The sequence below is a fragment of the Streptomyces sp. NPDC038135 genome (assembly GCF_055601245.1).
In genome coordinates, this window is the sequence record NZ_JBVJXS010000009.1 from 113,605 (window position 1) to 169,378 (window position 55,774).

Here is a 55,774-nt window from a genome sequence, read left to right on the forward strand (position 1 = left end):
CGTCGGCGAGGCCGGCCGCGGCGACCGCCGCGTCGCCTCCGGGCGAGTCGAGGACGTGCAGGCGCACGCTCTCGTCGGGCCGCCCGTCGGCGGGGCGGTCCTCCGGGGGTGCGGCGCACACCAGGAGATCCTCCTGCCCGCCGAGCAGCAGGACGGCGCCCTGGGGCGCGGCGCCCGCCAGGTAACGCACATTGGCGGGGCGGCTGACCAGGGCGGCGGGGGCGCCGGCCGCGTTGCAGCGCTCCCTCAGGCGGGATCGGCGGGTCGCGTGCACCTCTGACATGAGACGAGCGTAGGAGTTCCGGGCGATTTGTGCCGGTTGGGTGGGGCCGAGTGGGGCCCGGAGGGGGCGCTGCCGCCGGTCACCAGCTCGGCGGGCTGGCCATCGCCCGGACGAGGACCTCGTCCAGCAGCCGGGCCGTGCCGGGGACGTCCAGCTGGGAGTTGTCGATGATCGGCAGACCCGAGCCGTACCAGCCCGCCATGCGGCCGTGGATCCTGGCCACCTCCTCGTCGGTGAGGCGGCGGTTGCCGGAGCGCTCGGCGTTGCGCTCCAGGACGATGTCGAGGCCCGGGAGCAGCACGACGGGGAGCAGGCCGGGGCCGACGTGGCGCTTCCAGCCGCCGAGACCCACGACCGGCCGGTCCGGGAAGACGGCGTCGTCGAGGATGCAGGAGATGCCGTTGGCCAGGAAGTTGCGGGCGGCGAAGCCGCAGGTCCGGCGGGCCAGGCGGTACTGGGCCTCGGAATGGTCGTTCCAGCCCGACTGGGGGTCGGCGAAGCCGGAGCGGACCCATTCGCGCACGTCGTCCAGGCTGATGTGGGCCGTGGGCACCCGCCGGTGGTCCGCCCAGTACTTGGCGACGCTGGTCTTGCCGGCGCCCGCCGGGCCGATCAGCAGGACGGCCAGGGTGGTCGCCGCCGGGTCGGGCGCGGGCGCGGAGGCCGGCGGCACGCCGACGAGGCCGCCGGGCGGCAGCGGCAGATGGCCGGTGGTCTCCGGGGGCGGCGGCGCGGGGGCGTGCCGCGGAGCGGGAGGCTGAGCGTGCGGCGGCGGCACGGGCGCCGCAGGGGGCATCGGGCCGGACGGGGGCACGGGCGCCGCGGGAGGCATCGGGCCGGACGGCGGAACGGGCCCCGACGGCGGCACGGCTCCCGCTCCGGTTCCCGGATATCCGGGTGGCGGCGGAGGCACGGGTGCGGGACCCTGCGGGGCTCCCGGATGGTGCGCGGCCGACGCCCAGCCGACGTGTGGTCCCCGCCCCTGCTCATGGGGCGGTGGCAGCGGAGACCCCACTGCGTGCTGCATCCGTCGCCACTCCGTCTCGTACGCGCATCTGGCACTGGCAGGCGGGTGCGGAGCCCGCTCTCCCCCACAGCCTAGAGGGCGTGGGAGTGACTCCCACCCGAACGGTACCGCCCCCGGCCGTCGTTACGTGCAACGGCCAGGGGCGGTGCGAAGTGCCCGTTCCTCGAGGGGAGTCGGACGCAGTGGTACAGGTCGGTGCCTACTGGCCCACTTCTCCGTAGGCGGCGAGCAGGACCGCCGGGTCCGGGCCCTCCAGCACGGTCGGCCTGGCCAGTCCGTCGAGCACGATGAACCGCAGCAGGTCGCCGCGGGACTTCTTGTCGACCTTCATCGTCTCCAGCAGCTTGGGCCACTGGTCGTAGCGGTAGTGCAGCGGCAGGCCGACCGCTTCGAGGACGGTCCGGTGACGGTCTGCCGTCGCGTCGTCCAACCGGCCCGCCAGACGGCCGAGTTCGGCGGCGAAGTGCATGCCGACCGCGACCGCGGCGCCGTGCCGCCACTTGTAGCGCTCGTTCTTCTCGATGGCGTGACCGAGGGTGTGGCCGTAGTTGAGGACCTCCCGCAGTCCCGACTCCTTCAGGTCGGAGGAGACCACCTCGGCCTTCACCCGGATCGAACGCTCGATCAGCTCGGCCGTGTGCGGTCCCGCCGGGGTCCGGGCGGCCTCCGGGTCGGACTCGATGAGGTCGAGGATCACCGGGTCGGCGATGAAGCCGGCCTTGATGACCTCGGCGAGCCCGGACACGTAGTCGTTGACCGGGAGGGAGTCCAGCGCGGCGAGGTCGCAGAGCACACCGGCCGGCGGGTGGAAGGCGCCCACCAGGTTCTTGCCCTCGGCGGTGTTGATGCCGGTCTTGCCGCCGACCGCCGCGTCCACCATGGCGAGCACGGTGGTCGGGATCGCGATCCAGCGCACCCCGCGCAGCCAGGTCGCGGCCACGAACCCGGCGAGGTCGGTGGTCGCGCCGCCGCCGACGCCGACGATGACGTCGGTGCGGGTGAAGCCGGACTGGCCGAGCGCCTTCCAGCAGTAGGCCGCGACCTCGGCGGTCTTGGCCTCCTCGGCGTTCGGCACCTGGACGGCGACGGCCTCGAAGCCCTGCTCGGCCAGGTCGGCGCGGAGCGCGTCGCCGGTCTCGGCCAGCGCCTCCGGGTGGATCACCGCCACCCGCCTGGCCCGGGTGCCGATCAGCCCGGCCAGCTCGCCCAGGAGCTGCCGGCCGATCAGCACCTCGTAGGGGTCGGTGCCGGCGCTGCCGGCGACCTGGATCCGGGTGACTGACTCGCTCATGCTTCCTTCAACTCCAGTGCGTCCAGCGCGGCTTGGGTGACCTCTTCGGGAGTGCGGCCGTCCGTCGCCACGACGGCGGTGGCGACCTCCTCGTACAGGTGCCGCCGCGCCTCCATCAGCTCGCGCCACTGCTTGCGCGGGTTGACCGCGAGCAGCGGGCGGGCCACGTTGAGGCCGGTGCGCCTGACGGCCTCCTCCACGTCCATGGAGAGGTAGACCACCCGGTGCCCGGCGAGCAGCGCCCGGGTGTCCGCGTCGAGGACGGCTCCGCCGCCGAGCGCGAGGACTCCCTCGTGCGCGGCGACGGCGCTGTGCACCGCCCGCTTCTCGAGGGCGCGGAAGGCGGGCTCGCCCTCCTCCACGAAGATGTCGGCGATGGTCCGCCCCTCGGCCGCCACGATGTCCTCGTCGGTGTCCCGGAACCCGGTTCCGAGCCGCTCGGCCAGCAGCCGGCCCACGGTGGACTTGCCCACGCCCATGGGACCGACGAGCACGACGGCAGGCATCGCGCTCACCGGATCCGCAGGTTCTCGAGGTACGACCGGACGTTGCGGCTGGTCTCGGCCACCGAGTCGCCGCCGAACTTCTCCGCCACCGCGTCCGCGAGGACGAGGGCGACCATCGCCTCGGCGACGATGCCCGCGGCCGGCACGGCGGACACGTCGGAGCGCTGGTGGTGCGCCTGGGCGGCCTCGCCGGTCGCCACGTCCACCGTCTGCAGGGCCCGCGGCACGGTCGCGATCGGCTTCATCGCGGCCCGCACCCGCAGCAGCTCGCCGGTGGTCAGACCGCCCTCGGTGCCGCCGGAGCGGCCGGACACGCGCCGGATGCCCTCGTCGGCGCGCACGATCTCGTCGTGCGCCTTGGAACCCGGCACGCGCGCGAGTTCGAAGCCGTCGCCGATCTCGACACCCTTGATGGCCTGGATGCCCATGAGCGCGCCGGCGAGGCGCGCGTCCAGCTTGCGGTCCCAGTGCACGTGCGAGCCGAGGCCCACGGGCACGCCGTAGGCCAGGATCTCCACCACGCCGCCGAGGGTGTCGCCGTCCTTGTGAGCCTGGTCGATCTCGGCGACCATCGCCTTCGAGGCGTCGGCGTCCAGGCAGCGCACCGGGTCGGCGTCCAGCCGCTCGACGTCGGCCGGCGTCGGGTACACACCGTGCGGCGCCTTGGCGGAGGCCAGCTCGACCACGTGGGAGACGATCTCGATGCCCGCCGTCTCCTTCAGGTACGACCGGGCGACCGCGCCCAGTGCCACGCGGGCGGCGGTCTCGCGGGCGGAGGCGCGCTCCAGGATCGGGCGGGCCTCGTCGAAGCCGTACTTCTGCATGCCGGCGAGGTCGGCGTGGCCGGGCCGGGGCCGGGTCAGCGGCGCGTTGCGCGCGAGCCCGTCCAGGATCTCGGGGTCGACCGGGTCGGCCGCCATGACCTGCTCCCACTTGGGCCACTCGGTGTTGCCCACCATGATCGCGACCGGCGAGCCGAGGGTGAGGCCGTGCCGGACGCCGCCGAGGAAGGTGACCTCGTCCCGCTCGAACTTCATCCGCGCACCGCGGCCATAGCCGAGCCGCCGCCGCGCCAGGTGGTCCGCCACCATCTCCGTGGTGATCGGCACGCCGGCGGGAAGCCCCTCCAGCGTCGCGACAAGTGCGGGACCGTGGGACTCCCCCGCGGTCAGCCAACGCAGCCTGCTCAACGGTGCTCCTCAGTGTTCGCGCCCGGTACTGCCCTGGGTACGCGTGTCCTCGCGTACGGCGACGACGCGACCGGGTGCGCGACCCCGGCCCGCCACCACCGATCCTCCCACGTCCGGCGCCCTGATCCGGCGGCCGGTCCAGCAGGCGGACGCGGCGTGGACGCGGAAGCGGCCGGTCAGCGCCCGGCGAGCGCCTTCTCGCCGGCGTGCCGCATGGCCTCCAGGGGCGCCGGGGAGCGGCCGGTCATCCGCTCGACCTGCAGGACGGCCTGGTGGACGAGCAGGTCGAGACCGCCGACCACCGCGCCGCCGAACATGGACCAGCGGGCCGCCAGCTCGGTCGGCCAGGGGTCGTACAGCACGTCGAACAGGGTTGCGGGGCGCTCGGGCACGGCTGCGGCGAGGGCGTCGGTGGTGCCGGCCGGGGTGGTGGCGATCACCAGCGGGGCGCGCAGCGCCTGCTCGGCGTCGGCCCAGTCCGCCGTGCGGACGTCCACCTCGAGCCGTTCGCCCCACTGCCGCATCTCGGCGGCGCGGGCCTCGCTGCGCACGTAGGCGACCACCTCGCCGGTGCAGATCCGGGACACCGCGGCGAGCGCGGACGACGCGGTGGCGCCGGCGCCGAGGATCGCCGCCGAGTCGACCTCCTCGATGCCGTGTTCGCGCAGCGCGGCCACCATGCCCGGGATGTCGGTGTTGTCGCCGAGGCGGCGGCCGTCCTCGGTGAGCACGACCGTGTTGACCGCGTCGACGGCGGCGGCCGTGTCGCTGATCTCGTCCACCAGCGGGATGACCGCCCGCTTGAGCGGCATGGTCAGCGACAGCCCCGCCCACTCCGGTCCGAGTCCGTCGAGGAAGCCGGGCAGGGCGGCCTCGTCGATCTCGAACCGGTCGTACGACCAGCCGCCGAGCCCGAGCGCCTCGTAGGCCGCCCGGTGCAGCACCGGGGAGAGCGAGTGGGCGATGGGCGAACCGAGCACGGCGGCCCGGCGGGCGTCAGTTGCCCGAGGAGGCATTGAATTTTTCCTTGAGCTTTTCGAATTCCGCGTTCGTCCGGGCGAATTCCGTGTTGTCCACACCGTCGGTCGCCACGAAGTACATCCAGCCTTCGTGCGTCGGATTCAGCGTCGCCCGCAGCGCGTCCTCGCCGGGATTTCCGATCGGACCGGGCGGAAGTCCCTTGTTGGTGTAGGTGTTGTACGGGCTGCGGTCGCTGTTGATCTCCTTCTCGGAGATATGGATGTTGCTCGTGCCCTTGAGGTAGTTGTACGTCGAGTCGAACTGCAGCAGCTGGTTGGTCTCGGTGTTGGTGGGCTTGAGACGGTTGTAGACCACCTCCGCCATCTTGCGGAAGTCGTCGTGCGTCTTGCCCTCCGCCTGGACCAGGCTCGCGACCGTGAGCAGCTCGAACGCGTTCTTCAGGCCGAGCTCCTTCGCCTTCGCGGGAAGGTTGTACGGGGCGTACTTCTGCTTGGACTGGGCGACCATCTGCTTCAGGACGGCCTCGGGCTTCATGCCCTTGGCGGCCGGGTAGGTGGCCGGCCAGAGGAAGCCCTCCAGCGGGTCCTGGACGGAGCCGCTGTTCTGCGCCCAGCTCGGCAGGCCGAGGTTCTTGTACTGCGCCTTGGCGACCTTCTTGGTGGTGCCGGCGGAGACACCGAGCTGTTTGTCGATGGCCTGGTAGACCTGCGCGTTGCGCTCGCCGGGCTTGACGAGCACGTTGCTCTGGCTCCTCGGGTCCAGCATGAGCTGCACGGCGCTGGCGGCGGACATCTCCTTCTTCAGGAGGTACGCGCCGGCCTGGATGGTGTCCCCCTTGGGGTTCTGCCCCTGGGCGCTCACGAAAGCGTCGGCGCTCTTGACCACGCCCGCTTCCTTCAGCCGCCGCCCGATCTCCCAGCCGCCGGCGCCCTTGGGGATCTCGACGGTCACGCTCTCGCTGGTCCCCTGGCCCGTGTAGTCGGGAGCCGGGGCGAAACGATTTTGGTAGAACTTCCAGCCGAAATAGCCGGCCCCGCCGAGGCCGCCGCCGAACACCAGGCAGACGACCAGGCAGGCGCAGCCGTTGCGCCGCTTCTTGCCCTTGACGGGTTTCTTGCCCTTGCCCCGGCGCTCACGCCTGCTCTGCAGTTCGTGCTCGGCGTCGTCCCCGTCGTCCTCGCCCGAGAAGAAGGCGTGCTCCTCCTCGTCGGCCGCGGGTTCCGGTTCCGGTTCGGGACGCCGGCGGCCGGGCGGCTCGGGCGGCGGGTAGGCGTCCTCGGTGCGGTAGAAGTCGTGCTGCTGTGCGCCGTAGGCCGCGGGCTGCTGGCCGTACGGGTCGCCGGGATCGGGCGGGTACGGCACCTGGCCCTGGGCGCCGCTCGTGTTCCAGACGTCCTGGTGCTGGTACTGCTGCTGGGTGTGCGCGGCGTACTGCTGGTCCTGGCCGGGGTACTGGTGGCCGTACTGCTGCTGGTCCTGCCCGGGGTGGTACGGGTACTGCTGCTGACCCTGACCGGGCAGGCCGCCCTGGGTCCAGTCGCCGTGCTGCGGCTGCTGCGGGTACTGCTGCTGCGCCTGGCCGTCGTAGAGGGACTGCTGACCCGCGTGGGTCTCCTGCCCTCTCCATCCGCCGTCCCCGTACAACGGGTCCTCCGGATGCCACGGTTCGGAGCCAGGGCCCCGGCCATACTCAGTCATCGATCCCCTAGAGCCGCGAGGCGGACGGTCGTGCGGCCGGGGCCGGATCCCGTTCCGCCTCTTGCTGTGCGGTGGCTGTTCGAACACCGCCGCATCGCGCGGAACGTTACCGTATCGCGATCAGATGACCACTTCGACGCCCTCGCCGGGTGCTTTACCTGACACCCGTTCGGATTCCAGGGCCTGCTGCAGAATGATGACGGCGGCGGCCTGGTCGATCACGGAGCGGCCCTTCTTGGATTTCACCCCCGAGGCGCGCAGTCCCTGACTGGCCGTCACGGTCGTCATCCGCTCGTCCACCAGGCGGACCGGCACCGGTGCGATGCCCTTGGCCAGCTCCTGGACGAAGCCGCGGACCTTGGCGGCGGCCGGACCCTCGCCCCCCTTGAGGGAGCGAGGGAGTCCGACCACGACCTCGATCGGCTCGTACTCCTCCACCAGCTGCCGCAGCCGGCGGTGGGCGGCGGGGACGTCCCGGCCCGGGACGGTCTCCACCGGGGTGGCGAGGATCCCGTCGGGGTCGCACGAGGCGACCCCGATCCGGGCGTCCCCGACGTCGATCGCGAGCCGGCGTCCTCTGCGCATGTCCGGCCGCTTCCCTACTTCGCGGTCTCGGCGACGAGCCGCTCGACGGCGTCCACGGCCTCGCCGACCGCGGCCGGGTTCTGGCCGCCGCCCTGAGCGACGTCCGGCTTGCCGCCACCGCCGCCGCCGAGCGTCTTGGCGGCGGTGCGGACCAGGTCGCCGGCCTTGAGGCCGCGCTCGCGGGCGGCCTCGTTGGTGGCGATGACGGTCAGCGGCTTGCCGTTGTTCACCGTGAACAGGGCGACCACGGCGGCCCGGCCGCCCTGGATGCGGCCGCGCACGTCGAGGACCAGCTTGCGCAGGTCGTCGGGGGTGGTGCCGTCGGGGACCTGCCCGGTGACGACCGCGACCCCGCGGACGTCCCGGGCGGACTCGGCGAGACCGGCGGCGGCCTGCAGCACCTTCTCGGCGCGGAACTTCTCGATCTCCTTCTCGGCGTCCTTCAGCTTGCCGAGCATGGCGGAGATCTTCTCCGGAAGCTCCTCCGGGCGGCCCTTGACCAGCTCCTGGAGCTGGGCGACCACGGTGTGCTCACGGGCGAGGAAGTTGTAGGCGTCCACGCCGACCAGGGCCTCGATACGCCGCACGCCCGAGCCGATCGACGACTCGCCGAGCAGCTTGACCAGGCCCAGCTGGGCGGTGTTGTGCACGTGCGTGCCGCCGCACAGCTCCTTGGAGAAGTCGCCGATGGTCACCACACGGACGCGCTCGCCGTACTTCTCGCCGAACTCGGCGATGGCGCCCTGCTTCTTGGCGTCGTCGATGCCCATGACCTCGGCGTGCACGTCGAGGTCGCGGGCGAGCACCTCGTTGATCTTCTGCTCGACGTCGGTCATGACGGCCGTCGGGACGGCGGCCGGGGAGCCGAAGTCGAAGCGGAAGCGGCCCGGCTGGTTCTCGGAACCGGCCTGGGCGGCCGTCGGGCCGAGGGCGTCGCGCAGCGCCTGGTGGGTCAGGTGCGTGGCCGAGTGGGCGCGGGCGATGGCCTTGCGGCGGCGGGAGTCGATCGAGGCGTGGGCCTTGGCGCCGACGGTCACCTCGCCGACCTGGACGACGCCCTTGTGGACGTAGACGCCCGGGACCGGCTTCTGGCAGTCGCGGACCTCGATCACGGCGCCGGAGTCGACCTTGATCCGGCCGGTGTCGCCGATCTGGCCGCCGCCCTCGGCGTAGAACGGGGTGCGGTCGAGGACGATCTCGACCTCGTCGCCCTCGGTGGCGGCCGGCGAGGAGACGCCGTCCACGAGGATGCCGACGATCGTGGTCTCGCCCTCGGTGTCGGTGTAGCCGATGAAGTCGGTGGCCCCGGCGGCGTCGGCGATCTCCCGGTAGGCGCCCATGTCGGCGTGGCCGGTCTTCTTGGCCTGGGCGTCGGCCTTGGCGCGCTCCCGCTGCTCCTTCATCAGGCGGCGGAAGCCGTCCTCGTCCACGGAGAGGCCCTGCTCGGCGGCCATCTCCAGGGTGAGGTCGATCGGGAAGCCCCAGGTGTCGTGGAGCAGGAACGCCTTGTCGCCGGAGAGGACGGTGCCGCCGGACTGCTTGGTCTCGGTGACGGCGGTGTCGAGGATGTTGGTGCCGGCCTTCAGCGTCTTCAGGAAGGCGTTCTCCTCGGCGAGGGCGACCTTCTCGATGCGCTCGCGGTCGGTGACCAGCTCCGGGTACTGCTGGCCCATCATGCCGATGACGACGTCGATCAGGTCCTTGACGACCGGGCCGGTGGCGCCGAGCAGGCGCATGTTGCGGATGGCGCGGCGCATGATGCGGCGCAGCACGTAGCCGCGGCCCTCGTTGCCCGGGGTGACGCCGTCGCCGATGAGCATGGTGGCGGTGCGCATGTGGTCGGTGACCACGCGCAGGGAGACGTCCGAGCCGTGGGCGTCGCCGTAGGCCACGCCGGTCAGCTCGGTGGCCTTGTCGATGACGGCCATGGAGGTGTCGATCTCGTACATGTTCTGCACGCCCTGCAGAATCATGGCGAGCCGCTCGAGGCCGAGGCCGGTGTCGATGTTCTTGCTCGGCAGTTCGCCGAGGATCTCGAAGTTGTCCTTGCCGGTGCCCTCGCCCCGCTCGTACTGCATGAAGACGAGGTTCCAGATCTCCACGTACCGCTCGTCGTTGACGGCGGGGCCGCCCTCGGCGCCGAACTCGGGGCCGCGGTCGTAGTTGATCTCGGAGCAGGGGCCGCAGGGGCCGGGGACGCCCATGGACCAGTAGTTGTCCTTCATGCCCAGGCGCTGGATGCGCTCCTTCGGCACGCCGACGACCTCGTGCCAGATGCGCTCGGCCTCGTCGTCGTCCTTGTAGACGGTGATCCACAGGCGCTCGGGGTCGAGGCCGTAACCGCCCTTGTCCTGGGGCGAGGTGAGCAGCTCCCAGGCGTACTTGATGGCGCCTTCCTTGAAGTAGTCGCCGAAGGAGAAGTTGCCGCACATCTGGAAGAACGTGCCGTGCCGGGTGGTCTTGCCGACCTCTTCGATGTCGGGCGTGCGCACGCACTTCTGCACGCTGGTGGCGCGCGCGAAGGGGGGCTTGACCTCACCCAGGAAGTAGGGCTTGAAGGGCACCATGCCGGCGGGGACGAGGAGCAGAGTCGGGTCGTCCGCGATGAGCGACGCCGAAGGGACGACGGTGTGCCCGCGCTCCTCGAAGAAGCTCAGCCAGCGGCGGCGAATCTCGGCCGACTCCATCAGTGGTCCTCATTCCGGTTGTACGAGTACGTCGTGTTCTCGACGTACTTCGGGTTGCTGCGGTCGTTCTCCAGGGCGGCGTACCGCCCGGGCGCGGGGAGTTCGGGGTCGGCGTCGATGCCCAGCGCCTCCCCCAGCTCGGCCTCCCGCTGGGCCATGTTGTGGCGGACGTCGAGCGCGAAGCCGACCGCGCCGTCCTTCAGTCTCCGGCCGGTCTCCAGGGCCTTGTTGGCCGCGGTGGCGGCGAGGCTCTCCGGAGTCAGCTGCCTCAGCTTGCGGTTGACCTTGGTGGTGGCCCACACACCGGCGGCGACGCCCGAGGTGAACCAGAACGTACGGCGGAACATCGCTGGGTCTCAGTCCTTCTTCCGCTTGCGTCGTGCGGCGGGAACCGTGCGGCCCACGATCACCGTACGCCGGGGCTGCCTCGCGGGCGCGTCCTCCCGGCGGCCGCCCAGGGCCCGGCGCACGCCGTAGCCGAAGGCCGCGACCTTGACCAGCGGGCCGCCGAAGGTGGAGGCGACGGTGGTGGAGAGCGCGGAGGCGTTCGACGTGACCTCCTGGACGTCGGAGGCGATCGCGTCCACCCGGTCGATCTGGGTCTGCGCGGAGCGCACGGCCGCGGAGGCGTCCGCGAGCAGCGGGACGGCCTGGTCGGTCACCTCCGCCACGAGCTTGGTGGTCGCCTTGAGCGTCTGGGCCACCCTCACCAGTGCGACGGCGAGGAAGGAGACCAGGATCGCCCAGAAGACGGCCACCAGGATCCCGGCCACCTCTCCACCGGACACTGTGCGCACCCGCTCCCTGTACGTGCTCTGAACATCGGAACCATGAGAAAAGCAGTGCACCGAGCCTATCGCGCCGGTGGTGGGGCTCCGTACCGGATTAGCGCCGGCGGCGGGTGGAGTCGCGGGAAGCGATTGTACGGAATGAACACGGTTCAGTACGCTCCGTGTCCCATGCGAGGTCCTCAGCGCCCCGGCCCCTGCGCGGACGGCGATCCGCCCCTGGAACTCACCGCCTTCATCGGGCGCTCGGCCGAACTCGGCGGGCTGGCCGAGGCGATGGCGGCGGCCCGGCTGGTGACGGTGACCGGCGCCGGCGGGGTGGGCAAGTCCCGGCTCGCGTGGCGCGCCGCGGTGCGGTCGGCGCCCGCGGACGGGGTGGCCCGGGTCGAGCTCGCGCCGGTCCAGGACCCGCTGTTCGTCGAATACGCGGTCACGGAGGCGCTGGGCCTGACCGACCACACCACGCGGCCGCCGCGCGAGTCGCTGCTCGGCCATCTCGCGGGCCGCCGCTTCCTGCTGGTGCTGGACGGGTTCGAGCATCTCGTGGAGGCCTGCGCCGGGCTGGTGGCGGAGCTGCTGCGCAAGCTCCCGGAGCTGCGGGTGCTGGCCGTGGGACGGCGCCCGCTGGGGCTGGCGGGCGAGTGCCTGTTCCCGCTGGCGCCGCTCGGCACGGACGAGGCGGTGGAGCTGTTCGCCGACCGGGCCCGGCAGCACGGCGCCGAGGTGGCGGACTGCCCGGCGGTCCGGGAGCTGTGCCTGCGTCTGGAGGGGATCCCGCTGGCGGTGGAGCTGGCCGCGGGACGGCTGCGGGCGCTGTCCCCGGCCCAGTTGCTCGAGCGTCTCGACGACCGGTTCCGGCTGCTGACCGGCGGCGGCCGGGACGCCCTGCCGCGGCACCGGGCGCTGCGCACGGCGATCGGCTGGAGCCACGAGCTGTGCACCGCGGCCGAACGGCTGCTGTGGGCGCGGCTGTCGGTGTTCGCGGGGACCTTCGACCTGGACGCGGCCGAGTACGTGTGCAGCGGGGACGGGCTGCCCGCCGGGGACGTCCTGGACGTGCTGTCGGAGCTGCTCGCCCAGTCGCTGGTGACCCGGGAGGAGACGGCGACGGGCCCCCGCTACCGAATGCTGGACACCGTTCGGGCCTACGGCGCCGACTGGCTGGAGGCCGCCGGGGACACGGCCCGGCTGCGGCGGCGGCACCGCGACTGGTGCCTGGGGCTGGCGACGATGTGCGAGCTGGACTGGTTCTCGCCGCGGCAGCGGGAGGTGGCCGAGCGGGTCCGGGCGGAGCTGCCGAACCTGCGGGCCGCCCTGGAGTTCTGCCTCACCGAGCCGGAGGAGGCGCACCTGGGCCAGTACCTGGCGGGTTCGCTCTGGTTCTGCTGGGCGGGCTGCGGGCGGCTGTCGGAGGGGCGGCGCTGGCTGGAGCGCAGCGTGGAACTGGACTCGGGGTACGAGCGGTCGCGGCTGAAGGCGCTGTGGGTACTCGGCTACGTGGCGGTCCTCCAGGGCGACACCGTGCCGGCGCTCGCGGCGCTGCGGGAGTGCCGGGAGCGGGCGGAGCTGATCGCGGACGGCGCGGCGGTGGCGTACGCGGAGCACCGCACCGGCTGTCTGGCGTTGGTGACGGACGACCTGGCGCGGGCGGAGCGGCTGCTGCGCTCGGCGCTCGGGCGGTACCGGGAGATCGGCGAGCTGAACAGCAACGTCCTGATGAGCCAGGTGGAGCTGGCGATGGCGCGGGCGTTCCAGGGCGACCTGGCGGACGCGGTACGGCTGTGCGAGGACGTGCGCCGGGTGTGCGAGGACCACGGCGAGCACTGGGCCCGCTCGTACGCGCTGTACGTGCTGGCGTACGCGTCCTGGCGGGGCGGGGACCACCGCCGGGCGCGGGAGCTGCTCGTGGACTGCCTGGGCGACGCGCACGCCTTCCACGACCTGCTCGGCTCGGTGCTGTCGCTGGAGCTGCTGGCCCTGGTGACGTTGTCCCAGGGCGATCCGGCCGAGGCGGCGGTCCTGCAGGGGGCGGCGGGCCGGTTGTGGCCGTCGGTCGGGCTGCCGCTGTTCGGCTCGGCGCACTACAACGCCCCGCACGAGCTGTGCGAGGCGGCGGCCCGGCGGGCGCTCGGCGACGAGCGGTACGGGGAGCTGCTGGACGAAGGGGCCCGGCTGGACCGGGAGGCGGCCGTGGCGCGGGCGCTGGCGCACGACGGGGAACGGCCGCCGTACACGGTGCCCGGCCCGCGCGGGCCGGTGCCGCACGCGCGCGGTGAGGCCGGGAAACGCGAACCCGCCGCCTCCCGCACCCGGAAGGGCGGGGAGGCGGCGGGCGGAGTGCCCACGCCGTGACGGGGATCAGCGGGCGTAGTACTCGACGACGAGCTGCTCGTCGCAGATCACCGGGATCTCCTTGCGGTTCGGCTCGCGGTCCAGGCGGAACGCCAGGGCCTTGAGGTTCACCTGCAGGTAGCGCGGGGTCTCACCGTCGGGGGCGAAACCACCCTCGCGGGCGACCTGGAAGAGCGTCTTGTCCTTGGAGCGGTCGCGGACCTGCACGACGTCGTCCGGACGGACGCGGAAGGACGGCTTGTCGACCTTCTGGCCGTTGACCTGGATGTGGCCGTGGACGACCATCTGGCGGGCCTGGTAGATCGTGCGGGCGATGCCCGAACGCAGGACCAGCGCGTCGAGACGGCGCTCGAGCTCGATGATCAGGGCCTCACCGGTCTTGCCCTGGACCTTGGAGGCACGCTCGTAGGCGCGGACGAGCTGGCGCTCGGACACGTCGTACTGCGCGCGCAGACGCTGCTTCTCGAGCAGACGGACCTTGTAGTCCGAGTTCTGCTTGCGGCCGCGGCCGTGCTCACCCGGCGGGTAGGGGCGGGCCTCGAAGTACTTGACGGCCTTCGGGGTCAGCGCGATGCCGAGGGCACGCGACTTCTTGACCTTGGGGCGGGACTGGTTCGCCACTGTCTGTTTCTCTTTCCTGGTTTTCGGCTTGTCAGGGTTGAGGGAGGTCGCATCCGCAGCCGGGGAAACCCGCCTGGTCCGCGTGGGACCCTGCCGGGCAGCCGCTCCCCTGATCTGGGCACATACGTGCAGCACGCGAGTGGCCCACCGACCGCTCCCGGGCTTCCGGGTGGTGGTGGGCTGCCCGCGACACCGTTCGACGGTGCGCGACGCTCCTGGAGCCGGTCCGCGAAGGACCGGGTCTCCGGCTGGCTGTCCCGCTCTGACTGCGCGGGACTCAGCACTTCGGGGCAGTCTACAGGCTGCTCAGGACCGCTTGCGACCGAGGTGCTTGCGCGTCCACTCCACCGCGTCCGCGTACCGGGCTTCCGCTCCGTGCCGGGTCGGCGTGTAGTACGCGCGGTCCTTGAGGGCGTCCGGGGCGTACTGCTGCTCCGCGATGCCCTCGGGCAGGTCGTGCGGGTACACGTAGCCCTGGGCGTGGCCGAGCTTGGCCGCGCCCTTGTAGTGCCCGTCCCGCAGGTGCGGCGGGACGGGGCCCGCCTGTCCCTTGCGCACGTCCTCCAGCGCGGCGCCGATGGCGGTGGTGGCGGCGTTGGACTTGGGGGCGAGCGCGAGGGCGATGGTGGCGTGGCTGAGGGTGAGGGCGGCCTCCGGGAAGCCGATCATGGCGACGGCCTGCGCGGCGGCGACCGCGATGGGCAGGGCGTTCGGGTCGGCGAGGCCGACGTCCTCGCTCGCGGAGATCATCAGCCGGCGGGCGATGAACCGGGGGTCCTCGCCGGCCTCGATCATGCGGGCCAGGTAGTGCAGCGCGGCGTCGACGTCGGAGCCCCGGATGGACTTGATCAGGGCGCTGGCGACGTCGTAGTGCTGGTCGCCGTCGCGGTCGTACTTCACCGCGGCGCGGTCGACGGTCTGCTCGAGCGTCCGCAGGCTGATCTCGCTCTCGCCCTGGTCCAGGGCGGCTCCGGCGGCGGCCTCCAGCGCGGTCAGGGCGCGGCGGGCGTCGCCGCCGGCGATGCGCAGGAGGTGGTCCGCGGTGTCGTCGGGCAGGGAGACGGCGTCCCCCAGGCCGCGCTCGTCGGTGAGGGCCCGCTCGAGCAGCCCGCGGACGTCGTCGTCGGTGAGCGGTTCGAGGGTGAGCAGCAGGGAGCGGGACAGCAGCGGGGAGATCACCGAGAAGTACGGGTTCTCGGTGGTCGCCGCGATCAGGGTCACCCAGCGGTTCTCGACCGCGGGGAGCAGGGAGTCCTGCTGGGCCTTGCTGAAGCGGTGGATCTCGTCCAGGAAGAGGACGGTCTCCTTGCCGAAGCCGCCGGTGGCGCGGCGGGCGCCGTCGATGACCGCGCGGACCTCCTTGACGCCCGCGGTGATGGCCGACAGTTCCACGAAGCGCTTGTCGGTGGCCTTGGAGACGACGTACGCGAGGGTCGTCTTGCCGGTGCCGGGCGGGCCCCAGAGGATCACCGAGGACGGTCCGGCGGGTCCCGCCCGTCTCCCACCACCGCCCTTGCCGGAGGGGCCCGCGGCCCCGCCATTCTGGTCTGCGCCCTCGCCCACCAGCCGGCGCAGGGGCGAGCCTGGCTTGAGCAGGTGCTGCTGGCCCACCACCTCGTCGAGGGTGCGCGGGCGCATCCGCACCGCCAGGGGGCTGGCGGCGGGGTCCTTCTCCTGGCGTTCTTCTGCTGCGGCGGTGAACAGGTCGGGCTCCACGCAGAAACCCTAAATCACCGCACCGACAGTCCGGCGGGGCGGTCGGCCGGCCGTCAGCTCGTCCAGAAGTCCCACCAGCGGGTGAGCACCAGCATGCCGATGACGCCGACGTGCAGGACCGGTACGACCCAGGTGAACTCGCCGAAGAAGGACTTCAGCCAGCGCGGGGAGGGCAGGAAGTCGTTGCGGACGTTGAACGAGGTCACGTACCAGAACATGACGATCGTGGCGACCCAGGCCAGCGAGCACCACAGGCAGAGCGCGTTGATCCGGTACAGGGACTGGAACTGCAGCCAGGTACAGAAGGCGACGCCGAAGAGCGTGCCGAAGTTGAAGGTCAGCCAGTACCAGCGCGGGAAGCGGGCGCGGGCCAGCAGGCTCACGCCGACGCAGACGACGATGCCGTAGCAGACCAGGCCGAGCATCGGGTTGGGGAAGCCGAAGGCGGCGGCCTGCTTGCTCTCCATCACGCTGCCGCAGGACACCACCGGGTTGAGGCTGCAGCCCGGGGTGAAGGTCTTGCCGGCGACCTTGGCCTCGAGGATCTTGAACTTGTCGAGCGTGATGACCCAGGCGGCCAGCAGCCCCGCGGCGCCGGTGATCACGAGCAGGATGGCGAAGGCGCGGCTGCCGCCCTCCGTGCGCGGTCCGCGGGCGGACTGCCCGGACCCGGGCTCGCTGGAGACGTCCTTGACTGTCGTCTTGCTCATCACGCCGATTCCGTCACTCGAGAGGTGGACCTTCTTCGGGCAAGCCTCATTCTGCCGCACGCGTGCGGGGCCTCACCGTTCGCTCCGCATAAGGATGTACGTATGACCGGCGCCGTTCGTTCGGCCCGGGGCGGCGGCCGCGCCGGAAACGGCAAGGGCGCCGGACACCCCCCGTCGGGGAGTCTCCGGCGCCCACGCGCGCGTGTGCGCTCAGCCGAGCCGTGACTCCAGTTCCGCCACGATCTCGTTCACGCCGACCGCCGTCTGCTCGCCGGACTCCATGTCCTTGAGCTGCACCACGCCCTCGGCGAGATCCCGCTCGCCGGCGACGATCGCGTACCGGGCGCCGCTGCGGTTGGCGTTCTTCATCGCGCCCTTCAGTCCCTTGCCGCCGTAGGCGAAGTCCGCCGCGACCCCGAGCCTGCGCAGCTCGGTGACCTTGGCGAACAGCACCCGGCGGGCCTCCTCGCCGAGCGGGACGGCGTAGACGCTGGTCGTGGACGGCAGGTCGAGCGTGATGCCCTCGGCCTCCAGGGCGAGGACCGTGCGGTCGACGCCCAGGGCCCAGCCCACCGACGGCAGCGCGGGGCCGCCGATCATCTCGGACAGGCCGTCGTAGCGGCCGCCGCCGCCGACCGCGGACTGGGAGCCGAGGCCGTCGTGCACGAACTCGAAGGTGGTCCGGGTGTAGTAGTCCAGGCCGCGGACCAGCTTCGGGTCGTTCTCGAAGGCCACGCCCGCCGCGGTGAGCAGCTCGCGGACCTCCTCGTGGTACGCCTTGCAGGCGTCGCACAGGTAGTCGCGCAGCAGCGGCGCGCCGGTCAGCTGCTTCTGCACCGACTCCCGCTTGTCGTCGAGGACCCGGAGCGGGTTGATCTCGACGCGGCGGCGGGTGTCCTCGTCCAGGTCGAGGGCGCGCAGGAACTCCTGCAGCGCGGCCCGGTACACCGGACGGCACTCCTTGTCGCCCAGGCTGTTCAGCAGGATGCGGAAGTCGCGCAGGCCGAGCGAGCGGTAGGCCTGGTCGGCCAGGATGATCAGCTCGGCGTCCAGCGCCGGGTCCTCGGCGCCGATCGCCTCGGCGCCGACCTGGGAGAAGTGGCGGTAACGGCCCTTCTGCGGGCGCTCGTAGCGGTAGTACGAGCCGGAGTACCAGAGCTTGACCGGGAGGTTGCCCGCCTTGTGCAGGTTGGCCTCCAGGGCGGCGCGCAGCACGGACGCCGTGCCCTCGGGGCGCAGGGCGAGCCGGTCGCCGCCCTTGGTCTCGAAGGCGTACATCTCCTTGGTGACGATGTCGGTGGACTCGCCGACACCGCGCGCGAACAGCTCGACGTTCTCGAAGCCGGGGGTCTCGACGTAGCCGTAGCCGGAGTCGCGCAGCGGGGCCGCGATCGCCTCACGGACCGCCAGGTAGGTCGCGGAGACCGGCGGGATCAGGTCGTAGGTGCCCTTGGGGGCCTGGAAGGTGCTCACGGAAGTCTCTCGTCACATTCCTCGTCGGGGAGCCTGGAGGGCTCCCTGGCCGGCCGCCACCTGCCGCAGATAGGGGTTGGTGGCGCGCTCCTGGCCGATGGTCGTCTGGGGGCCGTGGCCGGACAGCACCACGGTGGAGTCCTCGAGCGGCAGGCACACGCGTGCCAGCGAGTCGAGCATGTCCTCCATGGAGCCACCCGGCAGGTCGGTGCGTCCTACGGAGCCGGCGAACAGCAGATCCCCGGAGAAGAAGACCTGCGGGATGTCCGCGGTCTCGGGCATCCGGAACGTCACCGACCCCTTGGTATGGCCCGGTGCGTGCGCGACGGAGAACGTGAGGCCGGCCAGTTCGAGCAGCGCGCCGTCGGTCAGCTCCCGGACGTCGTCCGGCTCGCCCACGGTCAGCTCGCCCATGAGCGGCATGCCGAAGGAGCGGCCGAGCGCCTTCTCGGGGTCGCTCATCATGTACCGGTCGCTCGGGTGGATCCAGGCCGGTACGTCGTGCGCGCCGCACACGGGGACGACCGAGGCCACATGATCGATGTGGCCGTGGGTGAGGACGACGGCGACGGGCTTGAGCCGATGCTTCTTCAGCGCTTCCTCGACTCCGTCGGCGGCCTGGTGGCCCGGGTCGATGATCACGCACTCCTCACCGGCGGCGGGGGCGACGAGATAACAGTTCGTCCCCCAGGCCCCGGCGGGGAACCCGGCAATGAGCACGATCGTCCTTCGTTGTGTCGGTACGGGAGGGCCTGCGAACAGGCCGCCTGTGGTCCAGAAGCCTACCGGCGCTGCCGTTTCCTCAGCGAACCCATATACGGTACGGGGCTACACGCGGCCGTCGGCTCACAGGACGCACGCGTACCGTCGGCAACACGACACGCATGAGGAGAGAACCCGGTGGTCAGCCAGGAGCAGCGGCGGCGTCAGCTCGCCCGGGAGAAGTTCTTGCGGCAGCAGCAGCGGCGCACCAGCGCGCGGCGCAAGGCACGCATGCGCAACTCCGTGATCGCGTCGGTGCTCGGCGTGGTCGTGATCGGCAGCGTCGCGCTGTACACGACCGGCGTGCTGAAGAACGACGACGACAAGAAGACCAGCGCGGGCGCGGACGCGTCGCCGAGCGCCTCCCCGGCCGGCAAGGCGCCGGACCCGTGCGGGAAGCCGGCGGCGGGCTCGGTGAAGAAGCTGAGCTGGAAGAAGGAGCCGGCGATGACGATCGACACGTCGGCGAAGTACACGATGAAGCTCGCGACGACGTGCGGTGACATCGACCTGTCGCTGAAGGCGTCGGCGGCCCCGCACACCGTGAACTCGTTCGACTTCCTCGCGGGCAAGGGCTACTTCGACCACACCAAGTGCCACCGCCTCACCGCCGAGGGCATCTTCGTGCTGCAGTGCGGCGACCCGACGGCCACCGGCAGCGGCGGACCGGGCTACACGATCCCGGACGAGAACCTCAAGGACAAGAGCCTCAAGGGCAACACCTACCCGGCGGGCACGGTCGCGATGGCGAACACCGGCCAGAAGCACACCGGCGGAAGCCAGTTCTTCCTGGTCTACAGGGACAGCCCGCTGCCGCCCAGTTACACGCCGTTCGGAACGGTCACCGACGCGGGCATGAAGGTGCTCAAGAAGATCGCCGCGGCCGGCGCCCAGGCGGCCGACCCGACCACCGGGAACACCGCGCCGAACGCGACGGTCGTGATCGACAAGGCGACCGTCGCCAAGTCCTGACCCGGCGGGAGAGCCGGAGCGGCCGCCAGCGCAATTTCGCCCGCGCTGGATGCGGACAGGTCACCCGCCGGTCGCCTATGTTGGCGGTGACGAAACTGTGGACGATGCCCGGGGGCGCGAGGCCCCTCGCAGGCATCATGTGGAGGAGGCGCTGTGAGCAGCGACCCGTGGGGCCGCGTCGACGAGACGGGGACCGTGTACGTGCGTACGGCCGACGGCGAGCAGGTCGTCGGTTCCTGGGCGGCCGGCTCCCCTGAGGAGGCGCTTGCCTACTTCGAGCGCAAGTACGAGGGCCTGGTTGTCGAGATCGGCCTCCTCGAGAAGCGAGTCAAGACCACCGACCTGTCGGCGAAGGACGCCCGGACCGCGATCGACCACCTGCGCGAGCAGGTGGACGCGCACCACGCGGTGGGCGATCTCGACGCGCTGCGGACCCGCCTCGACAAGCTCGTGGAGACGGTCGAGGCCCGGCGTGAGGAGCGCAAGGCGCAGCGGGCCAAGCAGTCCGACGAGGCCCGCCGGGCCAAGGAGGACCTGGTCACCGAGGCGGAGCAGCTCGCGCAGTCCGACCAGTGGCGGGCGGCCGGCGAGCGGCTGCGCGCCCTGGTGGACACCTGGAAGGGGCTGCCGCGGCTCGACCGCAAGTCGGACGACGAGCTGTGGCACCGCTTCTCGCACGCCCGGTCGGCGTTCTCCAAGCGGCGCAAGGCGCACTTCGCGCAGCTCGACGCGCAGCGCGAGGAGGCCCGCCGGACCAAGGAGCGGCTGGTCTCCGAGGCCGAGGCGCTCTCGGGTTCGACGGACTGGGGCGTGACGGCGGCCCGTTACCGGGACCTGATGACGGAGTGGAAGGCCGCGGGCCGCGCCCAGCGCGAGCACGAGGACGATCTGTGGAACCGCTTCCGCGGCGCCCAGGACGTGTTCTTCGCGGCCCGCAGCTCGGTCTTCGCCGAGCGGGACGCGGAGCAGGCCGAGAACCTGAAGCTGAAGGAGGAGCTGGCCGAGGAGGCCGAGAAGCTCCTGCCGATCTCGGACCTGAAGGGCTCGCGGGCGGCCTTCCGCTCGATCAACGAGCGCTGGGAGGCCATCGGCCACGTCCCGCGGGACGCGCGCCCGAAGGTCGAGGGCCGGATGCACGCGGTCGAGCGGGCGCTGCAGGAGGCCGAGGAGGCCGAGTGGCGCCGGACGAACCCGGAGGCGCGTGCGCGTGCCGCCGGCCTGACCGGTCAGCTCCAGGCCGCCGTGGACAAGCTGCGGGCGCAGATCGAGCAGGCCCGCGCCCAGGGCAACGCCGCCAGGGCCGACAAGCTGGAGCGGGAGCTGGAAGGCCGCCAGGCGCTGCTGGACCAGGCTCTCAAGGGCCTGCAGGAGTTCGGCGGCTGATTCCCCGCTGCGCGTTCGAGAGGGCCCCATACCGGCGTATGGGGCCCTCTTGTATGTCCTGCTCTACGCCCGGCTGCGCGCCGAGGTCACGCGGTACACGTCGTAGACGCCCTCCACGCCCCGCACGGCCTTGAGGACGTGGCCGAGGTGCTTGGGGTCGCCCATCTCGAAGGTGAAGCGGGAGGTGGCCACCCGGTCGCGGGACGTCTGCACGGCCGCGGACAGGATGTTGACGTGCTGGTCGGACAGCACCCGGGTCACGTCGGACAGCAGCCGGGACCGGTCCAGCGCCTCCACCTGGATGGCGACCAGGAAGACGGAGGACTGGGTGGGCGCCCACTCGACGTCGAGGATGCGCTCCGGCTCGCGGGACAGCGACTCGACGTTCACACAGTCGCTGCGGTGAACCGATACGCCGCTGCCGCGCGTGACGAAGCCGATGATCGGGTCGCCGGGCACGGGCGTGCAGCAGCGGGCCAGCTTGACCCACACGTCGTCGACGCCCTTGACCACGACGCCCGGGTCGGCGTTGGAGCGCCGCTTGCGGCCGCGGCCCCGGGCTGGCGGGACCGTCTCGTCGATCTCCTCGGTGGCGGCCTCCTCGCCGCCGAGGGCCTGCACCAGCTTCTGGACGATGTTCTGCGCGGAGACGTGGCCCTCGCCGATCGCCGCGTAGAGCGCGGAGATGTCCGAGTAGCGCATCTCGTGCGCGAGGGTGACGAGCGAGTCCCCGGTGAGGATGCGCTGGATGGGCAGGTTCTGCTTGCGCATGGCGCGCACGATGGCGTCCTTGCCCTGCTCGATCGCCTCGTCGCGGCGCTCCTTGGAGAACCAGGCCCGGATCTTGTTGCGGGCGCGCGGCGACTTGACGAACCCGAGCCAGTCGCGGGACGGACCGGCGCCGGGCGCCTTGGAGGTGAAGACCTCCACCAGGTCGCCGTTGTCCAGAGTGGACTCGAGCGGTACGAGCCTGCCGTTGACCCGTGCTCCTATGGTGCGGTGGCCGACCTCGGTGTGGACGGCGTACGCGAAGTCCACCGGCGTCGCCCCGGCCGGGAGCGCGATGACGTCGCCCTTCGGCGTGAAGACGAAGACCTCGTTGCGGGAGAGGTCGAAGCGCAGGGACTCCAGGAACTCGCCGGGGTCCTCGGTCTCCTTCTGCCAGTCCAGCAACTGGCGCAGCCACGCCATGTCGTTGATGGCGTCCTTGTCCTTGCCGGAGGCCTTGGGCACGTCCGTGCGGACCTTGGAGGCGCCGGCGACGGCCTCCTGCTTGTACTTCCAGTGCGCGGCGATGCCGTACTCGGCGCGGCGGTGCATGTCGAAGGTGCGGATCTGCAGTTCGACCGGCTTGCCGTTGGGCCCGATGACCGTCGTGTGCAGCGACTGGTACATGTTGAACTTCGGCATCGCGATGTAGTCCTTGAACCGGCCGGGGACCGGGTTCCATCGCGCGTGCACGGTGCCGAGCGCCGCGTAGCAGTCCCGGACGGTGTCGACCAGGACGCGGATGCCCACCAGGTCGTAGATCTCCGCGAAGTCCCGGCCGCGGACGATCATCTTCTGGTAGACGCTGTAGTAGTGCTTCGGGCGGCCGGTCACGGTCGCCTTGATGCGGGCGGCGCGCAGGTCGGACTGGACCTCGTCGGTCACTATGGCGAGGTACTCGTCGCGCTTCGGCGCCCGCTCGGCGACCAGCCGCACGATCTCGTCGTACATCTTGGGGTAGAGGATCGCGAAGGCGAGGTCCTCCAGCTCCCACTTGATGGTGTTCATGCCCAGCCGGTGGGCCAGCGGGGCGTAGATCTCGAGCGTCTCGCGGGCCTTCTTCTCCTGCTTCTCCCGCTTCAGGTAGCGCATGGTGCGCATGTTGTGCAGACGGTCGGCGAGCTTGATGACCAGGACGCGCGGGTCCTTCGCCATCGCCACGACCATCTTGCGCACGGTCTCGGCCTGCGCGGCCTCGCCGAACTTGACCTTGTCCAGCTTGGTGACGCCGTCGACAAGCAGGGCGACCACGTCGCCGAAGTCGCGGCGCAGGTCCTCCAGGCCGTACTCGGTGTCCTCGACGGTGTCGTGCAGCAGCCCCGCCATGAGGGTGGCCGGGTCCATGCCCAGCTCGGCGAGGATGGTGGTGACGGCGAGCGGATGCGTGATGTACGGATCGCCGCTCTTGCGCTTCTGGCCGCGGTGCCAGCGCTCGGCGACCTGGTAGGCGCGCTCGATCTGCCGCAGCGTGGCGTTCTCGATCTTGGGGTCGTTGCTGCGCACTATGCGCAGCAGCGGTTCCAGCACCGGGTTGTACGGGTTCGCGCGCTGGACGCCGAGGCGGGCCAGGCGGGCGCGGACGCGGTTGGAGGAGCCGGTGCGGGCGGGCTGGCCGGCGGCGGGGCGCACGGGCGGGGCCGGTTTGGGGCGGGTGGCCTCGGGGGTCTTCTCGACGGGCGCGGACTGGGCGTGCTCGACCGCCCCGCGGGTGTCGTTCTTCGCGGACGACACGTCCCGCGCGGGCTTGGCCGCGGGCGCCGAGGCGGGCTCGGGCTTGGCGGCGGTCAGTGGCTGGGCCTCGTCTGGCAAGAGGACTCCTCGTGCGCGATCCGGGTCCCCCGGTCAGGCTCCGGAAACCCCATGGTAGCGATCCTGTGTCTCGTCATCGCCCGCAGGCGGCTGTGAGGACCGTCTACCCGTGCAACACGGGGGACTCCCACCCGATTCCGGGCCCGGCACCGGGAACCTCCCGATGCCGGGGGAAACGCACGAGGCGGGCCCGGATCGCTCCGGGCCCGCCTCGGTCCGTCCGGCTGGTCAGGCCCGACGGTGCGACGGCTTGGACATCACGCCGAACCGGTGGAGGTGTTGCAGAAGCGCGGGGTGCCGTTGGCACCGTCGCGCAGGCAGATCTTGAGGGTGACCTTGGTGCCCTCGGGCAGGTTGACCACCTGCGTGGCACAGGGGCTGCTGTCGCTTCCGCCGTTGGCGTCGTCCATGCGCTTGCTGCCCCCGTTCCAGGTCAGCGTCCCGGAGGCGCGCAGGCCGTCCTCCTGCCAGTCGCACACGTCCCACTTGTCGCCGTCGGCGTGCCACTGGGCGTAGCCGCCGGGGTTGTCGTCGGTGGTCACCACGAAGGTGTTCGCGGCGAACGCCGGCGTCACGGCCAGCGCGACACCGCCCATCGCCAGACCACAGACCATCCCGACCCGTTTGGCGAACGTCTTCACTCATTCCCCCTGAGGAGCGCTTCCGCCGGAACTCTTCCGACGTCCCGCGATTAGAGCATGATCATGATCACCGAAACAATCGAAAATGATCGGTTGGAGCGGCTAGCGAACGATATCGGCCAGGTCGACGATCAGAATGGCGAGAACCCCGCATACGAGAGGGCGGACGCCGCGTCACCGCGGCGTCCGCCCTCGCACGTGCTTGTCACTCAGATCTGGAGCAACGCCTCCAGCGGAGCGCCGGACAGGACGGGCTCCAGGCGGGCCCGGCCGTTCAGGAAGCCCAGCTCCATGAGGACCGCGAGCCCCGAGACCTCGGCGCCCGCCCGCTGGATGAGCTGGATCGCGGCCTCGGCGGTGCCGCCCGTGGCCAGCACGTCGTCGACGATCAGCACCCGGTCGCCGGACGCCAGGTCCTCCGCGTGCACCTCGATCTCCGCCGAGCCGTACTCCAGGTCGTACGCCTGGCGCAGCGTCGCGCCCGGCAGCTTGCCCGCCTTGCGCACCGGGATGAAGCCGAGGCCGGCGCGGACCGCGACCGGTGCGCCCAGGATGAATCCCCGGGCCTCCAGCCCGACGACCTTGGTCGCGCCGGTCTCGGCGGCGATCCGGGCCAGGGCGTCGGTCAGCGCGGAGAACGCCGCCGGGTCCGCGAGCAGCGGGGTGATGTCCTTGAACATCACGCCCGGCTCGGGATAGTCGGCCACGTCGCGGATGCGGCTGAGCAGCAGCGACGGGATGTCGGCCAGCTCGGTCATCGGCGCTTCCCCGAGGGTCGGCCGCGGCCCCGGTTGCGGGCGGCGGGCTGGTTGCGCGGACCCACCACGGCCGCCGCCTCCTCGGGCTCGTCGCCCTCACCGGTCCGGACCGTCACGGCGTCCTCGCCGGCGGCGGCCTGCGCGCGCTTGGCCATGACGCGCTTGCGGAGCGCCTTCATCGCCGGCTCGCGCTCCTTGAGGTCGGCGACGAGCGGGGTGGCGATGAAGATCGAGGAGTAGGCGCCGGCCGCGAGACCGACGAACAGCGACAGCGAGATGTCGTTCAGGGTGCCGGCGCCGAGGAAGCCGCCGCCGATGAACAGCAGGCCCGCCACCGGCAGCAGGGCGACCACGGTCGTGTTGATGGAACGCACCAGCGTGCCGTTGATCGACTGGTTGGCGATGTCGCTGTAGGTGAAGCGGGTCTGCTTCGTGACGTCCTTCGTCTGCTCCTTGAGACTGTCGAAGACGACGACCGTGTCGTAGAGCGAGTAACCGAGGATCGTCAGCAGACCGATGACCGTACCGGGCGTGACCTCGAAGCCGACCAGGGCGTAGATGCCGGTCGTGATGGTGATGTCGTGGATCAGCGCGACGAGGGCCGCGACGGCCATGCGCCACTCGAAGGCGATCGCCAGGTAGATCGCCACGAGCACCATGAAGATCGCCAGGCCCTGCCAGGACTTGGTGGCGATCTGCTCGCCCCAGCTCGGGCCCACCGACTCGCCGGTGACGTCCTTCTCCGGGATGTTCAGGTCCTGGGCCAGCTTCGCCGACACCTTGTTGGCCTGGTCGGTGTCGATGCTCGCGATCTGGACGCGCATGGCGCCGTTGCCCAGCTTCTGCACGACGGCGTCATGGCCGGAGGCTTCCTTCGCGTACTCCTCGACCTGGGCCACGGAGGCGCTGATGTGGGCCGGCGTCGTGAGGACGGCGCCGCCCTGGAACTCGATGCCCATGTTCAGGCCGCGCACCGCCAGGCCGACGATGGCCGTGATGGTGATCAGGATGGAGATGCCGTACCAGATCTTGCGCTTGCCGACGAAGTCGTAGCTGATCTCGCCGCGGTGCAGTCGAGCGCCGAGGTTGCCGAGTTTCGACATCGCTCACGCCTCCTTCGGGTCGACAGGGCCGGCGGCGGGACCGGCGGGACGGCGGGTGCGGCGCAGCGGCGGCTTGGCACCCAGGCTCTTGGGGTCGAGACCGGACCACTTGTGGCCGTCCGCGAAGAACCTGCGGCGGGCGAGCAGCGTCATCAGCGGCTTGGTGAACAGGAAGACGACGACCACGTCGAGCACGGTGGTCAGTCCGAGCGTGAACGCGAAGCCCTGCACCTTGCCGACGGTCACGATGAACAGCACGGCGGCGGCGAGGAACGACACGAAGTCGGAGACCAGGATGGTGCGCCGGGCGCGCGGCCAGGCCCGCTCGACGGCGGGGCGCAGCGAGCGGCCCTCGCGGATCTCGTCCCGGATGCGTTCGAAGTACACGATGAACGAGTCCGCCGTGATGCCGATCGCGACGATGGCGCCGCAGACGGCCGGCAGGTTCAGCGCGAAGCCGATGGCCGGGCCCAGCAGGGCCATGATCACGTAGGTGAGGATCGCGGAGACCAGCAGGGACGCCATGGCCACGAGCGACAGACCGCGGTAGTACGCGATCAGGTAGATCACGACCAGGGCGAGGCCGATCGCGCCGGCGATCAGGCCCGCGCGCAGCTGCTCACCGCCGAGCGCGGCGGTCACCGTGGTGACGGTCTCCTCCTTGAAGGAGAGCGGGAGCGCGCCGTACGACAGCATGTTGCCGAGGTTCTGGGCCTCCTCCTGCGTGAAGCTGCCGGAGATCTCCGCCTGGCCGCCGGTGATGGCGCTCTGGACGTACGGGCTGGAGACGACCTCGCCGTCGAGGACGATGCCGAACTCGTTCTGCGGGCTCTGCTTCTGGGCCAGCTGGCCGGTGATGTCCGCGAACTTCTTCGTACCGGTGCCGGTGAAGGTCATCTGGACCTGCCAGCCGGAACCGCCCTGGGTGTCGAAGACCGCCTGGGCCTTCTTCACCTCGGTGCCGTCCACGCCGGCCGGGCCGAGCAGGTACTTGTACCAGACCTTGTCCCGCTCGCCGCAGGCCACGGTCGGTTCGCCCGGCTTGGCGTTGGTGCCGGCCTTGGCGCGCTCGGCGGGCTTGGCGCAGTTCAGGGCCGCGTACTGGGCCTGCAGCTTCGTGACGTCCGTGCTGCCCGAGGCCGGGGCGGAGGGGCTGGCGGAGCTCTTGGCGCCGGAGGAGGCGCTCGGGGAAGCCGAGCCCGACGGCGTGCTGTCGGCCTTCAGGGCGTCGGTGACCGCGCGGCCCTGCGAGGTGGCGGAGGCGCTCGGGGAGGCGGAGGAGGACGAGGACGCCTTCTCCTTGGCGGAGCCGGACGGGCTCGGCGAGGCGCCGCCGGTGGGGGACGCGCTCGGCGACGGGCTCGCCGGGGTGGCGCCGCTGGGCTCGCTGGCGAGCACCGGGCGGAAGTACAGCTTGGCGGTGGTGCCGACCTGCTGCTGGGCCTCCTTGGAGTTGGTGCCCTTGGGGATGTTCACGATGATGTGATCGCGCCCCTGGGTCTGCACCTCCGCCTCGGAGACACCCAGGCCGTTGACACGGCGGTTCATGATGTCGACCGCGGTGTCCATGTTGGCCTGGTTGATCGCGGAACCCTGGTCGGCCTTCGCCTTGAGCGTGATGCTCGTACCACCGGCGAGGTCGATGCCGAGGCGCGGTGTCGTGTGCCCGGAGGCGAACATCCCGCCGGTGAGCGCCACGATGGCGATCAGAATGAGGGCCAGCGAGCGCCCTGGCCTGCTCTGGGCGCTCGCGCTCCGGCCCCTCTTAGGTGCTGCCACCTTCTCGTACTCCCTCTCGGGCCACCCCGTGCCTCGTCGGCGCGGTCAGCCATGACATGGTGTCGGGCTCCGTGCGGCGAACAGAAGCGCCCGGGGCGCGCGGGGCACGGCCGCGCCGCGCCGCACACCCCGGCGCGTGACTACTTCGCCTCGGAGTCGCCGTCGGTCTTCTTCGGCTCTTCGTCCGTCTTGGCCTCGGCGGCGTCGGTCCCGTCCTCGGCGACGTCCTTCTTGCCGAAGTCGACGGCCTTGTCGCCGGGGGCGGCGGCAGCGGCGGGCTCGTCGCTCCCGGCGGTCTCCGTGAGGGAGGAGGCGTCGTCCGGGACGACGTCGGCGTCGGACTTGAGGTCGTGCTCGATGCCGTGGACGATCCGGTTGTACTCGTCGTCCGAGAGGACGGCGCCGATCGCGTTCTTGGCGAAGAGGAGGTCGACGCCCGGTCCGGCGTCGAGGAGGACCGTGTCCTCGCTGACCTCCTTGACCGTCGCGTACATGCCCCCGATCGTGCGGACGCCGGAGCCGGGCTGCATCTCATTGCGCATGCTCGCGGCCTGCTGCTGCTTCTTCTTGGCCGAGCGCGTCATCAGGAACATGGCCGCGATGAGCACAATGAACGGGAGAAGGGTCAAGGTATTCACGGGACGGGGTTTCCTTCGCGCGACCGCGCGGTGAGAGCGGCCTGTTGATGGGGGTGGGTCGGCGCCGCCCGCAAGGGCGGCATCGGCGGAGTCTAAGCGAGTCCGCGCGCATGGAACAACGCTCAGCATGGCACCTGGGTTCCTGCCCCCGCCAATGCCCTCGCCGTCACGCCCCGAACAGGTCCTGTTGTCCGTTTCCCCCGGTGGCCGTGCGGGGCGGGGTCAGACCGAGGTGCGCCCAGGCCGCCGGAGTACCGACACGGCCGCGCGGCGTACGGGCGAGCAGGCCTTCCCGGACCAGGAAGGGCTCGGCGACCTCCTCGACCGTCTCGCGCTCCTCCCCCACCGCGACGGCGAGCGTGGACAGGCCGACCGGGCCGCCGCCGAACAGCTTCAGCAGCGCCTCCAGGACGGCCCGGTCGAGGCGGTCGAGGCCACGCGCGTCCACCTCGTAGACGGCGAGGGCGGCCGCGGCGATCTCGCGGGTGATCACGCCGTCCGCCTTGACCTGCGCGTAGTCCCGGACGCGGCGCAGCAGGCGGTTGGCGATGCGGGGCGTGCCACGGGAGCGGCCGGCGATCTCGGCGGCGCCGTCCGACTCGATGCCGACGTCGAGCAGGCTCGCCGAGCGGTGCACGACGCGCTCCAGTTCGTGCGGCTCGTAGAACTCCATGTGCGCGGTGAAGCCGAAGCGGTCGCGCAGCGGGGGCGGCAGCAGGCCCGCGCGCGTGGTGGCGCCGACCAGGGTGAAGGGGGGCAGCTCCAGCGGGATGGCGGTGGCGCCGGGGCCCTTGCCGACGATGACGTCGACGCGGAAGTCCTCCATGGCCATGTACAGCATCTCCTCGGCGGGCCGGGACATGCGGTGGATCTCGTCGAGGAAGAGGACCTCCCCTTCCTGGAGCGAGGAGAGGATCGCGGCCAGGTCGCCGGCGTGCTGGATGGCGGGGCCGGAGGTGATGCGGATGGGGGCGCCCATCTCGGCCGCGATGATCATCGACAGGGTGGTCTTGCCGAGGCCGGGGGCGCCGGAGAGCAGCACGTGGTCGGCGGTGGCGCCGCGCGCGCGTGCGGCGCGCAGGACGAGGTCGAGCTGTTCGCGGACCTTCTCCTGGCCGATGAACTCGTCGAGGTCCTTGGGGCGCAGCGCCGCCTCGACGGCCTGGTCCTCCCCGTCGGCGGCGGAGCCCACCAGCCGCTCGGGGGCGGCGGAGTCGGTCGTGTCGTCCCAGTTCATGTGGTGTGCCTCGGTGGTGTGGTCGGTCAGCGGGCGCGGTTCAGGGTCTGCAGCGCCGCCTTCAGCAGCTGACCCACCTGCGGGGTGCCGCCCGCGGCCTCGGCCTGGGGGGTCACGGCGGCGACGGCCTCGTCGGCCTCGCGGGTGGCGTAGCCCAGGCCGATGAGGGCGGCGTGCAGCTGGTCGCGCCAGCCCTGGGTGACGGGCGCGCCCACCGCGGGGGCGCCGACCGGCGCGCCGAGGCGGTCCTTCAGCTCCAGCAGGAGCTTCTGGGCGCCCTTCTTGCCGATGCCGGGCACGGCGGTGAGGGCCTTCTCGTCGGCGGTGGCGACGGCCCGGCGCAGTGCGTCCGGCGTGTGCACCGCGAGCATGGCCTGGGCGAGCCTCGGTCCGACCCCGCTGGCGGTCTGGAGCAGCTCGAAGACCTGGCGCTCGTCGTCGTCGGCGAAGCCGTACAGCGTGAGGGAGTCCTCACGGACGACCAGGGAGGTGTGCAGCTTGGCGGGCCGGCCCTGGCGGAGCGTGGAGAGCGTGTTCGGCGTGCACTGGACGGCCATGCCGACGCCGCCCACCTCGATCACCGCCGCGTCGGGGGCGAGTGCGGCGACCGTGCCGTTGAGGAAGGCGATCATGCCGTACGGCCTTTCGTTGCCTGGGCCGAGTGCAGCGCCACGGCCTGCTGGAGTCGGTTCTGCGCGGGGGCGCGCCAGATGTGGCAGATGGCGAGCGCGAGGGCGTCGGCGGCGTCGGCCGGCTTGGGCGGCGCCGAGAGCCGCAGCAGCCGGGTGACCATGGCGCCGACCTGCGCCTTGTCGGCGCGGCCGCTGCCGGTGACGGCGGCCTTGACCTCGCTGGGGGTGTGCAGGGCGACCGGGATGCCGCGGCGGGCGGCGCACAGCATGGCGACCGCGCTGGCCTGGGCGGTGCCCATCACGGTGCGCACGTTGTGCTGGCTGAACACCCGCTCCACGGCGACGAATTCGGGCCGGTGCTCGTCCAGCCAGGCCTCGATGCCCTGCTCGACGGCGACCAGGCGGTGCCCCAGCTCGGCGTCCGCGGGCGTCCGCACGACACCGACGCCGATCATGGTGAGCGGGCGGCCCGCCACTCCCTCGACGACGCCGACACCGCACCGGGTCAGGCCGGGGTCCACCCCCAGTACGCGCACGCGCCCTCCCTCTCTGGATCCGCGGACGTCCGGTGATCCACGGATGCCGCCAGGCTAGCCGGTGCCTGTGACAACGGCGGCGGGCCGGTGGACGTGTTCCACCGGCCCGCCGAACCGCTCAGCACGCGGCAGCGCTACGCGTCGACCTTCTCCATGATCTCGTCGCTGACGTCGAAGTTGGCGAAGACGTTCTGCACGTCGTCGCTGTCCTCGAGCGCGTCGATCAGCTTGAAGATCTTCTTGGCGCCCTCCTCGTCCAGTTCGACCTGGACGGACGGCACGAAGCTGGAGTCCGCGGAGTCGTAGTCGATCCCGGCCTCCTGCAGGGCGGTGCGGACCGCGACCAGGTCGGTGGCCTCGCTGATGACCTCGAAGGTCTCGCCGAGGTCGTTGACCTCCTCGGCGCCCGCGTCCAGGACGGCGCTGAGGACGTCGTCCTCGCTCAGCTCGCCCTTGGGGACGATGACGACGCCCTTGCGGCTGAACATGTACGACACCGAGCCGGGGTCGGCCATGCTGCCGCCGTTGCGGGTCATGGCGACGCGCACGTCGGAGGCGGCGCGGTTGCGGTTGTCCGTGAGGCACTCGATGAGCACCGCGACGCCGTTCGGGCCGTAACCCTCGTACATGATCGTCTCGTAGTCGGCGCCACCGGCCTCGAGACCACCGCCGCGCTTGATCGCGGAGTCGATGTTCTTGTTCGGGACCGACTGCTTCTTGGCCTTCTGGACGGCGTCGTAGAGGGTCGGGTTGCCCTCGAGGTCGACGCCGCCCATACGGGCCGCGACCTCGATGTTCTTGATCAGCTTCGCGAAGAGCTTGCCGCGCTTGGCGTCGATCACGGCCTTCTTGTGCTTCGTCGTAGCCCATTTAGAGTGGCCGGACATCTGCCTGTCTCCTTCGCGTAACCCATCTCTGCAACGAACTCCAGAGATCCTACAAGGACTCCGGTGTCCGGTTGGCGCGCACCATGTCGACGAAAAGCGAGTGCACGCGGTGGTCGCCGGTCAGTTCCGGGTGGAACGACGTGGCGAGCACGTTGCCCTGCCGGACCGCGACGATGTGTCCCTCGTGCTCGGCGAGCACTTCGGCGCCGGCGCCCACGGACTCCACCCAGGGAGCGCGGATGAAGACGCCCTCCACAGGATCGCCCGCGATGCCCCGGACGTCGACCGCGGCCTCGAAGGACTCGTTCTGCCGTCCGAAGGCGTTGCGGCGCACGATCATGTCGATGCCGCCGATGGTCTCCTGGCCCGAGCGCGGGTCGAGGATCTTGTCGGCGAGCAGGATCATGCCGGCGCAGGTGCCGTAGACGGGCATGCCATCGCGCACGCGCGCGCGGAGGGGTTCCATCACTCCGAAGAGGACGGCCAGCTTGGAGATGGTGGTGGACTCGCCGCCGGGCAGCACGAGGGCGTCGACCTCGGCGAGTTCCTCGGGGCGCCGCACCGGCCTGGCCACGGCGTCGGCCGCGGCCAGGGCGATGAGGTGCTCCCGTACGTCGCCCTGGAGTGCCAGGACGCCTATGACGGGGGTGTTCATGTGCCGTGTCGCCTTACCAGCCGCGGTTGGCGTAGCGCTCGGCCTCGGGGAGGGTGTCGCAGTTGATGCCGACCATGGCCTCGCCGAGGTTGCGGGAGGCGTCCGCGATGATCTTCGGGTCGTCGTAGAAGGTGGTGGCCTTCACGATGGCGGCGGCGCGCTTGGCCGGGTCGCCGGACTTGAAGATGCCGGAGCCGACGAAGACGCCCTCGGCGCCGAGCTGGCGCATCAGCGCGGCGTCGGCCGGGGTGGCCACGCCGCCGGCGGAGAAGAGGACCACCGGGAGCTTGCCCAGCTCGGCGACCTCCTTGACCAGCTCGTAGGGGGCGCGCAGCTCCTTGGCGGCGGCGTACAGCTCGTTGTTGTCGTAGCCGCGCAGGCGGGCGATCTCGTTCTTGATCTGGCGCAGGTGGCGGACGGCCTCGACGACGTTGCCGGTGCCGGCCTCGCCCTTGGAGCGGATCATCGCGGCGCCCTCGGCGATGCGGCGCAGGGCCTCGCCCAGGTTGGTGGCGCCGCAGACGAAGGGGGTGGTGAACGCCCACTTGTCGGAGTGGTTGACCTCGTCGGCCGGGGTGAGGACCTCGGACTCGTCGATGTAGTCGACGCCGAGGGACTGCAGGACCTGGGCCTCGACGAAGTGGCCGATGCGGGACTTGGCCATGACCGGGATAGAGACGGCGTCGATGATGCCCTCGATCATGTCCGGGTCGGACATGCGGGCCACGCCGCCGTCCTTGCGGATGTCGGCCGGAACCCGCTCCAGGGCCATGACGGCGACGGCGCCCGCGTCCTCAGCGATCTTCGCCTGCTCCGGCGTGACTACGTCCATGATCACGCCGCCCTTGAGCTGCTCGGCCATGCCGCGCTTCACGCGGGCGGTGCCGGTCTCGGGAGCCTGGTTGTCGATGGTGGACACGGGTGACCTCACTGAAGTGGAGAAGGGTGACTGCACCGACGAGGAAACGCGAGGCGAGCAGTCCACAGCAAGGGCCAATGGCGACCCCGTGGCTCCTTTTGTCCGGCGGCGGGCGGGGCGCCCGGTTCAGGCGGCCCGCTCCACCAGGGCCGCGGGCGGCTCGTCGTCCATCTCGAAGGCCAGCGGGAACGGGGCGTGGCCGGCCAGCCGGAACCAGCGCACCTTGCGGTGCTCGCGGAGCCTGCGGGCGGCCCCCACCGCGTCGTTGTGGAAGCGGCGGGCCATGGGGACCCGGCGCACCGCCTCGGCCAGCTCACGGGCCGCCTCGTCACCGCCCGGGGCGTCCCGGACCACCTCGACCTGCCGCGGGTCCTCGAACACCGCGCGCAGGGCCTGGCTCAGCTCGCTCTCCGCGACCTCCCGCTGGTCCTCCTCCGCCTGCCGGGCGGCGTGCGCGGCCTCGTAGAGCACGATGGAGGCGGCGGGGTCCAGCACGCCCGAGGTGGCCAGTTCCTGGGCCACGGAGGCCCGCCGCAGCAGCTGGGCGTCCAGCGCGGCCCGCGCGGCGTCCATGCGCACGTGCAGCCGGTCCAGCCGCCCGGCCGTCCAGCTCAGGTAGACGCCGACGGCGACGAGGGCGAGAAGGATCCAGATGAGGGTTGCGGTCACGGGCGAAGGCTATCGGGACGCCGCGGCCGCGCCGCCGCCCCCGTCGGTTCAGTCCCGGGCCAGGCCGAACCGGGAACGCCGGCCGGGGCGCTCGTCGGTGGCCACCGCCGCCGTCCCGGTCGTGACGGTCTCGTACACCGAGAGGATGTCGGCGCCGACCGTCGACCAGTCGAAGCGGCGCACGTGCGCGCTGCCCCGCTCCCGCAGTTCGGTGCGCCGCTCCGGGTCGGCCAGCAGGTCCACGGCGGTCCGGGCCAGTGCGTCGGCGTCCTCGTTGGCGAACACCTCGCCGGCCTTGCCCTGGTCGAGGACCTGGACGAAGGCGTCCAGGTCGGAGGCGAGGACGGGGGCGCCCGCCGACATCGCCTCGACCAGGATGATGCCGAAGCTCTCGCCGCCGGTGTTGGGCGCGACGTACAGGTCGACGCTGCGCAGGAAGCGGGCCTTGTCCTCGTCGCTGACCATGCCGAGGAACTCCACGCGTGAGCGCAGCCCGGCGGGCAGGTCCTCGACGGCCGCCTCCTCGTCGCCGCGCCCCGCGACCAGCAGCCGGGTCTGCGGGCGGGCGGCGAGGATCTTCGGCAGCGCCCGCATCAGCACGGGCAGGCCCTTGCGGGGCTCGTCGATGCGGCCGATGAAGCCGATGGTGTCGCCCTGCCACTCGGGCTTCGGCTCGGCCTCGGCGAAGAAGTCGACGTCGACGCCGTTGGGGATGACCACCGCGTCGCCGCCCAGGTGCTCGACCAGGGTGCGGCGGGCGTACTCGCTCACCGCGATCCGCGCGCTGATCTTCTCCAGCGCTGCCTGCAGGATCGCGTACGCGGCGATCATCGCGCGCGAGCGGGGGTTGGAGGTGTGGAAGGTGGCCACGATGGGCCCCTGTGCGGCCCAGCAGGTCAGCAGGCCGAGCGAGGGGGACGTCGGCTCGTGGATGTGGACCACGTCGAACGCGCCCTCGTGCAGCCAGCGGCGCACCCGCGCGGCCGACAGGAAGCCGAAGTTCAGCCGGGCCACCGAGCCGTTGTACGGCACCGGGACCGCGCGGCCCGCCGAGACGACGTACGGCGGCAGCGGGGTGTCGTCGTCGGCGGGGGCCAGGACGGAGACCTCGTGGCCGAGCCGAATGAAGTACTCGGCGAGGTCGCGGATGTGGAACTGGACGCCGCCGGGCACGTCCCAGGAGTACGGGCAGACGATCCCGATTCTCACGAGGGTCCCTTCGTGGGGTCCAGGTCGGCGAGCCACAGACGCTGGAGCATGTGCCAGTCCTCCGGGTGCTCGGCGATCCCGGTGGCGAAGGCGTCGGCCAGCGACTGTGTCATGGCGGCCGTCTTCTCCGCGCGCGTACCCGTCTGCGGTACCTCGATCGGGGGATGCACGCGGCCCTTCATGACCGGGGAGTCGTCGTACCAGAGGGTGACGGGCAGCAGCAGCGCGCCGGTCTGCTGGGCCAGCAGGGCCGGCCCCGCGGGCATCCGGGCCCGGTCGCCGAAGAAGTCCACCTCGGTGCCGGACGCGGACAGGTCGCGGTCGGCGACCAGGCAGACAAGACCGCCGTCGCGGAGCCGCCGGGCCAGGGTGCCGAAGGCCGAGCCGCCGCTGTGCGGGAGCACCTCCATGCCGAGGCCCTCGCGGTAGGCCACGAAGCGGTCGTAGAGGGTCTCGGGCTTCAGCCGCTCGGCGACCGTGGTGAACGGGGTCCGCAGCTCGGTGGTGACCCAGGCGCCGGCGAGGTCCCAGTTGGCCAGGTGCGGCAGGGCCAGGACCACGCCCCGGCCGGAGGCGAGCCCGTCGGTCAGGTGGTGGAGGTCCTTGGGTTCGAAGCCGCTCCGGACGCGTTCGGGGCTCCAGGCCGGGAGCCGGAAGGACTCCATCCAGTAACGCAGATAGGACCGCATGCCGGCGCGCGAGAGTTCGGCCAGCCGCTCCGGGCCCGCGTCGGGCACGACGCGCGCGTAGTTGGCCTCCAGGCGCAGCACGCCTTTGCCGCGGCGCTTCCAGGCGAGGTCGGCGATGGTCCGGCCGAGGCGGACCGCGACGCGTTCGGGGAGGTTCTTGACGGTGCTCCAGCCGAGCCCGTAGAGCGCGTCGGTGAGCCGGTCGGCGGTGCTCACTTCGCCGCCTCCCTCCCCTGGGAGGCGTCCTGCCCGGCCGCCGCCTCGGCCTCGGCGGACTCGCGGCGGACGGTCACGACCCGCTGGATCAGCGTCACGAGGCTGCCCACGGCGACGATCCACAGGGCGATCGGCAGCAGCCACTGGATGCCCGGCACACCGAACTTGTGCAGTCCCGCGAAACCGGCCGCGACCAGCGAGATCACCAGCCGCTCTGCGCGTTCGACGAGGCCGTTGACGGCGACCGGCAGGCCGATCGACTCGCCGCGCGCCTTGGTGTACGACACCACCTGGCCGCTGGCCAGGCAGAAGATCGTGACGGCGCACAGGACGTTGTCGTTCCCGTTGCCCGCGTACCACAGCGCGAGGCCGCCGAAGATCGCGCCGTCGGCGACCCGGTCCAGGGTGGAGTCCAGGAAGGCGCCCCAGCGGCTGGACCGGCCGAGCTGGCGGGCCATGTTGCCGTCGACCAGGTCGGAGAAGACGAAGAGCGTGATCACCACCGTGCCCCAGAAGAACTCGCCCCGGGGATAGAAGACCAGCGCGCCCGCCATCACACCGGCGGTGCCGATGAGGGTGACCGTGTCGGGGCTGACGCCCCGGCGGATCAGAAACGCGGCGAACGGCGTGAGGACACGCGTGAAGAATGCACGCGCGTACTTGTTCAGCATGGCCTTCCCGACGGTCGTTGTCGCCGCGGCCCTGGTGGCCTCCGGCTGGCCCATCGTAGTCACGCGTGCGCGTGCGTGACGGGCGGGCACCCACGAGCCGGCGCCGGCGCCCCGCAGGGGGATGCGGCGCGCCCGGCCCGCCGTGGCCGCTTCGCGGCCGTTCGTATGGACGCGGCGTTACGGGAGTGGAAAGCTCGAAGGACCGCGGGCGTCGCCGGAGCCGCCACAGCACGCGGATCCCGCGTGTCCGCGCCCACAGTGACCTCACCGTGCACGGGAGGCAGGATCATGGGCGACAAGGCACAGACACATCCCGGAGCCGCCGGCAGGGCAAGGGCGGCCGACCACCCCGCGTCCATTAGGAATGTGGTGCTGGTCGGCCACTCCGGATCGGGCAAGACCACGCTGGTGGAGGCCCTCGCGCTGACCGCGGGGGCGGTGAACCGGGCGGGCCGCGTGGAGGACGGCGGCACCGTCTCCGACCACGACGACATCGAGCACCGGCAGCAGCGCTCGGTGCAGCTCTCGCTGGTCCCGGTCGAATGGGACGGCATCAAGATCAACGTCCTCGACACCCCCGGGTACGCCGACTTCGTCGGGGAGCTGAGGGCCGGTCTGCGCGCCGCGGACGCGGCCCTCTTCGTCGTCTCGGCCTCGGACGGGGTGGACGGCTCGACCCGGATGGTCTGGGAGGAGTGCCAGGCCGTCGGCATGCCCCGGGCGATCGTGGTGACGCACCTGGAGTCCGCGCGCGCGGACTTCGAGGAGATGACCCGGGTGTGCGCCGAGGCGTTCGGCGCCGACGACCCCGACGCCGTGCTGCCGCTGTACCTGCCGCTGCGCGGCCCCGAGGGCCCCGACGGGCACGCTCCGGTGACGGGCCTCGTCGGCCTGCTGTCGCGGAAGCTGTTCGACTACTCGTCCGGCGAGCGCAAGGAGTCCGAGCCAGGCGAGGACCAGCTCCCGGACCTCGACCAGGCCCGCGACCGGCTGATCGAGGGGATCATCGCCGAGAGCGAGGACGAGACCCTGATGGACCGCTATCTGGGCGGCGAGCAGGTCGACGTCAAGACGCTGATCCAGGACCTGGAGCGGGCCGTGGCACGCGGCTCGTTCTTCCCCGTCCTGGCCGCCGCGCCCGCCGCCGAGGGCGCCCGGCAGGGCCTCGGCACGGTGGAGCTGCTGGAGCTGATCACCGGCGGGTTCCCGACGCCGTTCGAGCACCCCATGCCCGGGGTCACCACGATCGACGGCAGGCCGCGCGAACTGAAGGCGTGCGACACGGACGGCCCGCTGGTCGCCGAGGTCGTGAAGACCTCCTCCGACCCCTACGTCGGCCGCATCTCCCTGGTCCGCGTCTTCTCCGGCACCCTGCGCCCCGACGAGACGGTGCACGTCTCCGGGCACGGGCTGGCGGACCGCGGGCACGAGGACCACGACGTCGACGAGAAGATCGGCGCCCTGTCCACCCCGTTCGGCAAGCAGCAGCGCCCGGTGACGCACGCCGTCGCCGGCGACCTGGTGTCCGTGGCCAAGCTCGGCCGCGCGGAGACCGGCGACACCCTCTCGGCCAAGGACGACCCGCTCCTGATGGAGCCCTGGCGGATGCCCGACCCGCTGCTGCCGCTCGCCATCCAGGCGCACAGCAAGGCCGACGAGGACAAGCTCTCGCAGGGCCTGGCCCGGCTGGTCGCCGAGGACCCGACGATGCGCCTGGAGCAGAACCAGGACACCCACCAGGTGGTCCTGTGGTGCCTGGGCGAGGCGCACGCGGACGTCGCCCTGGAGCGGCTGCGCAGCCGGTACGGCGTCCAGGTCGACGTCGTACCGCACAAGGTCTCGCTGCGGGAGACGTTCGCGGTGCGGGCCGCCGGCCGCGGCCGGCACGTGAAGCAGTCCGGCGGGCACGGGCAGTACGCCATCTGCGAGATCGAGGTGGAGCCGCTGCCCGGCGGCTCGGGCGTCGAGTTCGTGGACAAGGTGGTCGGCGGCGCCGTGCCGCGCCAGTTCATCCCGTCCGTGGAGAAGGGCGTGCGGGCGCAGGCGGCCAAGGGCGTCGCGGCGGGCTATCCGCTGATCGACGTCCGGATCACGCTGCTGGACGGCAAGGCGCACTCGGTGGACTCCTCCGACGCCGCGTTCCAGACGGCGGGCGCGCTGGCGCTGCGCGAGGCCGCGGCGGGAGCGCGGATCCATCTGCTGGAGCCGGTGAGCGAGGTGGGCGTGCTCGTCCCGGACGACTACGTGGGCCCGGTGATGAGCGACCTGTCGAGCCGGCGCGGCCGGGTGCTCGGCACCGAGCAGGTGGGCTCGGGACGGACCCTGATCCGGGCCGAGGTGCCGGAGTTCGAGATCGGCCGGTACGCGATCGACCTGCGTTCCCTGTCCCACGGCACGGCACGCTTCGACCGCGCCTACGCGCGGCACGAGCCGATGCCGCCGCAGATCGCCGAGCGGATCCGCGAACAGGCGGGCGAGACGCCCTGACCCGCGCCGGTCCGCTCCGTGCGCCGGTGGGCGGCTTCGGCCGTCCACCGGCGCGCTGTCGGTGGCTGCGGATACGCTGATCACCTGATCACGTCGTGCCGAAGTCGTGCGGTTGTCATGCCGATTCGGCAGGTTGGCCTGTTCAACAGGTGTGCGGGGCAGTGAAGTCGGGAAGGCCGCAGGAGCGACACCGGCGGCGAGGGGGCGGGAATGTCGGTTGGTACGGAGTGGGACGGCCCGCAGGTGCCCGTCTCCGGCGACGAGGGACAGGCGGCGACGTACGCGCTGGCCTCGGCGGCCTACCGGGACAACGTGATCGAGGACATCAAGAAGACCGACAACGAATGGCACCAGTCGACCGTCAAGGCCGGCCGGATATCCCTGCTCAGGCCCAATCTCGGCGAGGCCTTCTCGCGGGCCGTGGTCGACCGCATGCTCGCCCCGGGCCGCAAGCCGCTCATCCAGTCCTTCGGCGCGGAGCCCCAGGTGGTGGTGGAGCACGCGCTCGCGGCCAACAACATCCGCCGCGAGCGCGACAACCGGCTGTCCGTCGTCGTGGTGCTGTGCGGTCTGATCTTCCTGCCCGGGTTCATCGGCTGGCTGCTGGTCTTCCAGTTGCGCACGCTCGTCACCAGGCGTGACGACAGGCGCGCCGGGACGCTGGCCACCGTCCTGCTCACCGGGGTGGGCATCCTCGCCGCGCTCTTCCTGCTGAAGATGCCCTTCGGCGGCTTCTGGGGGTGGTACGCGCGCGGCTGCGTCGTGGCCCCGGTGCTCGGCTGGTTCTGGGCCAAGCGGATCTGCGAGCGCAGCGCCCAGGACCTGCGGGCGCGCTGGGAGGGCCTGCTCTCCGGCAGCAGCGTCGGCGCCAAGGTGCCGGAGGCGGTGCCCCGCGCCCCGGGCGAGACCGCGGCCGAGCAGCTGCGCCAGTCGCTGGCCCGGCTCGGTGCGGAGCAGCGGTCCAACTCCGTCTTCTACGCCGGACCCAAGGGCATACTCGGCATGGGCACCCGCTGGGGCTCCTGGCAGCTCGCCGAGGACCTGGAGCCCGCCGATCCCACCCGGGAGATCCATCCCTTCCGCAGCTGGGACGTCATACGCGCCATCCACGACCAGCTCCGCATGCTGGAGCGGGGCCCGTTGAACACCGGCGGCTTCCCCCGTCCGTCGATACGGCACTGGATCGTCACACCGATCGGGGAGAACGCCAAGGAGGTGTCCCGGCCCGAGGGCACCGACGTCGAGGCGTTCCAGATCAAGCAGCACGCCGTGCAGGACATCTGCAACAAGCAACAGTTCGGCAGCGGTGACCGGCACTACCTGGGCGTGCAGTGGACGCTGTGGGACGGGCAGCTCGTCATCACCATGATGATCACGGTGACGGTGCTGCACGAGACGCTGCGCATCGAGGTGACCGGGCACGCCCTGGGACCGGTGAACCCGCTGTTCACCACGAAGCCGACGGCGCCCACCAAGGAGGTCGCCAAGTCGCTCAAGCCCTGGGAGAACCGCACGGTCAAGCTGCCCCTGGTGACCACCGACGAGGTGGTGCGGCTCACCGCGCGCGCCCCGCTGAACTGGTACCCGCCGATGCTCAAGTGGCTCGGCGGCTCGCTCGTCCTGCCGGAGCCCTTCGGACTGCGGCACGCCTGGGCGGACCAGCCGTGGCGGCACCGCTTCATGGCCGACGACGCGCTGCGCGCGGCCACCCCGGTGCTGCGGGTGGTGCACTCGGCCGCGATCCGGGTGCTGAAGGAGAACGGCGTGGACACCGAGAAGTTCGGCAACCGCTCGTCCGTGCTCAGCGGCCTGGTGCAGGACCCGACGCCGAAGAAGGCCGACCTGTACGACGCCTGACCGGTGCCCTCGAAGCCGAGGGCACCCGCGGGTCTAGGCCGACGCCGGCCAGGCCTCAGCCAGCATCTTCCTGGTGTCCGCGAGGAGCTGCGGCAGCACCTTCGTCTGGCCGACGACCGGCATGAAGTTCGTGTCGCCGCCCCAGCGCGGGACGATGTGCTGGTGCAGGTGGGCGGCGATGCCGGCGCCGGCCACCGTGCCCTGGTTCATGCCGATGTTGAAGCCGTGCGCGCCGGACGCGGTGCGCAGCGCGGTCATCGCCTGCTTGGTCAGCTCGGCCAGCTCGGCCGTCTCCGGCAGGGTCAGGTCCGTGTAGTCGGCCACGTGCCGGTACGGCACGGTCATCAGATGGCCGCCGTTGTACGGGTAGAGGTTGAGGACCGCGTACACGTGCTCGCCGCGGCGGACGATCAGGCCGTCCTCGTCGGACTTGGCCGGGATCGAGCAGAAGGGGCAGCCGTCGTCGGCCCCCGGGCCGCTCGGCTTGTTCTCGCCCTGGATGTAGGCCATCCGGTGGGGCGTCCACAGGCGCTGGAACGCGTCCTCCGTCCCCACTCCGATCTGCTGTTCCGGCTCACTCGTCATGCAAGGCAGCATATGGCTTCGCCCGTTCGCGGCGTGTCGCCGGGGCGGCCGGAACGTTCTCACCGGCCAAGCTGGGCCGGTGGACGACGACAGCCCCGCGGCCCGCTGGGAGCAGCGCACCGAGATCCCGCTCTTCGCGGGGTCGCTGATCTTCATCGCCGCCTATGCCACCCGGGTCCTGGCCGTGAGCCTTGCGTCCTTCTGGCGGGACCTGTGCCTGCTCGTGATGCTCGCGCTCTGGGCGCTGTTCGCCGCGGACTTCCTGGTGCGCTGGCGGCTCGGCGGCCAGCGGTTCCTGCGCTTCGTCAGCACGCACTTCCTGCACACCGTCGTGGTCGTCCTGCCGCTGCTGCGCCCGCTGCGGATCGTCCCGCTGTACGACGTGGTCCAGCGCCGGCAGGGCGAGCCCCGGCTCTCGCTGTACGCGCGCGTGATCTCGTACGCGAGCCTGTCCACGCTGCTGCTCGGCTTCTCGGGCGCGCTGGCGGTCTACCAGCAGGAGCGCGGCGCGCCCGGCGCCACGATGCGGACGTTCGGCGACGCCGTGTGGTGGGCCGCCTCGACCCTGAGCACGGTCGGCTACGGCGACATCACCCCGGTGACCCCGCTGGGACGGGTGATCGCGACCGGGATGATGGCCTGCGGGCTCGGCCTGCTCGGCGCGGTGACGGGTTCCTTCTCGTCATGGCTGATGCAGACCTTCACCCGCGAGAGCGACAAAGGGCCCCCGAGGAGGTGATCCCCGGAGGCCCTTCGGGTGGTGCGGATCAGACCTGGGCCCGCTCCGACACGACCTTCGCGATCTTGGCGATGGCCTCGTCGAACGGGATGCCGTTCTCCTGCGAGCCGTCGCGGTAGCGGAAGGACACCGAACCGCCCGACATGTCCTCGTCGCCCGCGATGACCATGAAGGGCACCTTCTGCTTCTGGGCGTTGCGGATCTTCTTCTGCATCCGGTCCGAGGAGGAGTCCACCTCGACGCGCAGGCCCTGCTTCCTGGCCGCGGCCGCGAACTTCTCCAGGTACTCCACGTGCGCGTCGCCGATCGGGATGCCGATCGCCTGGACGGGGGCCAGCCACGCCGGGAAGGCGCCCGCGTAGTGCTCGAGGAGCACCGCGAAGAACCGCTCGATGGAGCCGAACAGGGCGCGGTGGATCATCACCGGGCGCTGCTTGGAGCCGTCGGGGCCGGTGTACTCGAGGTCGAAGCGCTCGGGCAGGTTGAAGTCGAGCTGGATGGTCGACATCTGCCAGGTCCGGCCGATGGCGTCCTTGGCCTGGACGGAGATCTTCGGGCCGTAGAAGGCGGCGCCGCCCGGGTCCGGCACCAGGGGCAGGCCCTGCTTCTCGGCGACCTGGCGCAACGTCTCGGTCGCCTCCTCCCAGACCTCGTCCGAGCCGACGAACTTCTCCGGGTCCTTGGTGGACAGCTCCAGGTAGAAGTCGGTCAGGCCGTAGTCGCGCAGCAGGCCGAGGACGAAGGTGAGCGTCTTGTCCAGCTCCTCGGACATCTGCTCACGGGTGCAGTAGATGTGCGCGTCGTCCTGGGTGAAGCCGCGGGCACGGGTGAGCCCGTGCACGACGCCCGACTTCTCGTACCGGTACACGGTGCCGAACTCGAACAGGCGCAGCGGCAGTTCGCGGTAGGAGCGGCCGCGCGCGTCGAAGATCAGGTTGTGCATCGGGCAGTTCATGGGCTTGAGGTAGTAGTCCACGCCCTCGTCGAGCTGCATGGGCGGGTACATGCCGTCGGCGTACCAGTCCAGGTGGCCCGAGGTCTCGAAGAGCTTCCCCTTGGTCGCGTGCGGGGTGTAGACGAACTCGTAGCCCTCCTCCTCGTGCCGGCGGCGCGAGTAGTCCTCCATCACCCGGCGGACGATGCCGCCCTTGGGGTGGAAGACGGCGAGACCGGAGCCGATCTGCTCGGGGATGGAGAACAGGTCGAGTTCGTTGCCCAGCTTGCGGTGGTCGCGCTTCTCGGCCTCGGCGAGGAAGTCGAGGTGCGCCTTCAGCTCGTCCTTGGACGGCCAGGCGGTGCCGTAGATGCGCTGCAGCATCGGGTTCTTCTCGCTGCCGCGCCAGTAGGCGGCCGCGTTGCGCATCAGCTTGAACGCCGGGATCAGGCGGGTGGTGGGCAGGTGGGGACCGCGGCAGAGGTCCTTCCAGCACAGCTCGCCGGTCTTGGCGTCCAGGTTGTCGTAGATCGTCAGCTCGCCGGCGCCGACCTCGACGTCCGCGCCGTCGTCGTGCGACGCCGAGCCCTTGAGGCCGATCAGCTCCAGCTTGTACGGCTCGTCGGCCAGTTCCTCGCGGGCGGCCTCGTCGGTGACCACGCGGCGGGAGAAGCGCTGCCCGCGCTTCTGGATCTCCTGCATCTTCTTCTCGATGGCCTTGAGGTCATCGGGGTGGAAGGGCTTCTCGACGTCGAAGTCGTAGTAGAAGCCGTCCTTGACGGGCGGGCCGATGCCGAGCTTGGCCTCGGGGAACAGCTCCTGCACGGCCTGCGCCATGACGTGCGCGGTGGAGTGGCGCAGGATGTTGAGACCGTCCTCGGAGGAGATCTCGACGCCCTCGACCTCGTCGCCGTCGGACAGCTCGTGGCTGAGGTCCCGCAGCTCACCGGCCACGCGCGCGGCGACGATCGAGCGCTCGCCGGCGAAGAGGTCGGCGGCCGTAGTGCCCGTCGTCACCACGCGTTCTTCCCGCTCGGAATCGCGTTGGATGATCACACGGACGTCTGACACCGGTCTCTCCTGACTGAAGGTGGGTGCGGCGCCATACCAGGAGCGCGCGCACAACGGATCGTACCGACCCGGGACCGCCGACCGCGAAACGGTTACTTTCCGTCCCCGTCCCGGCACGCCTCCACTCATCGGCCCGGTACACGTCCGTCCCCCGTCCCGGCACGCCCCGCAGCGTCCCGGTCCCCTCAGTCCCCGTCCCGGTACGCCTCCCCGCACGCCTCCTCGAAGAAGTCGAGGTTCTCGTGCAGCGACTTCATCAGCCGGTCCCGCTCGGCGTCGTCGACCTGGACGGGTACGACCCCGCGGGCGCCGGTGAGCCGGCGGAAGCCGCCCCGGCGCTCCAGCCTGCCGTCCACCCGGACGGGGAGTCCGACGAGGTGGGCGTGACCGGCGATGCGGTAGTCCTCCTCGCCCAGGGTGACGCGGACGTGCGGGACGTCGGCGCCCGCGAGCACCCGCAGCCGTACGGCGCCCTCGCCGAGCGGCCCGGAGCGGCGCAACCGGACGACGGCGCCGGTGATCCGCACCGGTACGGAGGGCTCCGCGCGCAGGTAGCGGGCGCCGGCCGCCCGCAGGGCGGGCAGGTCGCCGGGCGAGAACTCGACGGGTTCGGCCGGGGCGGCGCAGCCCTCCGGGACGCCGGCTCCGGGCGCCCACGCGACGGCGACGCGGGCACCCTCGGTGCCGCGCACCAGAGCGGTGAGCGCGTCGGTCAGTTCGCGGCTGGCGCCGGCCTCGACGGCGCCGTCGAAGGCGTCCGTGCCGCCGGTGGCGCGCTGGTAGTCGATGGCCTCGCGCACCGCGTACAGCGCCTGATGGAGGCGGACGGCGAGCGGGCGGCCGGTGGGCACGGGCACGAAGGCGGTGAGCCGGTGCCCCTCTGTGCCGGGGCCGACGAGCACGCTCTCCAGGAGGGTCGCGGCGGCCGAGCGGTGCCGGGCGCCGTGGTAGCCGGCACGCGCGCGCGTAGCGAGCGCCGCGGCGAGGAGCAGTTGGCGGGCGGCGCCGCGCAGGTGCTCGTCGGCCGTCCAGGGCGCGGCCCCGGACGGTCCTCCCGGGGCGTCCCGCCACCAGCGGATCTCGTCGCTGGGCACGGCGAGGGAGATCAGCACCTCGCGCGCGGACGGGGTGTCGCTGCGGGCGAGCGCGTCGAGGGCCTCGCCGAGCAGGTCGTCGCTGTCGGGGAACGCGCGGCTCTCGGGGACCAGCAGGCTGGTGCCGGCGCCGCCGGGGCCGGGCGGGGTCCAGCGGCCGTAGCGCCCGGCCGCTCCCCCGCGCCGCTGCCAGCCGTGCCGGTGCAGCAGGGCGCCGAGCACGGCGGGATCGACCGCGGCGGGGTCGGGCGGCCGGTGCCACGCGGGCTCGTCGGGGTGCGGCCGGGCCTGGCGCGGAAGTTCCTCCTGGGGACGGCTCCTCATGGCCTGCCTCCCGTCCCGACCCGCGTCATGATCTCGCACAGCGCCCGGTCGTCGAAGATGCGTGAGGTCGGTATCCGCACGGTGGTCCGGTACCGGCCGGTGACCTCCCGGCCGGCGAGGTTGACCCAGTAGCAGCAGTGCCGCAGGTCGAGCCGGTCGTGGCCGGCGCGCAGCCAGTCGTCCTGGGACCGCGGGACGAGCATGACGACCAGGATCTTGTGCACCGAGACGGGTGTGCGGGCGAGTTTGCGCAGGTGGTCGTTGTCGAGCGTGAAGGAGAAGAAGCGGCCCGGCGGGTTCGGCGCGATCTGGTAGGTGCACTTGAGCTGCACCTTGATGGTGACCTCGTCGTCGACGGTGTGGCCGGGCGCGCTGTGGCTGACGTGCCAGTCGATGCCGTTGTCCGGGAAGGGCTGGGACAGCGAGCAGCCGGCCGCGGCGGCGACCGCATGCAGATAGCCGACCTGCAGTGTCTCCATGCAGGCGGTGGTGGCGAGCGTGCCGCGTTGGTGACCCGTGCGTTCGGGCAGCAGCCCGCCCCGCTCGGGCTGCGCAATGGCCATGACCAACAGCCTTCCGAGCCAGGGGTTTCCCCGTGGTGGGTCGCTGAACTGCAAAGACCCGTACTCCTGTTGTGTCCTTCCGGCGTACGGCGCAAACGGCCCGGGTATCACCAAACAGGCAGAAGACGGGATGTCACCTGCCCTGGGTGGACGAGGAGTTGCATTGCGATGACGAGCTGGTACGAGGGGCCGCTGGCCGCCTTCGACACGGAGACGACGGGTGTGGACGTCGAGGCCGACCGGATCGTGTCGGCCGCCGTCGTGGTCCAGGACGCGCCGGGCACCCGGCCGCGGATCGTCCGCTGGCTGGTGAACCCGGGTGTGCCGGTGCCCGAGGCGGCGACGGCGGTGCACGGACTGACGGAGGAACACCTGCAGCGCAACGGCCGCTGGCCGGCGCCGGTGATGTACGAGATAGCCGACCAGCTCGCCGAGCACGCGGCGATGGGACGCCCCCTCGTGGTGATGAACGCGCCGTTCGATCTCACCCTGCTGGACCGGGAGTTGCGCCGGCACCGGGCCTCCTCGCTGGACCACTGGCTCCGGGCTGCCCCGCTGCGGGTGCTGGACCCGCGGGTACTGGACAAGCACCTGGACCGCTACCGCAAGGGCCGCCGCACCCTGACCGATCTGTGCGCGCACTACGGCGTCGACCTGGACGACGCGCACGACGCGGCGGCGGACGCGCTGGCCGCGCTGGAGGTCGTACGCGCCGTGGGCCGCCGCTTCGCGACCCGCCTGGAGCGCCTCTCCCCCACCGAGCTGCACACCCTCCAGGCCGACTGGCACGCGGCCCAGGCACGGGGCCTGCAGGCCTGGTTCGCCCGCAGCGGCTCGCCGGAGATAGTCAACACGGACTGGCCCCTGCGCCCGGAGCTGCCTGCGGCGGCGTGAGCCTCGCCCGCCGGCGAACCGGGCATGCCACGCCGCCATTTCCGCACAGCCGCCCCCTGCCGGAGCCCCGGGAGCCGGGCCGCTGGAGGCGATGGCGACACCGGTCCTGGCGCAATCGCTCCGTTTACCCCCTGGAGCGTGCGTGCCATCCTGCCCTGAGAAGGCTCACTTGACGCAGATGAGCACGGGGGCGGACATGGATCTGGCAGCGCTGGTGACCCCGACGAGCACGGATGATTTCCTCAGCGAGGTCTGGGGGCGACGCACGGCCGTCTTCCCCGGACCGTCGGACCGGTTCACGGAGCTCCTCGACTGGACGAAGCTCAGTTCCCTGCTCTCCGAACACCGCCATGCCCATCCGCGCTTCCGGCTGTCCCGCGAGGGGAACATCATCCCGCGGGAGAGATACGTGCGGCAGGCGGGCCTGCCGGACAGCGCGGAAGTGCCCGAACCGGCCGAGTTGTACCGGCAGTTGCGGGACGGCGCGATGCTCGTCCTGGATTCCGTCGACGACATGGTCCCCGGGATCCGCGAGCTGGCCACCGCACTCGAGTCCGTCTTCCGGGAGCGGGTGATCATCAACGCCTACGCGGGATGGTCCGAGATCGAGGGTTTCGATCTCCACTGGGACGACCACGATGTCATCGTGTTGCAGGTGTACGGACAGAAGGCGTGGAACTTCTACGGCAGCACACGTGACTGGCCCATGCGCAAGGACGTCGAGGCCAATACCGAACCGCCGTCCGGCCCGAAGGACACGCTCCTGATCAATGCCGGCCGTGCTGCGTCAGGACATCCCCCGGCACGCGGACGCGCAGGAGCGAGGCCGTTACTTCGCCCAGTTGCGGCACGAGGTGGTGACGCGCCTGACCGAGGAGAGTCTGGAGCGCTTCCTCTACGTCAGCGACGCGACCGCGGCGAGTCGTGCGCAGGTCGACCTCGACGCGGTGCGTCCCGATCCGCAGAACATAGGAGACGAGTCGCTGCTGGAGTGGCTCGCGCCCCGGGCGGTGCCGCGCACCGCCGAGGGACGGACAACCCTGGGCGCGCTGGGACGCGTCTGGACTTTCGCGGATCCGGCTTCCGTGGTCCTGCGGGCGCTCATGTCGCAACGGAAGCTGACCTTCGCACGTCTGTGTTCCGATCTGAGCGCGCAGGTGGACAAGGAACTGATTCGCGCGTTCGTCCTGGAGCTCCAGGGCTCCGGGCTGCTCAGCGTGAGAACTTCAAGCCCCTGAGAAGCCACTCGAGAAGAAGGGCCTGAAGGCCGGCGTCCCGCGTCGACGCGATCACCATCACTGTCACGAGGAGCAGGGTCATCTCCTGCGACGTGGGACGGTTGGTTCCGTTCGGCTGCTGATCCTCGTGCATCGCTCGCGTCACCTCGTTCGAATACCGCACGGGTCCGGGAGTGCTTCCACCGCCGGGCTGTGTCCCCAGAATGGGTTCCGCGTTAATGCCGCGAAAGACGTTGCGAAGTTGCATCATGGAACAGCGGGGGTCCGGGTGTCCGCTCGAAGTTTCGGTTGAACGCGGAGTTGAACGAGGGCACTTCGGCTACTGTCGATCACGCGATGCCACCTTCACAGGCAACGCGGCAGAGGCGGTGAACATCGCCCAGGTGGCGGTGCATTCAGCGGTCCGAAGCGGCAGCCCGGCGAGTCTGACCCGAGCCTTAGCCATGGAGGCGAGGGCGTACGCCACCCTGGGAGACAGGAAAACCGCAGCGATCATGGCCCGGACGGAGGCCGCGAGGGCGGCTCAGGGCGACGATCCGGAGTGGATGAGCTTCCTCGATGAGCACTATATGACGAACCAATTCGCCTATTGCTGCCGGGAGACCGGACAGACGCAGCGCATGTTCGATTTCGCGGAAAGCAGCCTCGCCCACAGCACTGGACGCCAGATCGTCTCCAACACGACATACATGGCGTGGGCGCGCCTGGACGACGGACATCTGGAAGAAGCCTGCCGCCTCGGAATCCGGGCAGCGGATCAGGCGGCCGGACTGCAGTCGCGCCAGGTGGGCAGACTCGTTCTGGATCTGGCTGACCGCATCATCGCCAAAGGTCATGAAAGAGAGCCGCTGGCAGCGGAGTTCCTCCGTCACACAACGGCTCTCAAGCACCGGGAATCATGACATGGAAAGCTCTGCGCGGTTGTTGCCGTTCTTCCCGACAGCCGCACAACGCTCACGCGCCACAGGTACCTCTTCAACCTGAACAATGAGCCCCGGAGACTCGGACTCCGTTGCGCTTCCGGGGGCTTCCCTCACCTTGTGTTCCTCGGTTCGCGACTCCATGAATTCCCTTCCTGCACCATGATGTGGGAATACCGAGCTGCGCGGTGATCGGCAGCAGACGTGCGCTGCCAGCAGTATGGCCGAACACATAGGCGAGCGAAAGGCGGCGAGCAGCCGCGGAGCCGGCGGTCGCGCGCGGGGCCGTCGTCGCGCCCAACGCAACAGGGCCCTTCCCCAACGGAGGAAGGACCCTGACGTACCGGACATGGTGGGCGATACTGGGTTCGAACCAGTGACCTCTTCGGTGTGAACGAAGCGCTCTCCCACTGAGCTAATCGCCCGGGAACGCACTGAACAATACAGGGCCGTGCGGGGTTGGTTCAAACCGCTTCGAGGTGGCGCAGGATCCCGCGTCGGCCGGCGGCCATCATCAGGGCGTGGTTGGCCCGGAAGAGGGGCCGGCCCGGTACGGCGAGCCGCCTGAGCAGAGGCCTGGTCACGTCGACGACCTGGTCGTAGCGGGCGAGCGCGCCCTGGCCGGCCGGGGTGACGGTCCAGCGGGCCCAGCCCTCGATGTCGCCGGACAGCGCCACCTCCAGGACGCCGGCGGCCGGGTCGCGGCGGGTCTCGCGGGCGGTGAGCGTCATGTCGTAGGGCAGCAGGGAGCGGATGGTGAGGACACCGGTGGCGGCGTCGAGGCGGGTGACCGAGCGCACCTGGGGCCACCAGCGCGGGTAGTCCTCCGGTCGCTCCAGTACGGCGAACACGGCGGCCGGCGGGGCGGGCAGGGGCCACAGGGTGCGGAAGCGGTAGTGGTTCCAGTCCATGGCCGGAGTCTGCCCGCGGCGGCGCGTGCAGATCTGAGTACCCGTACTCATGCGCCACCGAGTGACGCGGACCACACTCGGGGGACGAGCGCCGCCGCCCGTGCGACGGCGCTCCCCATCGCTCCTCTGGGCGGGCAGTTGGAGCCGACGGGAATTCCGAGTTGCCCACCCTCGACCCCGCCGACCTTCGTGGCGCCCGCCCGGAAGTGATCCAGGCTCAGATAGCCCGCCTGCACCTGGGGCCTGAGGTCGAGGAGAATTCCGCGCTTGTCGTACTTCCGGAGGAAGGTGACGGCGTTTTGGAAAACGTCCAGGAGATTTCCGTCGGCGACTCGCGTCCGGGACTTCTCCCAGAACCATTACTCCGTCCGGAAGTCGGTCTTCCTTGAGTAACGGATCGTCACCGCCCCGGCTGTCTTCAGGGCCGTACGCCTCTCAGGATCAGTGCTGGTTCCGGCATCGGGCCCTCTCGCAACGTCGCCGGCGGGGCGTGCATGAATCGTTTCAGCCAGCGCTTGCCGGGCCGCGTGCGCCAACGACGACGGCCCACCTGCTGTCCGCAGGTGGGCCGTGATCCGGGTGGGCGATACTGGGTTCGAACCAGTGACCTCTTCGGTGTGAACGAAGCGCTCTCCCACTGAGCTAATCGCCCGGGCGCAGGAAGAACATTACCCCATGTCAGGGGGTGCCTCCGACCATGGGCGCGACGCGGCCGCCGGCGCCCGGCGCACCGGCGGCGGCCCTGGTCACTGGTCCTCGATCCTCCAGGGCATGACGAAGCCGAACTTCCACAGGTAGATCCCCGCCAGCACGCCGATCACCACCAGGCCGATCACGGTCAGCGTGATGTTGCGCCTCCGCACCCGGGGGTCGAGGGCCCGCTGGGCCGCCTCGGTGACCTTGCGCTTGGTCCAGCGCAGCACGAGCTGGGCCCAGACGAACTCGGTCGCCCAGATGGCCATGCCGCCGAAGATCACCACCCAGCCGGGGCCGGGCAGCGGCAGCATGACGACACCGGCCGCGACGACCGCGAGGCCGATCACGAAGACGCCGACCTGCCAGCTCAGGTGCAGCACTCTGCGTGACTTGACGAACTGCGGAGCCCTGGAGCCGAGTCCCCGCTCGGCCCGCTCCTCGCCTGCCTTCATCCCGTCCGCCTCGTCGATGGCCACGGCAACGCCGCCCGGCTCGTCACTCCCCGTATTCATACAGACAAACCCTACCGTAGTGAATCAGTCACTGGAATGGTCGCAGGTCTCACAGGAGTTCTCGGCCGGAAGAGTTACCTAAAGACACGCAAAACCCTCAGAGGGGTTTACAACGGCACCGTAGGTGGCATGTCGATTTCGCCGACGTGCGAATCCCCGAGCGCACACTGAGCGAAAGGCCCTGGCGCTTATGAACACCACGGTCAGCTGCGAGCTGCACCTGCGCCTCGTTGTGTCGAGCGAGTCCTCCCTGCCTGTCCCCGCAGGCCTGCGGTACGACACGGCCGACCCCTACGCCGTGCACGCCACCTTCCACACCGGAGCCGAGGAGACCGTCGAGTGGGTGTTCGCCCGCGACCTCCTCGCCGAGGGTCTTCACCGTCCCACCGGCACCGGAGACGTCCGTGTCTGGCCGTCCCGCAGTCATGGGCAGGGCGTGGTCTGCATCGCCCTCAGCTCCCCTGAGGGAGAGGCTCTGCTCGAGGCCCCGGCGCGGGCCCTGGAGTCCTTCCTGAAGCGAACCGACGCCGCCGTGCCGCCCGGCACGGAACACCGGCACTTCGATCTGGATCAGGAGCTCTCGCACATCCTGGCGGAGAGCTAGGTCGCGCCCCTGGAAGCCGCCCGGCGCCGTCCACTCGGGGAGACGGCTCGGGCTCAGGACAACCGCATACGGCACAGGCCCGCGTCGTCACCGTGAGCGCTCACGGTGATGGCGCCCGTCTGCGTGTGTACGCGCACGTCCGGGCGTGGGAGACTCGTGACCCCCCAGGGTGCGGGAGCGCCGTGCCGGCGGTCCGCCGGCGGGGCGGTACCCGGTGCGGTGGGCGCGGTTGTCGCTACTATCGGCCGGCATCGGCGGGCGCCCGCCCGACCTCCAGGCCAGGGAGCGAAACGTGCTGATCACCCACGACACCCGCTGCGCCCTAGACACGGTGGTGGATCTGGTGAACTCCGCGCCGGACGACGAGGCGGCGGCGGACGGACTGCCGGATGTCGCGGCCCTCGCCGATTTCGTGCGAAGCCACAACGTCAGTGACGTCGGGGTGCTGTCGGAGTTCGACCTCTCGGCGGTGCGCAAGGTCCGGAGCCGGTTCGCCGGCATCTTCGCCGCACCGGACGCCCGGGCTGCGGCGGGGCAGATCAACGAGCTGGTCGCCGCGGCCGGCACCACTCCGCGTCTCACGGACCACGACGGCTACGACTGGCATGTGCACTACTTCGCTCCCGGCGCGTCCGTCGCGGACCACCTGGCCGCCGACTGCGGCATGGCGCTCGCCTTCTTCGTGGTCGCCGGGGAGCAGGAGCGGCTGCGGCGCTGCGAGGCCCCGGACTGCCGGCGCGCCTTCGTGGACCTGTCCCGCAACCGCTCGCGGCGCTACTGCGACAGCCGTACCTGCGGCAACCGGCTGCACGTGGCCGCGTACCGGGCACGGCGCAAGGAGGCGGCGGGCTGACGGCGGGGCCGGACGCTCGCGCTCGTCGGGGCGACGCCTGTCCCGGCGGGTGGCGCCGGGACGGACGTGTACGGCTCACAGCAACAGCAGGTCGTGCAGCGCAGCCATGAGGATGAGACACCCGATCACCGCAAGGAAGATCATCAGCGGTGGCTGGGAAAGGGCGAAGAGGCACCCGCGCGGCTCGTCCTTCGGCGGCGCGGCCTCGCTCTCTGACGTGTCCAGCATCTCGCCGGTGATGATGGACCAGGCGGCACCCCGTTGGCGATCACCACACCCGCCACGTCCGGGTGTTCACCGTTTTCCCCACGGAACGGTTCGGCTCGGTTCCGGTTGTGAACGGTTTCAGGTCATATGCCGTGCTTCTTGAGAATGGCCTCGATGTCGCTGAAGTCGTCGCCGGAGCTCGCGCCGGCGGGCGGGGAGGCGGGCCGGGCCGCCGGGCTCTTCCCGGCCCCGAGCGAGGGGGCCGAGGCCGTCGGCGCCACCGCGTCGGGCCGCGCGCCGCGGGCCGCCGCCCGCTCGGCCCTGCGCTCGGCGCGGGTGCCGCCGCGCCGGCGTTCGACGGCGCGGGTCCCGGCGAACAGCAGCCAGGCCGCGCCCAGCACGCCGAAGCCGGCCCAGGCCGTGGGGCTGAAGGCGGTGTCGGAGAGCCAGCCGACGATCCCGGTCATCACCAGGCCGATCGGCACCAGGGAGTAGGCCGCGATCCGCGCGGCGGAGAGGTAGCGCTTGCGGTAGGCGGTGACCACCGCTATGCCCAGGCCCGCCGCGGAGACGGCGGAGCAGACGGTCTCGGCAATCATCCGGTCCTCCTGGCGGGCTCGGTCGGGTGGCGGGACGGGCGCCGCTCGGTGCGCGCTTCGTCCGTTCCATCCTGCACCGTCCCGGTCCCGCGAGGCCATGGCTCAGGCCCGAGATCAGGGAGATCTCCGGGTCGCCTCCTCCGCGCGGCGGGCCCCGCCGACGGACCCCCGGCCCGCCGCGGGCCCCGGCCCGGCGCCCGATTCGGCCCTGGAGGGCTCGCCTGGAAGACTGGTGACCATGAGCGACTCCTCACCCCACCGCGCCGAACCCCTGGTCCTCGACGTCTGGTGCGAACTCCAGTGCCCCGACTGCCGCAGCGCCCTGGACGACGTCCGCGCCCTGCGCGCCCGTTACGGGGACCGGCTGGAGCTGCGGCTGCGGCACTTCCCGCTGGAGAAGCACAAGCACGCCTTCGCCGCCGCCCAGGCCGCCGAGGAGGCCCTCGTACAGGGGCAGGGCTGGCGTTACGTGGAAGCGGTGCTGGAGCGGGTCGCGGAGCTGGACCGTGCGGGAGAACCCCTCCTCGTCGAGGTGGCCCGGGAACTGGGTCTGGACGCCGAGGAGTTCGACACCGCGCTGGTCGACGGCCGGCACATCCTGATCGTCGACGCCGACCAGGCCGAGGGCAAGGCCATTGGCGTGACCGGCACCCCGACGTACGTCATCGGCGGTGAACGCCTCGACGGCGGCAAGAGCCAGGAGGGGCTGCGCGAGCGCATCGAGGAGATCGCCGACCGGCTGCTGGCCGAGCGGGCGTGACCGGCGCGGCTACAGCAGCGGCTTGGTGAGGGCGCTCTCCGTCGTCTCGTAGCCCAGTGACTCGTACAGCCGCTCGGCCGGGGCGTTGCCGGCGAAGACGTTGAGTCCGAGGACCGGCCGGCCGGCGGCGATCGCCTGGCGCTCCGCCAGCAGCATGAGGGTCCGGCCGTGTCCCCGGCCCCGGTGCGCCTCGTCGGTCTCGACGTCGAAGACGAACGCCTTGTCCTCCTGCAGGGCCAGCCACAGCACGCCCACCCGGGTCCCCGCGTGCTCCAGGACGCTGAAACTCATGTCCGGGGTCGACCGCCCGTTGGGCAGCAGCATCTCGTGGTCCCTGCGGGCCTTGGCGTACGCGGCCTCCTCGGGGACGCCCCGCTCGATCCACATCCGGGCGTAGTCCGCGGCCTCGTGCTCCTGCCAGGCGGTGAACTCGGCGGGGGTCATCGGCCGCTCCCGGCTGTCCGGAGGCAGTTCGGGCGGAGTGCCGCCGAGGCGCTTCTCCATGGCCCGGTTGCGCAGGGTGTAGCCCAGGGCGCCGGCCAGCCGCAGCGCCCGCTCCGCCGTCGCCGGGACCACGACCTCGATCTGGGTGCAGCCCCAGCCGCGGGCCACCTCCTCGGCGGCCAGGGCGGCCACCGTCCCCCTGCCGCGCCCCCGGTCCGGCTCGGCTATCCGCACCTGGATGATGCGGGCCACCGAGTCACCCAGGTTCGCCGAGGTGCCGAGGTGGAGCGTGCCGACGGGGCGGCTGTTCACACACACCTGGTACCGGCGGGACCGTGTCCCGTTGGCATTGCGCTGAAGCGGCTCGGCCGGCCGCAGGGTCGTCGTCATCACGGGTGTTCTACCCGCTCGGCGGCCCCGGGTCAGCCGAATTTCCACGCCGGTCACGGATCCAGGTCGTGCCCGGACCGCTCGTCGAAGATCCGCATCGCCTTGAGGGTCGCCGGACCGGGGGCGCCGGGCAGTTCCCGGTCGTCGACCCGGTGCACGGCCTGGACGTCGCGGAGGCTGGAGGTGAGGAAGACTTCCTCGGCGCGCTCCAGCACGTCCAGCGGCAGATCGGTCTCCCTGGCGCCGGTCCA

The 55,774-nt window shown here is 71.4% G+C and carries 54 protein-coding genes, 2 tRNA genes and 2 pseudogenes (2 of these 58 running past the window's edge); 13 read left to right on the top strand and 45 right to left on the bottom strand.

Going from position 1 to position 55,774, the window contains the following annotated elements; translation table 11 throughout:
* From ACZ7JA_RS25575 to ACZ7JA_RS25625, 11 genes are all read right to left on the bottom strand, one after another.
* A protein-coding gene (locus ACZ7JA_RS25575; RefSeq protein WP_470810619.1) for an aminopeptidase P family protein crosses the window boundary here: on the bottom strand, window positions 1–283 show its 5' portion. Its footprint begins 824 nt before the window's first position; 283 of the gene's 1,107 nt are visible here — the first part of the coding sequence; its start codon is at window positions 281–283; its stop codon lies beyond the left edge, outside the window.
* A 79-nt stretch (window positions 284–362) separates the two neighbouring features.
* The gene (locus ACZ7JA_RS25580) at window positions 363–1,310 is read right to left on the bottom strand and encodes a Pro-rich N-terminal domain-containing protein (RefSeq protein ID WP_450743884.1); all 948 of its coding nucleotides are present in this window, start codon (window positions 1,308–1,310) and stop codon (window positions 363–365) included.
* Window positions 1,311–1,509: 199 nt separating this feature from the next.
* Window positions 1,510–2,601: a 3-dehydroquinate synthase gene (gene aroB, locus ACZ7JA_RS25585; RefSeq protein ID WP_403683423.1), complete on the bottom strand. Its 1,092-nt coding sequence runs from the start codon at window positions 2,599–2,601 to the stop codon at window positions 1,510–1,512.
* On the bottom strand, window positions 2,598–3,107 hold the full coding sequence (locus ACZ7JA_RS25590) for a shikimate kinase (protein ID WP_351664171.1): 510 nt from the start codon (window positions 3,105–3,107) through the stop codon (window positions 2,598–2,600). Before ACZ7JA_RS25590 ends, aroB begins: the two co-directional genes overlap by 4 nt.
* Before the next feature lie 5 nt (window positions 3,108–3,112).
* Window positions 3,113–4,297 (bottom strand): chorismate synthase, encoded by a 1,185-nt coding sequence (gene aroC / locus ACZ7JA_RS25595; RefSeq protein WP_470810620.1) that lies wholly within the window; start codon window positions 4,295–4,297, stop codon window positions 3,113–3,115.
* A gap of 176 nt (window positions 4,298–4,473) precedes the next feature.
* Window positions 4,474–5,313, bottom strand: coding sequence for a shikimate dehydrogenase (locus ACZ7JA_RS25600; RefSeq protein WP_470810621.1), 840 nt, complete (start codon window positions 5,311–5,313; stop codon window positions 4,474–4,476).
* Window positions 5,294–6,976, bottom strand: coding sequence for an endolytic transglycosylase MltG (mltG, locus tag ACZ7JA_RS25605; RefSeq protein ID WP_470810623.1), 1,683 nt, complete (start codon window positions 6,974–6,976; stop codon window positions 5,294–5,296). Before mltG ends, ACZ7JA_RS25600 begins: the two co-directional genes overlap by 20 nt.
* Before the next feature lie 120 nt (window positions 6,977–7,096).
* Window positions 7,097–7,561: a Holliday junction resolvase RuvX gene (ruvX, locus tag ACZ7JA_RS25610; protein WP_351663895.1), complete on the bottom strand. Its 465-nt coding sequence runs from the start codon at window positions 7,559–7,561 to the stop codon at window positions 7,097–7,099.
* A gap of 14 nt (window positions 7,562–7,575) precedes the next feature.
* Window positions 7,576–10,248 carry an alanine--tRNA ligase gene (alaS, locus tag ACZ7JA_RS25615; RefSeq protein ID WP_393438900.1) on the bottom strand — a complete coding sequence of 891 codons (2,673 nt, stop codon included), beginning with the start codon at window positions 10,246–10,248 and terminating at the stop codon, window positions 7,576–7,578.
* Window positions 10,248–10,595, bottom strand: coding sequence for a hypothetical protein (locus tag ACZ7JA_RS25620; protein ID WP_351663897.1), 348 nt, complete (start codon window positions 10,593–10,595; stop codon window positions 10,248–10,250). Before ACZ7JA_RS25620 ends, alaS begins: the two co-directional genes overlap by 1 nt.
* Window positions 10,596–10,604: 9 nt before the next feature.
* A complete protein-coding gene (locus tag ACZ7JA_RS25625; protein ID WP_351663898.1) occupies window positions 10,605–11,045 on the bottom strand; it encodes a DUF948 domain-containing protein in 441 nt (146 codons plus the stop codon).
* Window positions 11,046–11,207: 162 nt separating this feature from the next.
* Between ACZ7JA_RS25625 and ACZ7JA_RS25630 the strand changes: the two genes are divergently transcribed.
* Complete coding sequence (locus tag ACZ7JA_RS25630; RefSeq protein WP_470810626.1) at window positions 11,208–13,388, top strand: ATP-binding protein; 2,181 nt, start codon at window positions 11,208–11,210, stop codon at window positions 13,386–13,388.
* 6 nt (window positions 13,389–13,394) lie between these two features.
* Here ACZ7JA_RS25630 and rpsD read toward each other — a convergent pair whose 3' ends face one another.
* The 5 genes from rpsD to ACZ7JA_RS25655 form a co-directional block, all read right to left on the bottom strand.
* Window positions 13,395–14,009: a 30S ribosomal protein S4 gene (rpsD, locus tag ACZ7JA_RS25635; RefSeq protein ID WP_108957064.1), complete on the bottom strand. Its 615-nt coding sequence runs from the start codon at window positions 14,007–14,009 to the stop codon at window positions 13,395–13,397.
* Between the two features lie 306 nt (window positions 14,010–14,315).
* Complete coding sequence (locus tag ACZ7JA_RS25640) at window positions 14,316–15,725, bottom strand: replication-associated recombination protein A (protein ID WP_351663900.1); 1,410 nt, start codon at window positions 15,723–15,725, stop codon at window positions 14,316–14,318.
* A gap of 53 nt (window positions 15,726–15,778) precedes the next feature.
* Window positions 15,779–16,435, bottom strand: coding sequence for a vitamin K epoxide reductase family protein (locus tag ACZ7JA_RS25645; protein ID WP_389304781.1), 657 nt, complete (start codon window positions 16,433–16,435; stop codon window positions 15,779–15,781).
* 210 nt (window positions 16,436–16,645) lie between these two features.
* Window positions 16,646–17,908 (bottom strand): histidine--tRNA ligase, encoded by a 1,263-nt coding sequence (gene hisS / locus ACZ7JA_RS25650; protein WP_351663902.1) that lies wholly within the window; start codon window positions 17,906–17,908, stop codon window positions 16,646–16,648.
* A gap of 12 nt (window positions 17,909–17,920) precedes the next feature.
* Entirely contained in the window at window positions 17,921–18,628 is a 708-nt protein-coding gene (locus ACZ7JA_RS25655) for an MBL fold metallo-hydrolase (RefSeq protein ID WP_389304780.1), read from the bottom strand.
* A gap of 180 nt (window positions 18,629–18,808) precedes the next feature.
* On the opposite strand from ACZ7JA_RS25655, the gene ACZ7JA_RS25660 reads away from it, so the two are divergent.
* Both ACZ7JA_RS25660 and ACZ7JA_RS25665 read left to right on the top strand, forming a co-directional pair.
* Complete coding sequence (locus ACZ7JA_RS25660; protein WP_351663904.1) at window positions 18,809–19,642, top strand: peptidylprolyl isomerase; 834 nt, start codon at window positions 18,809–18,811, stop codon at window positions 19,640–19,642.
* A 153-nt stretch (window positions 19,643–19,795) separates the two neighbouring features.
* Window positions 19,796–21,025: a DUF349 domain-containing protein gene (locus tag ACZ7JA_RS25665; protein WP_351663905.1), complete on the top strand. Its 1,230-nt coding sequence runs from the start codon at window positions 19,796–19,798 to the stop codon at window positions 21,023–21,025.
* A 63-nt stretch (window positions 21,026–21,088) separates the two neighbouring features.
* Here the strand turns inward: ACZ7JA_RS25665 and ACZ7JA_RS25670 are convergent, their stop codons facing one another.
* From ACZ7JA_RS25670 to pgsA, 16 genes are all read right to left on the bottom strand, one after another.
* Window positions 21,089–23,602 carry a RelA/SpoT family protein gene (locus ACZ7JA_RS25670; protein WP_389304778.1) on the bottom strand — a complete coding sequence of 838 codons (2,514 nt, stop codon included), beginning with the start codon at window positions 23,600–23,602 and terminating at the stop codon, window positions 21,089–21,091.
* Between the two features lie 257 nt (window positions 23,603–23,859).
* Window positions 23,860–24,243 carry a hypothetical protein gene (locus ACZ7JA_RS25675; protein WP_351663907.1) on the bottom strand — a complete coding sequence of 128 codons (384 nt, stop codon included), beginning with the start codon at window positions 24,241–24,243 and terminating at the stop codon, window positions 23,860–23,862.
* A gap of 209 nt (window positions 24,244–24,452) precedes the next feature.
* A complete protein-coding gene (locus ACZ7JA_RS25680; protein WP_351663908.1) occupies window positions 24,453–25,001 on the bottom strand; it encodes an adenine phosphoribosyltransferase in 549 nt (182 codons plus the stop codon).
* Window positions 24,998–26,104 (bottom strand): protein translocase subunit SecF, encoded by a 1,107-nt coding sequence (gene secF, locus ACZ7JA_RS25685; RefSeq protein ID WP_351663909.1) that lies wholly within the window; start codon window positions 26,102–26,104, stop codon window positions 24,998–25,000. The genes ACZ7JA_RS25680 and secF overlap by 4 nt, the downstream gene beginning before the upstream one ends.
* A gap of 3 nt (window positions 26,105–26,107) precedes the next feature.
* Complete coding sequence (secD, locus tag ACZ7JA_RS25690; protein WP_351663910.1) at window positions 26,108–27,883, bottom strand: protein translocase subunit SecD; 1,776 nt, start codon at window positions 27,881–27,883, stop codon at window positions 26,108–26,110.
* Between the two features lie 140 nt (window positions 27,884–28,023).
* On the bottom strand, window positions 28,024–28,521 hold the full coding sequence (gene yajC / locus ACZ7JA_RS25695; RefSeq protein ID WP_351663911.1) for a preprotein translocase subunit YajC: 498 nt from the start codon (window positions 28,519–28,521) through the stop codon (window positions 28,024–28,026).
* 166 nt (window positions 28,522–28,687) lie between these two features.
* Window positions 28,688–29,758, bottom strand: coding sequence for a Holliday junction branch migration DNA helicase RuvB (ruvB, locus tag ACZ7JA_RS25700; protein WP_351663912.1), 1,071 nt, complete (start codon window positions 29,756–29,758; stop codon window positions 28,688–28,690).
* A gap of 26 nt (window positions 29,759–29,784) precedes the next feature.
* A complete protein-coding gene (gene ruvA, locus ACZ7JA_RS25705; RefSeq protein ID WP_470810632.1) occupies window positions 29,785–30,390 on the bottom strand; it encodes a Holliday junction branch migration protein RuvA in 606 nt (201 codons plus the stop codon).
* The gene (ruvC, locus tag ACZ7JA_RS25710; RefSeq protein ID WP_351663914.1) at window positions 30,387–30,926 is read right to left on the bottom strand and encodes a crossover junction endodeoxyribonuclease RuvC; all 540 of its coding nucleotides are present in this window, start codon (window positions 30,924–30,926) and stop codon (window positions 30,387–30,389) included. Before ruvC ends, ruvA begins: the two co-directional genes overlap by 4 nt.
* Before the next feature lie 134 nt (window positions 30,927–31,060).
* Window positions 31,061–31,813: a YebC/PmpR family DNA-binding transcriptional regulator gene (locus tag ACZ7JA_RS25715; RefSeq protein WP_351663915.1), complete on the bottom strand. Its 753-nt coding sequence runs from the start codon at window positions 31,811–31,813 to the stop codon at window positions 31,061–31,063.
* Window positions 31,814–31,862: 49 nt separating this feature from the next.
* The gene (gene pdxT, locus ACZ7JA_RS25720) at window positions 31,863–32,468 is read right to left on the bottom strand and encodes a pyridoxal 5'-phosphate synthase glutaminase subunit PdxT (protein ID WP_351663916.1); all 606 of its coding nucleotides are present in this window, start codon (window positions 32,466–32,468) and stop codon (window positions 31,863–31,865) included.
* Window positions 32,469–32,481: 13 nt separating this feature from the next.
* Complete coding sequence (pdxS, locus tag ACZ7JA_RS25725) at window positions 32,482–33,387, bottom strand: pyridoxal 5'-phosphate synthase lyase subunit PdxS (protein WP_351663917.1); 906 nt, start codon at window positions 33,385–33,387, stop codon at window positions 32,482–32,484.
* 126 nt (window positions 33,388–33,513) lie between these two features.
* Window positions 33,514–34,056 carry a LemA family protein gene (locus ACZ7JA_RS25730; RefSeq protein ID WP_389304776.1) on the bottom strand — a complete coding sequence of 181 codons (543 nt, stop codon included), beginning with the start codon at window positions 34,054–34,056 and terminating at the stop codon, window positions 33,514–33,516.
* A 48-nt stretch (window positions 34,057–34,104) separates the two neighbouring features.
* Window positions 34,105–35,265 (bottom strand): glycosyltransferase family 4 protein, encoded by a 1,161-nt coding sequence (locus tag ACZ7JA_RS25735; RefSeq protein WP_450743902.1) that lies wholly within the window; start codon window positions 35,263–35,265, stop codon window positions 34,105–34,107.
* Entirely contained in the window at window positions 35,262–36,170 is a 909-nt protein-coding gene (locus ACZ7JA_RS25740; protein WP_351663920.1) for a phosphatidylinositol mannoside acyltransferase, read from the bottom strand. The genes ACZ7JA_RS25735 and ACZ7JA_RS25740 overlap by 4 nt, the downstream gene beginning before the upstream one ends.
* Window positions 36,167–36,895: a phosphatidylinositol phosphate synthase gene (pgsA, locus tag ACZ7JA_RS25745; protein ID WP_351664173.1), complete on the bottom strand. Its 729-nt coding sequence runs from the start codon at window positions 36,893–36,895 to the stop codon at window positions 36,167–36,169. The genes ACZ7JA_RS25740 and pgsA overlap by 4 nt, the downstream gene beginning before the upstream one ends.
* Window positions 36,896–37,129: 234 nt before the next feature.
* On the opposite strand from pgsA, the gene ACZ7JA_RS25750 reads away from it, so the two are divergent.
* Both ACZ7JA_RS25750 and ACZ7JA_RS25755 read left to right on the top strand, forming a co-directional pair.
* Complete coding sequence (locus ACZ7JA_RS25750; protein ID WP_351663921.1) at window positions 37,130–39,328, top strand: elongation factor G-like protein EF-G2; 2,199 nt, start codon at window positions 37,130–37,132, stop codon at window positions 39,326–39,328.
* A gap of 210 nt (window positions 39,329–39,538) precedes the next feature.
* On the top strand, window positions 39,539–41,185 hold the full coding sequence (locus ACZ7JA_RS25755; protein ID WP_351663922.1) for a hypothetical protein: 1,647 nt from the start codon (window positions 39,539–39,541) through the stop codon (window positions 41,183–41,185).
* Window positions 41,186–41,218: 33 nt separating this feature from the next.
* Here the strand turns inward: ACZ7JA_RS25755 and ACZ7JA_RS25760 are convergent, their stop codons facing one another.
* Entirely contained in the window at window positions 41,219–41,782 is a 564-nt protein-coding gene (locus tag ACZ7JA_RS25760; RefSeq protein ID WP_470810636.1) for an HIT family protein, read from the bottom strand.
* A 67-nt stretch (window positions 41,783–41,849) separates the two neighbouring features.
* Here ACZ7JA_RS25760 and ACZ7JA_RS25765 point away from each other — a divergent pair, with 67 nt between their 5' ends.
* Window positions 41,850–42,509: a potassium channel family protein gene (locus ACZ7JA_RS25765; protein ID WP_351663924.1), complete on the top strand. Its 660-nt coding sequence runs from the start codon at window positions 41,850–41,852 to the stop codon at window positions 42,507–42,509.
* Window positions 42,510–42,537: 28 nt separating this feature from the next.
* Here ACZ7JA_RS25765 and thrS read toward each other — a convergent pair whose 3' ends face one another.
* The 3 genes from thrS to ACZ7JA_RS25780 form a co-directional block, all read right to left on the bottom strand.
* Entirely contained in the window at window positions 42,538–44,514 is a 1,977-nt protein-coding gene (gene thrS / locus ACZ7JA_RS25770; RefSeq protein ID WP_351663925.1) for a threonine--tRNA ligase, read from the bottom strand.
* A gap of 185 nt (window positions 44,515–44,699) precedes the next feature.
* Window positions 44,700–45,932: a hypothetical protein gene (locus ACZ7JA_RS25775; RefSeq protein WP_470810640.1), complete on the bottom strand. Its 1,233-nt coding sequence runs from the start codon at window positions 45,930–45,932 to the stop codon at window positions 44,700–44,702.
* Window positions 45,929–46,495: a DUF4365 domain-containing protein gene (locus ACZ7JA_RS25780; protein ID WP_351663927.1), complete on the bottom strand. Its 567-nt coding sequence runs from the start codon at window positions 46,493–46,495 to the stop codon at window positions 45,929–45,931. The genes ACZ7JA_RS25775 and ACZ7JA_RS25780 overlap by 4 nt, the downstream gene beginning before the upstream one ends.
* A 168-nt stretch (window positions 46,496–46,663) precedes the next feature.
* On the opposite strand from ACZ7JA_RS25780, the gene ACZ7JA_RS25785 reads away from it, so the two are divergent.
* The 4 genes and pseudogenes from ACZ7JA_RS25785 (at window position 46,664) to ACZ7JA_RS25800 (ending at window position 49,529) form a co-directional block, all read left to right on the top strand.
* Window positions 46,664–47,389: a 3'-5' exonuclease gene (locus ACZ7JA_RS25785; RefSeq protein WP_351663928.1), complete on the top strand. Its 726-nt coding sequence runs from the start codon at window positions 46,664–46,666 to the stop codon at window positions 47,387–47,389.
* 514 nt (window positions 47,390–47,903) lie between these two features.
* Window positions 47,904–48,083: pseudogene (locus ACZ7JA_RS25790) on the top strand (JmjC domain-containing protein); the annotation flags it as partial.
* Between the two features lie 76 nt (window positions 48,084–48,159).
* A complete protein-coding gene (locus tag ACZ7JA_RS25795; RefSeq protein WP_470810895.1) occupies window positions 48,160–48,627 on the top strand; it encodes a hypothetical protein in 468 nt (155 codons plus the stop codon).
* A 248-nt stretch (window positions 48,628–48,875) separates the two neighbouring features.
* The gene (locus ACZ7JA_RS25800; protein ID WP_470810642.1) at window positions 48,876–49,529 is read left to right on the top strand and encodes a hypothetical protein; all 654 of its coding nucleotides are present in this window, start codon (window positions 48,876–48,878) and stop codon (window positions 49,527–49,529) included.
* Window positions 49,530–49,897: 368 nt separating this feature from the next.
* Here the strand turns inward: ACZ7JA_RS25800 and ACZ7JA_RS25805 are convergent.
* The 5 genes and pseudogenes from ACZ7JA_RS25805 to ACZ7JA_RS25825 all read right to left on the bottom strand — a co-directional run bounded on the left by ACZ7JA_RS25805 (window position 49,898) and on the right by ACZ7JA_RS25825 (window position 51,666).
* A tRNA-Val gene (locus ACZ7JA_RS25805) sits at window positions 49,898–49,972 on the bottom strand.
* 39 nt (window positions 49,973–50,011) lie between these two features.
* Window positions 50,012–50,458, bottom strand: a complete 447-nt coding sequence (locus ACZ7JA_RS25810) for an SRPBCC family protein (RefSeq protein ID WP_470810644.1) — start codon at window positions 50,456–50,458, stop codon at window positions 50,012–50,014.
* A 137-nt stretch (window positions 50,459–50,595) separates the two neighbouring features.
* Window positions 50,596–50,814 (bottom strand): annotated as a pseudogene (locus tag ACZ7JA_RS25815) (sugar ABC transporter substrate-binding protein); the annotation flags it as partial.
* A 224-nt stretch (window positions 50,815–51,038) separates the two neighbouring features.
* A tRNA-Val gene (locus ACZ7JA_RS25820) sits at window positions 51,039–51,110 on the bottom strand.
* A gap of 94 nt (window positions 51,111–51,204) precedes the next feature.
* On the bottom strand, window positions 51,205–51,666 hold the full coding sequence (locus ACZ7JA_RS25825) for a TIGR02611 family protein (protein WP_351663931.1): 462 nt from the start codon (window positions 51,664–51,666) through the stop codon (window positions 51,205–51,207).
* A gap of 190 nt (window positions 51,667–51,856) precedes the next feature.
* Here ACZ7JA_RS25825 and ACZ7JA_RS25830 point away from each other — a divergent pair, with 190 nt between their 5' ends.
* On the top strand, window positions 51,857–52,270 hold the full coding sequence (locus ACZ7JA_RS25830) for an SsgA family sporulation/cell division regulator (RefSeq protein WP_004002642.1): 414 nt from the start codon (window positions 51,857–51,859) through the stop codon (window positions 52,268–52,270).
* A 292-nt stretch (window positions 52,271–52,562) separates the two neighbouring features.
* A complete protein-coding gene (locus ACZ7JA_RS25835) occupies window positions 52,563–53,123 on the top strand; it encodes a CGNR zinc finger domain-containing protein (RefSeq protein ID WP_351663932.1) in 561 nt (186 codons plus the stop codon).
* Window positions 53,124–53,198: 75 nt separating this feature from the next.
* On the opposite strand, the gene ACZ7JA_RS25840 is transcribed toward ACZ7JA_RS25835, so the two are convergent.
* Both ACZ7JA_RS25840 and ACZ7JA_RS25845 read right to left on the bottom strand, forming a co-directional pair.
* The gene (locus tag ACZ7JA_RS25840) at window positions 53,199–53,351 is read right to left on the bottom strand and encodes a hypothetical protein (protein ID WP_174266498.1); all 153 of its coding nucleotides are present in this window, start codon (window positions 53,349–53,351) and stop codon (window positions 53,199–53,201) included.
* Window positions 53,352–53,473: 122 nt separating this feature from the next.
* Window positions 53,474–53,929, bottom strand: a complete 456-nt coding sequence (locus tag ACZ7JA_RS25845) for a hypothetical protein (RefSeq protein ID WP_351663933.1) — start codon at window positions 53,927–53,929, stop codon at window positions 53,474–53,476.
* A gap of 238 nt (window positions 53,930–54,167) precedes the next feature.
* On the opposite strand from ACZ7JA_RS25845, the gene ACZ7JA_RS25850 reads away from it, so the two are divergent.
* Window positions 54,168–54,689 (top strand): DsbA family protein, encoded by a 522-nt coding sequence (locus ACZ7JA_RS25850; protein ID WP_351663934.1) that lies wholly within the window; start codon window positions 54,168–54,170, stop codon window positions 54,687–54,689.
* A 9-nt stretch (window positions 54,690–54,698) separates the two neighbouring features.
* On the opposite strand, the gene ACZ7JA_RS25855 is transcribed toward ACZ7JA_RS25850, so the two are convergent.
* Complete coding sequence (locus tag ACZ7JA_RS25855) at window positions 54,699–55,523, bottom strand: GNAT family N-acetyltransferase (protein ID WP_450743915.1); 825 nt, start codon at window positions 55,521–55,523, stop codon at window positions 54,699–54,701.
* A 53-nt stretch (window positions 55,524–55,576) separates the two neighbouring features.
* A protein-coding gene (locus tag ACZ7JA_RS25860; protein WP_351663936.1) for an aminotransferase class IV crosses the window boundary here: on the bottom strand, window positions 55,577–55,774 show its 3' end. The gene runs 624 nt beyond the window's last position; 198 of the gene's 822 nt are visible here — the last part of the coding sequence; its start codon lies off the right edge, out of view; it ends in the stop codon at window positions 55,577–55,579.

Coding starts and splice junctions, on each gene's coding strand:
- ACZ7JA_RS25580 (WP_450743884.1), bottom strand. CDS start 1,310: ATGCAGCACGCAGTGGGGTCTCCGCTGCCACCGCCCCATGAGCAGGGG.
- aroB (WP_403683423.1), bottom strand. CDS start 2,601: ATGAGCGAGTCAGTCACCCGGATCCAGGTCGCCGGCAGCGCCGGCACC.
- ACZ7JA_RS25590 (WP_351664171.1), bottom strand. CDS start 3,107: ATGCCTGCCGTCGTGCTCGTCGGTCCCATGGGCGTGGGCAAGTCCACC.
- ACZ7JA_RS25600 (WP_470810621.1), bottom strand. CDS start 5,313: ATGCCTCCTCGGGCAACTGACGCCCGCCGGGCCGCCGTGCTCGGTTCG.
- mltG (WP_470810623.1), bottom strand. CDS start 6,976: ATGACTGAGTATGGCCGGGGCCCTGGCTCCGAACCGTGGCATCCGGAG.
- ruvX (WP_351663895.1), bottom strand. CDS start 7,561: ATGCGCAGAGGACGCCGGCTCGCGATCGACGTCGGGGACGCCCGGATC.
- alaS (WP_393438900.1), bottom strand. CDS start 10,248: ATGGAGTCGGCCGAGATTCGCCGCCGCTGGCTGAGCTTCTTCGAGGAG.
- ACZ7JA_RS25620 (WP_351663897.1), bottom strand. CDS start 10,595: ATGTTCCGCCGTACGTTCTGGTTCACCTCGGGCGTCGCCGCCGGTGTG.
- ACZ7JA_RS25630 (WP_470810626.1), top strand. CDS start 11,208: ATGCGAGGTCCTCAGCGCCCCGGCCCCTGCGCGGACGGCGATCCGCCC.
- ACZ7JA_RS25645 (WP_389304781.1), bottom strand. CDS start 16,435: ATGAGCAAGACGACAGTCAAGGACGTCTCCAGCGAGCCCGGGTCCGGG.
- ACZ7JA_RS25680 (WP_351663908.1), bottom strand. CDS start 25,001: ATGACCGAGCTGGCCGACATCCCGTCGCTGCTGCTCAGCCGCATCCGC.
- secF (WP_351663909.1), bottom strand. CDS start 26,104: ATGTCGAAACTCGGCAACCTCGGCGCTCGACTGCACCGCGGCGAGATC.
- ruvB (WP_351663912.1), bottom strand. CDS start 29,758: ATGAACTGGGACGACACGACCGACTCCGCCGCCCCCGAGCGGCTGGTG.
- ruvA (WP_470810632.1), bottom strand. CDS start 30,390: ATGATCGCCTTCCTCAACGGCACGGTCGCCGCACTCGCCCCCGACGCG.
- ACZ7JA_RS25715 (WP_351663915.1), bottom strand. CDS start 31,813: ATGTCCGGCCACTCTAAATGGGCTACGACGAAGCACAAGAAGGCCGTG.
- pdxT (WP_351663916.1), bottom strand. CDS start 32,468: ATGAACACCCCCGTCATAGGCGTCCTGGCACTCCAGGGCGACGTACGG.
- pgsA (WP_351664173.1), bottom strand. CDS start 36,895: ATGGGCCAGCCGGAGGCCACCAGGGCCGCGGCGACAACGACCGTCGGG.
- ACZ7JA_RS25750 (WP_351663921.1), top strand. CDS start 37,130: ATGGGCGACAAGGCACAGACACATCCCGGAGCCGCCGGCAGGGCAAGG.
- ACZ7JA_RS25755 (WP_351663922.1), top strand. CDS start 39,539: ATGTCGGTTGGTACGGAGTGGGACGGCCCGCAGGTGCCCGTCTCCGGC.
- ACZ7JA_RS25760 (WP_470810636.1), bottom strand. CDS start 41,782: ATGCTGCCTTGCATGACGAGTGAGCCGGAACAGCAGATCGGAGTGGGG.
- ACZ7JA_RS25775 (WP_470810640.1), bottom strand. CDS start 45,932: ATGAGGAGCCGTCCCCAGGAGGAACTTCCGCGCCAGGCCCGGCCGCAC.
- ACZ7JA_RS25780 (WP_351663927.1), bottom strand. CDS start 46,495: ATGGCCATTGCGCAGCCCGAGCGGGGCGGGCTGCTGCCCGAACGCACG.
- ACZ7JA_RS25785 (WP_351663928.1), top strand. CDS start 46,664: ATGACGAGCTGGTACGAGGGGCCGCTGGCCGCCTTCGACACGGAGACG.
- ACZ7JA_RS25795 (WP_470810895.1), top strand. CDS start 48,160: ATGCCGGCCGTGCTGCGTCAGGACATCCCCCGGCACGCGGACGCGCAG.
- ACZ7JA_RS25800 (WP_470810642.1), top strand. CDS start 48,876: ATGGAACAGCGGGGGTCCGGGTGTCCGCTCGAAGTTTCGGTTGAACGC.
- ACZ7JA_RS25810 (WP_470810644.1), bottom strand. CDS start 50,458: ATGGACTGGAACCACTACCGCTTCCGCACCCTGTGGCCCCTGCCCGCC.
- ACZ7JA_RS25825 (WP_351663931.1), bottom strand. CDS start 51,666: ATGAATACGGGGAGTGACGAGCCGGGCGGCGTTGCCGTGGCCATCGAC.
- ACZ7JA_RS25830 (WP_004002642.1), top strand. CDS start 51,857: ATGAACACCACGGTCAGCTGCGAGCTGCACCTGCGCCTCGTTGTGTCG.
- ACZ7JA_RS25840 (WP_174266498.1), bottom strand. CDS start 53,351: ATGCTGGACACGTCAGAGAGCGAGGCCGCGCCGCCGAAGGACGAGCCG.
- ACZ7JA_RS25845 (WP_351663933.1), bottom strand. CDS start 53,929: ATGATTGCCGAGACCGTCTGCTCCGCCGTCTCCGCGGCGGGCCTGGGC.
- ACZ7JA_RS25850 (WP_351663934.1), top strand. CDS start 54,168: ATGAGCGACTCCTCACCCCACCGCGCCGAACCCCTGGTCCTCGACGTC.
- ACZ7JA_RS25855 (WP_450743915.1), bottom strand. CDS start 55,523: ATGACGACGACCCTGCGGCCGGCCGAGCCGCTTCAGCGCAATGCCAAC.